Origin of the sequence: Luteibacter sp. CQ10, from assembly GCF_040900725.1 — a bacterium.
Lineage (GTDB): Bacteria > Pseudomonadota > Gammaproteobacteria > Xanthomonadales > Rhodanobacteraceae > Luteibacter.
The window spans coordinates 510,882-567,442 of sequence record NZ_JAEUYM010000003.1 but is presented as its reverse complement, the minus strand read 5'-3'; the positions used below and the strand labels follow the sequence as shown (position 1 = coordinate 567,442).

Below are 56,561 nucleotides of genomic sequence, written 5' to 3'. Positions count from 1 at the left end.
GCTCCACGGCCTGCGCGGCGGTGTAAGGCGTGAAATAGCCGATGTCGTACCACGAGTTGTAATGCAGGAAGGTGCGATATGGATGAGCCCGCTCCCGCTCCACGTAGGCGAGGAAATCGCGGCGGAGCTGGTTGTCGTGCGTGGCGCCGACAGCGGCCGAATAGGTCACCGACTGGCCCTTGCGCAAGGGCAGTTCGCGCTCGATCCACAGGCGAACCTGGCTCCCCCCGCGCACCTCGCTCTTCGACAGCGGGTTCTCGAAACCGAACCAGTCACGCCCCGACACCACGGGCGAGCCGTCGACCGAACCCCTCACCTCCGAATCGGGCACCTTCGCCTGCAGGAGATCGACACGGGCGATCGCCTCGTCCTGCCGCAACGCGGTGATGGTGACGCGTTCGCGCAGGTAGTCCGAATTCTCGCGCTGTATCCATGCCTGCTCGATGCGGAAACGCCCTTCGGCATCGGTGAAACGTGCCACCGCGATCCGGCCCGGCAACCGCTCCGCCGCGCGTGATGCCCGGGGATTGGGCGTCAACGCCTGCTCGCTCACCTCGCCGTCGAGCCGGAAGTCCGCGGCGCCAAGCACCTTGCCGTCGGCCAGGGTCAATTGGAACGGCGCCACGATGGGCACCTCGCGCCGGTTGATCCGGTCGGTGACGACCACGTCGCCGATATGCCCGTCGGACAGCGCCCAACGCACCGACATGCCGCCCCGCCCGAACTCGCCGGCATTCGCGGCCGCCATGAACGCGATAGCGCACGATGCCGCCAACGCGCGACGCTTCCACCCTGCCTTCCCCATCGTTCGTTCTCCCGCTGTGGTGCTAGCCATCCAATCGATGCACGTGCACGCGCGGCAGAAGCTCGCGCACCGCGTCCATCGTCACGAATCCGGTTTCGTCGCCGAGAGCGTTGGCGGCGCCGCAGGCCACCGCCAGGCGCAACGCGTCGGACATGCTTTCGCCGCGCAGCAAGGCAACCGCCATGCCGGCGAGGAAGCAGTCGCCCGAGCCGACCGCGTTACGCACGCCGTCCACCGTCAGTCGCGCATGCCATACCTCACCGCCTTCTGCACCGAGGGCCCCGTCGGCGCCGAGGGTGACCACCGGATGCCGGATGCCTCGCGCGCGTAACGTGCGCAGCAGGCGCGCGGCATCGACGGCGTCCACAACCGGGTAGCCGACCAGTTCCGTGGCTTCGCTGGCGTTCGGCTTGACGAGAAACGGCGAGCGTTCGGCCGCCAGCCCCAGCGCCGCACCGCTCGCGTCGACCAAGCACGGCACCACCGCATCGCGCACGAGCGTCGCGTAGTAATCGTCGGCGAAACCCGCCGGCAGGCTGCCGGTGCATACCAGCGCCTCGCTTTCGGCGAGCCAGTGGCGCAAGGTCTGGTCAAGCACGAAACGCGCATCGGCACCGGGGTCGGCACCGCGTTCGAGCATTTCGGTCATGCGGCCGTCGGCTTCGCGGATGGCCAGGCATTGGCGCAAGGGCACGGAGGAACGCACGCTGCGGAAACGCACGCCACGCCGTGCCAGCCCGTCGCCGAACCACTCGGCGTGCGCGCCGTCGCACATGCCCACCAGCGTCACCGGCATGCCCAGTGCCGCGATGGTCTGCGCCACGTGCACGCCCTTGCCGCCGGGGCGCGCCACGGCACCGTCGGCACGCTGCACCTCACCGGGCCGCAACGTACCCACGTCGATCAGGCGATCGATGGCGCTGTTGAAGCCGGCGACCGTGATCATGCAGCGCTCCCGATCAAGGCGCGCACGTCGTCGATGGAGGCTTGCGCGGGCGTGCCGCCGAGGGCCCGCGTGGACAGCGCGCCGCACGCCGCACCCCAACGAAGGCAGGCCTCCAGTGGCCACCGGTTTAACCACGCATGCAGGAAGCCCGCGTCGAAGCCGTCGCCGGCACCGGTGGTGTCCACCGCATCGACGGCATACGCAGGCACGCGGAGCGGCGCATCCTGCCGTTGGATGCCGATGCAGCCACGTGCGCCGGTCTTGATCGCCACCGTCGGGCAGAGGGGGGCCAGTTCGCGCAAGGCGGTATCGACATCACGAGCGCCCGTGATGGCGAGCGCCTCCACCTCGTTGGGCAGGAAGACGTCGATCCGCGGAAGGAGGTCGCGCAGGCCGCCGTTCCAGCGGCCGGACGGGTCGTGTCCCGGATCGAGCGATACGGTGAGCCCCGCGCCACGTGCTCTCGCGACGAGTTCCGGCAACTCTTCGCGTAGCGCGGTCTGCAGGAAATACGATGAAACGTGCAGGTGCGCCGCGTCGCGCAGCGTATCGTCGCCCACGTCGGAGGCGCGCAGCGCGGCGATCGCACCCGCATACGTCACGAGCGCGCGGTCGCCCGCGCCCGACAGGGCGACGGTCAGGCCGGTTTCCAGCGACGGATCGACGATGACGCCGCGCACGTCGACGCCTTCCCCCGAGAGCGCGCCGACGCAATAGCGCCCGCGTTCGTCGTCGCCCACACGCCCGACGAAGCGTACGAGGGTCCCCAGCCGGGCCAGGCCCATCGCGCAGATCATCGACGAGCTGCCCGGCGTGTGGCACAGGCCACGGGCGAGGATTTCGCCACCGAACACCGGCGGGCCGTCGATGCCGGTGAGGATGAGATCGACGTTGAGCTCGCCGGCGACGACCACCGGCTTCACGCGCCGACCTCCGGACCATGCAGCGCGAAGGTGCCCACCACGCGGGTCAGCACGCCTTCCGACGGCGTGTCGGGACGGTGGCCGAGGTGCAGGCAGCGGAAGAACGCCAGCCACTGCCCGACGAAGGCATGCAGAAGGCCCTGCTGCACGGGCGGCAAGCGGTACAGGCCGGGGAGGTCGATGGCGAGGCCCGAGGGGCCGGCCAGCGATGGATCGATGCCCTCGCCCACCACGACGCGCGATGCGCCGAGGCCCTTGGCGTCGAGCTCGCGCAGGAGGTCGGTTTCGTATGCGCGCACCGTGGCGTCGCCCGAAAGGAATGCCACCAGCGTGCCGCCGCGGCTGAGCCATGCCATCGGACCGTGACGGAAGCCGAGGAAGGTTTCGGCCAGCGTCACCGTGTCGCCCCCGGTCATCTCCAGCATCTTCAGCGCGGCTTCGCGGGCCACGCCGAACGCGCATCCCGTACCGAGGTAGACCGCCGTGTCGCCGCCGTTCGATGCCATCGCGGCCAGCGCGTCGACGTAGATATCCACGACGCGTTCGGCCAGCGCGGCGGCACCGTCGGCCGCCACGGGGGTCGACCGCGTGAGCTGGCTCGCCGCCAGCATCAGGTTGGTGAAGCTGCTGGTCATGACCAGGCTGCGATCGTTGGTGCGCTCGTCGAGCACGATGGCGTCGACCCGCGCATCGTCCACGTAGCGCGTGGCCAGCGCGCCGTTCGCGTTGCAGGTGAGCGCGAGGTGCCGCCACGTCGGCGCCGCCGCCAGCACGGCATCCACCGCGCCCACGCTCTCGGGACTGTCACCGGAGCGCGCGATCGATACGAGCAGGCCCGGCCCCCGCGCCAACACGCCCGCCCGATGGGTAAGGAGATCGCCCGCGGGAATCGCCCGCACCGGGATGCCCAGCTCCGCCTGCAGCCACGGCGCGACGGCGTCGCCCACGTAGACCGAACTGCCCGACCCGGTCAGGACCACGTGTTCCACGCCCGACGCCAGCATGTGCTGGATGAGGGCACGGTGGCGCGCGCCCTGCGATCCGGCCGTGGCGCGCCACGTGGAGGGCTGCTGGAGGATCTCGCGAAGGGTGTCGGCATAGCCCGCGGCCCGCTGCCGCTCGGGGGCGGCGGCACTCAGGGCGGCGAGGTTCGGAACGAGGTCCTGGGATTGCGCTGTCATCGGGCTTGACTTCGATACGTTGATAAACGAAAGATAACGAAACTTTCGATTCCAGGGTATCCCCGAGGAAAACCGACATGCAAGCCCTTTCGCCGATCGCTCCCACCCTCGCCACCCTGGATCTCCCTCCGGGCAAGCGCACGCGCCTGCACCGGATGCTCTACGGCCACGGCCCCGGCAACGGCACCCTCCTGGTGCTGCCGCTCGACCAGGGCCTGGAACATGGTCCCACCGACTTCTTTCCGCATCCGCCCGCGCTCGACCCCAGCTACCAGTTCGAACTGGCCGAGGCCGGCGGCTTCTCGGCCATCGCGCTGGGCATCGGCCTGGCGAGCAAATACATGGGCCGGCATGCCGGCCGTGTGCCGCTGATCCTGAAACTCAACGGCAAGACCAATATCCCGGGCGACGGCGACGCCACCTCGCCGCAGTTCGCATCGGTGGAAGATGCCGTGCGCCTCGGCGCCGATGCCGTGGGTTACACGCTCTACGTGGGATCGCCGCGCCAGCACGACGAACTGCGCCAGTTGCGCCAGGTGCGCGAGGACTGCGACCGCTACGGCATGCCGCTGGTGCTGTGGTCTTATCCGCGTGGCTCGGCCATCGACGCGCGCGGCGGCAAGGGCTCGCTCTACGCGCAGGATTACGCCGCGCGCGTGGCCCTCGAAGTGGGCGCCGACATCGTCAAGCTGCACGAACCGGACGATCGCCGCGACGGCGCGCCCGCTCCCTACGACGCGCTCGCCGAAGACGCCGCCGCGCGCACGGCGCGCGTGGTGCGCTCCGCGGGCCGCACCATCGTGCTGTTCTCCGGCGGCGAGAAGAACGACGATGACGCAGCAGTGCTGCGCAAGGTGGAGTTCTACATGCAGTCGGGCGCGACCGGCGTAATGTTCGGCCGCAACATGTGGCTGCGGCCGTTCGAACAGGCCGTGGCGCTCACCCGCCAGGTGCATGAGATCATGAAGCGCTATTCGCGCTAGGAACCCCTCGTGACCGACGACGCCTGGACTGGTTGCCTCTGCTGCTCGCCGCCCGCCGCGAAAGTGGCGGGCGGTGAGCAGCCGTCCGGCAAGAATCCCCTCGAAACCGCCCCTGTCGCCGCCGACCTGCGGCTGGTGGACTTCGCCCCGCGCAGCATGCTCGGCGGCAAGACGACGCGTGTGGAAACCCCGCGCTTTCCCGTGATCGACGTGCATACGCACCTGACCTGGATGCGCGAGACCCGTGGCGGCGTGTCGCTGGGCGAAGACATGATCGCCTTCGCCGATCCGCACACACTGCTGCCGCTGATGGATCGCAAGGGCATTCGCTGCATGGTGAACCTCACCGGCGGCGTCGGACGCGGGCTGGAAGCATCCATCGCGCGCTTCGATCGCGTCGCGCCGGGGCGCTTCTTCACCATGACCGAGCCGTCGTTCCACCTGTTCGGCGAAGCCGACTACGCGAAACGTCAGGCCGACGCCATCACGCGGGCCGCGCACGTGGGAGCCCGCGGCCTGAAGCTGCTCAAGACGCTGGGCCTGTACCTGCGTGAAGGCATCGACAGGGGCGCCCTGGTGGGCATCGACGACGCGCGCTTCGATCCCATGTGGGAGGCCTGCGCCGCGACCGGCCTGCCGGTATTCCTGCATACGGCCGATCCCCTCGCCTTCTTCGAACCCACCGACCGCCACAACGAGCGCTACGAGGAACTCGCGCAGCACCCGGACTGGTCGTTCTACGGCGCGGATTACCCGTCGCATGCCGAACTGATGGCCGCGCGCGACCGTGTGATCGCCCGCCATCCGCGCACCACCTTCGTGCTGCTGCACGTGGGCAACCAGGGCGAACGACTCGACGACCTGGAAGCGACCTTGGCGCGCTACCCGAACACGATGGTGGACATCAGCGCGCGTATCGGCGAACTCGGCCGGCAGCCGCGCCGTAGCCGCGCGTTCGTCGAACGGTTCCAGGATCGCGTGCTGTTCGGTACCGATGCCGTGCCGCCGCCTTATGGCGACGCCGTGCCGCAGCAGCGCCTGTGCGACGAGCTGTACGAGATCTACTACCGGTTCCTCGAAACCGACGACGAATACTTCGACTACGCGCCCGCCGTCGCGCCGCCGCAGGGACGCTGGTCGATCTACGGACTGGGCCTCCCGTCGGATATCCTGCGCAAGATCTATCACGACAACGCGGCGCGCCTCCTGCGCCTGCCCGACCCGACCCCATGAGCCAACGACGTGCCAAGACATCGCCCGTGAAGCTGCTGATCGAAGAGCGGCGCCGTGCCATCGCCGAGCGCGTGCGCCAGGAAAAGCGCGTCACCGTCGACGAGCTCGTGTCGCGCTATGGCGTCTCCGCCGTGACCATCCGCGGCGATCTCGAAGCGCTGGAGACATCCGGCGTGCTCAAGCGCTCCCATGGCGGCGCCGTGGCACGGGACGAAGCGCAGGACACGCCCCTGCTCGTCAAAGAAACCCGTCGCCTCGCGGAGAAACGCCGCATCGGCGAGGCCGCGGCGCGGCTGATCGACGACGGCGAAACGGTGATCCTCGATTCGGGCTCCACCACCGTCGAGATCGCGCGGCGCATCCGCCAGCGTAAATGGTCGTCGCTCACCGTCATCACCAACGCCCTCAACATCGCCCTGGAACTGAGCGGCCTGCCGACGGTGCGCGTGATGATGCTGGGCGGCATGCTGCGCCAGACGTCGTATTCGCTGGTGGGCCTGGATGCCGAGCGCGCGCTCGCGCGGCTGTCCGCCGACCGGCTCTTCCTCGGCGTGGACGGCCTCGACGTCGCCGTGGGCGTCACCACGCCCGATCCGCAGGAAGCCTCGCTCAACGCCATGATGGTGAGAGCCGCGCGCGAGGTCGTGGTGGTCTGCGACGCCAGCAAGCTCGGCCTGCGCAGTCTCGCCGTCATCGCACCCGTGTCCGAACTGGACAGGGTCATCACCGATACGGGCGCCATGCAGGCCGATGTCGACGCCCTGCGTGATCAGGGCGTCGAGGTGACCCTGGTCTGAGCGAGCCTAATTGACCTCGGCGACGTCGCGCGCGCTGTACACGTCGATGGCGTAAGGCACCTGCGCGTCACCGGTGGAATGGAAGCGGCCGAAGACGGTGGCATTGGCCTGCGAGCCGTTGGTCGACAGCGCGCGGCGCAGCGACGATATCTCCCGCCTGTGACTGTCCGACTGATCGATGGTGAGGGCGATGCGCCCCTGGCAATCAGCGTCGCTGAGCAGGGTGGCCTTGCCGCTCGCGCTGGCGATGCCGCGCACCGTGACGGTGGTGTCCACGTAACGGTCGGCGGTGCCCAGGATGGTGCAGAGCGTATCCGGCGCCGGCTCGTCCGACTTCCGGGCCAAGGCCGGGCCGCATACGGCGACCATCAGCAGGACGGCCCCCGCCGCCTGCAAGAAAATACGGTTGTTCATGTTGCCCCCATGTTCCGGTACGCGCGACATGGCTCGGCACCTTCCGCGCGGGGACAAGGACACCGCGATTGCGGCGTCGCGTCAATAAGAAAAATTGCCGATTCGGCGCGATGGAGGCTTTTGCCTGGAGGCACATCGCGCTTCGTGACGACCGAGGCCCTGGATTCCCGCGTGCGCGGGAACGACGAGCTACGAACTTCACCGCGATCGACAAGAAACCCTCATGCCGTTCCCGCGCACGCGGGAACCCAGGGCGGAGCGGTCGGTTATCGCGACTCCGCCTCGTCCATCAACTCGCGCATCACCGTCGTCGCATACGCCCCCGCGGGCAACGCGAACGACACTTCGAGCGCGCCGTCATCCAGCCAGCGCCAAACGAACTCCGATGGTTTCAGTCGCAACGATCGCCGCTCCTGGTCCATCCGTGCCCCGGCCAGCCCCTCCGCCAAGTCGGCATCACGCGCCGCCACGGCACGTTCCAGCTCCCCGACGTCGCCGGCGGCGGGTGTCTCCCCCTGCCCCCACAACGGCCCGGTGGGGTGGATGTCGAATCGTGCCAACCGCTCGGCCAACGCATCACCGAACGCCTCGGGCCCGAACCACGAACGCGATCCGTCCAGCCCCCAGATCTCGCCGTCCATCGGGGCATCCCAGGTTCCCGCTCGCACGCGCTCGGCCAGCACGCCGTTGAAGATGTGCGAACGCGCGGCCGACAGAAGGATGGATCGCTTGTCGCGATCCATCCGGCGCCCCTTGAACATGGCTCGCGCCTGCTCGACGTTGCGGCCACCGAGCCCGAAGCGCTGCTCGCCGAAATAATTGGGCACGCCACGCGCGGCGATGGCGGCCAGCCGCGCCTCGGCGTCGGCGCGATCGCCCTCCACCTCGCGCAGCACCAGTACGAAACGGTTGCCACGCAGCGCACCGCGCTTGATCTTGCGCGAGTGCCGGCCCAGCGGCGTGAGGGTCACTTCCGCGTGCGGAAACGCCGACCAGTCCGGATCGGCCTTGCCCGGCAACTGCACCGTGAACACCTGCCGGGTGACGGCGTGACGATCCTTCATGCCCGCGTAGCCGACGTTGACCGGGGGCACGCCCGCGAACTTCGCCACCTCGCGCGCAACCCAGTCGGTGTTCGCGCCGCGTTTTTCCACCATCACGAACGCGTGCTCGCCGGCGCCGTCGGGTTCGTAACCGAGGATCTCGTCCACGCGGAAGTCCTCCGGCGTCGAACGCAGGCGGGCGCGCAGCGGCGGCGCGCCGAAGGCATGGGGAAGCGTGTCGTCGGTCATCTTGGAAAGCCTTAGAGCAGGAACAGCGTCGCCAGTCCCAGGAAAATGAAGAAGCCGCCGCTGTCGGTCATGGCGGTGATCAGCACGCTCGACCCCAACGCGGGATCGCGGCCGAGCTTGGTCATGAGCATGGGAATGCCCACACCCATGAAGGCGGCGAGTAGCAGGTTGAGCGTCATCGCCGCGGTCATCACCAGCCCCAGCGACACGCTGCCGTAGAGCAGCCAGGCGACGATGCCGATGGCGCCGCCCCAGACGATGCCGTTGATGAGCGACACGCCCAGTTCCTTGCGCCATAGACGGCGCGCCTGCGACGGCCCCACCTGTTCGAGCGCCATGGCGCGCACGATCATGGTGATGGTCTGGTTTCCCGAGTTGCCGCCGATGCCGGCCACGATGGGCATGAGGGCGGCCAGCGCCACCAGCTTCTCGATGGAATGCTCGAACAGACCGATGACGCGCGAGGCGATGAACGCGGTCACGAGGTTGATCGCCAGCCACGCCCAGCGATTGCGCACCGATTTCCACACGGAGGCGAAGATGTCTTCCTCCTCGCGCAGGCCGCCGCGCGACAGCGCTTCGGTTTCACTTTCCTCGCGGATCAGGTCGATCATCGCGTCGACGGCGATGCGGCCGATCAGGCGCATGTTGCCGTCCACCACGGGCGCGGTGATGAGGTCGTAGCGTTCGAACGCCTGGGCGACCTCGTAGGCGTCGTCTTCGGGATGGAAGGTGTTGACGTCGGGCGCCATGATCTCGTGGACCATCTTGTCCGGGGAGTTCACCAGCAGCCAGTGCAGCGGCAGCACGCCGGTGAGCACGTTGTCGGCGTTCACCACGAAGAGCTTGTCGGTTTGCGCGGGCAGTTCGTCGAAACGGCGCAGGTAGCGCAGCACCACCTCCAGGCGAATGTCCTCGCGGATGGTGACCATGTCGAAGTCCATCAGCGAACCGACCTGGTCGTCCTCGTAGGACATGGCCGCCTGCACGCGCTCGCGCTCCTGCGCGCCGAGGCTGGCCATCAGTTCGGGCAGCACCTCGGTGGGCAGGTCGTCGACGAGATCGGCCAGCTCGTCGGCATCGAGCGGTTCGACCGCCGCGAGGATCTCGCGGTCGTCCATGTCGGCGATCAGCGATTCGCGGACCGAGTCGGAGACTTCGAGCAGGATCTCGCCGTCGCGATCGGAGCGCACGCGCTGCCAGACCGCGAGGCGATCTTCCAGCGGCAGCGACTCGAGCACGTCGGCGAGGTCGGCCGGGTGCAGTTCGTCGAGGAGCGATTGAAGCTCCGCTTCGGCGGTCTTCAAGGCCGAATCGTCGCCGTCATGGGCTTCGCCGGCGAACTCGATGAAACCCTCGCGCTGGCGCAGGAGCCGATCGATCGCCTCCAGCCTGTCGTGAAGGCGCGGTGTGGAGGGCCGGGCTTCGACCTCGCTCACGCGCGCTGCACCAGCACCGTGGCCATGGCCGCGATGCCTTCGCGGCGGCCCGTGAAGCCGAGCGTTTCGGTGGTGGTGGCCTTGATGCTGATACGGTCGATGTCCACGCCCAGGTCGGCGGCGATGGTCTCGCGCATGGCCTGCGCGTGCGGATTGACCTTGGGCGCCTCGCAGATCACGGTGATGTCGGCGTTGCCCAATGCGTAGCCGCGATCGCGCAGCATGTCGCGCACGGCACGAACGAAGCTGCGGCTGTCGGCGTCGCGCCACGTCTCGTCGGACGGCGGAAAGTGCTTGCCGATGTCGCCCAGCGCGAGCGACCCCAGCAGGGCGTCGCACAACGCGTGCAGCACCACGTCGCCGTCGGAATGCGCCAGCACGCCCTGGCCGTGGGTTATCCGCACGCCACCCAGCATTACATGGTCGCCGGGCCCGAAGGCGTGCACGTCGAATCCCTGGCCGATACGCATCATCGTGTTCTCCCGAGCAGGAACTCCGCCAGCGTGAAATCCGCGGGCGTGGTCACCTTGATGTTGTCTTCCGATCCCTCGACCAGCAGGGGCGTGACGCCGATGCGTTCCATCGCCATCGCCTCATCGCTCACGACGATACCCGCGTCGGCGGCAAGGCCGAGTGCACGCGAGAGTGCCGCACGCCGGAACATCTGCGGCGTGAAGGCCCGCCAGCGCCCCTCGCGCGGCTCGGTGGCGACGCTGCGGCAGGCCTCGTCGGCCCTCTTGAGCGTGTCGCGCAACGGCGCGCCCAGGAGGCCGCCCTCGCCCGCTCCGGCCATGTCGATGAGACGGGTGATGTCGGCCGCGCGCACGCAGGGCCGAGCGGCATCGTGCACCAGCACGAAATCGTCGTCGCCGACCGACTCGGGCAGCGCACGCAGGCCGGCCAGCACCGAGTGGCTACGCTCGCTGCCGCCGACGGCGGTGACCAGCGGCTTGCCGTGCACGCGGGGAAGGCTCGCGAAATGGGTATCGTCGGGTGAAATCACCACGACGAACCCGGCGATACGCGGATGCGCGGCCAGCCGCTCGAGCGTGTGCTCGATCAGGGGCCGGCCGGTGATCGGCTGGTATTGCTTCGGCCGGTCGCCGCCCGCCCGGACGCCCTTGCCGGCGGCCGGTATCACGCACCAGAGGGTATTCATTACTGGCCGCCGGGCGCGACGGGCGGCGGAGGCGGCGGCGCGCTGGTCGCGGCCCCCGGCTCCACCACCTGGTAGAACGTTTCACCCGGCTTGATCAGGCCCAACTCCTGGCGCGCGCGCGCCTCGGTGGCCTGCTCGCCGTGCTTGAGGTCTTCCACGTCGGCGGCGAGGGCCTGGTTGCGCGTCTGCAGGCCCGCGTTCTCCTCGGTCTGTTTCTTGACCGCCGCGCGCAGGGAATCGACCTCGGCCATCCCCCCACCGCCGACCCACAGCTTCAGCTGTAGCGCGATGAGGATGATGACCAGGATCAACCCGGCCCAGCGAAGGAGTGCCGCACTGCTCACGGGCCGCCTTTAGCCGGGCAGCTTGGAGAGGTTGGGGAACGCGTCGCGACCGGCGTACTTCGCCTTGGCGCCCAGGGCCTCCTCGATGCGCAGCAGCTGGTTGTACTTGGCCACGCGATCGGTGCGGCAGAGCGAACCGGTCTTGATCTGCGTGGCGGTGGTGGCCACGGCGATGTCGGAGATGGTGGTGTCTTCGGTTTCACCCGAGCGATGCGAGACGATGGCCGCGTATTTGGCGCGGTCGGCTATGGCGATGGCTTCGAGCGTCTCCGACAGCGTGCCGATCTGGTTGACCTTGATGAGGATCGCGTTGGCGATCTTCTTGTCGATGCCTTCCTGGAAGATCTTGGGGTTCGTCACGAAGAGATCGTCGCCGACGAGCTGGATGCCGCCGTCCACCACCTTGGTGAGGTGCGCCCAGCCGTCCCAGTCGCCTTCGGCCATGCCGTCCTCGATGGTGACGATGGGGTACTGCTTGGCCCACGAGGCCAGGGTGTCCACCCACTGCTCGGGCGTGAAGACCTTGCCTTCGCCTTCCAGGTCGTACTTGCCGTTCTTGAAGAATTCCGAGCTGGCCACGTCGAGGCCGAGCAGGATGTCGCTGCCCACCTTGTAGCCGGCTTTGTTCACCGCCTCGAGGATGGTGTCGAGCGCTTCGACGTTGGACTTGAGGTTGGGCGCGAAGCCGCCTTCGTCGCCCACGGCGGTGTTGAGGCCACGCCCCTTCAGCACCGACTTCAGGGCGTGGAAGATTTCCGCGCCGTAGCGCAGCGCTTCGGCGAAGTTCGGCGCGCCGACCGGCAACACCATGAACTCCTGCACGTCGACGTTGTTGTCGGCGTGGGCGCCGCCGTTGATGATGTTCATCATCGGCACCGGCAGCGAACCGCCGCCGTCGACCATGAGGTATTGCCACAGGGCCTGCTTCTTCGAGGCGGCCACGGCGTGCGCGGCGGCCATGGACACGCCCAGCAGCGCATTGGCGCCGAGCTTGCCCTTGTTGTCGGTGCCGTCGAGCTTGATGAGGGCGTCGTCGAGGCCCTTCTGGTCGGCCGCGTCGTGACCGGCGAGCGCCTTGGCGATGGCGCCGTTGACGTTGGCGACCGCGTTCTTCACGCCCTTGCCGCCGTAGCGGCCCTTGTCGCCGTCGCGCAGTTCGACCGCCTCGCGCGTGCCGGTGGACGCGCCGCTGGGCACGGCCGCACGGCCGAACGAGCCGTCGGCGAGGGTGACTTCGGCTTCGAGCGTGGGATTGCCGCGCGAGTCGAGGATTTCGCGGGCGTGGATCTGGGTGATCGAGGTGCTCATGCGCTTCCCGTTACGAGGTGGAATGATCGGACACGGCCGCGGCGCGCAAGGGCGCGCCGCGGCCGAAGACTGGGGGAATATAAGACGATGCGGTGCGCGCGGGCCAGCGGAAGCGGTGCGCGCGGGCCGGCATCGTCAGGCGTGGTTCTTGAAACCGCGACGCTTCACGGCCTGGTCGAGCTCCATGAGGGTCTCGAGCAATTCTTCCATCTGGTCGAGCGGCCACGCGTTGGGACCGTCGCTGAGCGCTTCGGCGGGATTGGGGTGGGTCTCGGCGAACAGCCCGGAAACGCCTACGGCGACGGCCGCGCGCGCCAGCACCGGCACGAACTCGCGCTGGCCGCCCGAGCTGGTGCCCTGACCGCCCGGCAACTGCACCGAGTGGGTGGCGTCGAAGACCACGGGGCAGCCCGTTTCGCGCATCACCGACAGCGAGCGCATGTCGGACACGAGATTGTTGTAACCGAAGCTGGCGCCGCGCTCGCAGACCATGATGTCGTGGTTGCCCACGTCGAACGCCTTCTGCACGACGTTCTTCATGTCCCAGGGCGCGAGGAACTGGCCCTTCTTGATGTTCACCGGTTTGCCGGCGCGGGCCACGTTCTGGATGAAGTCGGTCTGCCGGGCCAGGAAGGCCGGCGTCTGCAGCACGTCGACCACGGCGGCCACCTCGTTCATCGGGGTGTATTCGTGCACGTCGGTGAGCACGGGCACGCCGATCTGCTTCTTCACCGCGTCGAGCACCTTGAGGCCTTCTTCCATGCCCGGGCCGCGGAAGCTCGTGCCGGAGGACCGGTTGGCCTTGTCGAAGCTCGACTTGAAGATGAAGTTGATGCCCAGGCGATCGGTCATCTCCTTGAGCTTGCCGGCCACGTCGAGCTGCAGCTGCATCGACTCGATGACGCAGGGACCGGCGATCAGGAAGAACGGCTGGTCGAGGCCGACCTCGAAACCACAGAGCTTCATGCGGCGGACTCCTCGGAACGCGCGGCCAGCTTCTCGCCGTCGCGCACGGCCTTGTACTCGCGCGCGGCGCGGATGAAGCCGATGAACAGCGGATGGCCCTCGCGCGGGGTGGACGTGAATTCGGGATGCGCCTGGCAACCGAGGAACCACGGGTGCACCTGACGCGGCAGCTCGACGATCTCCACCAGCAGGTCGTCCATCGACTTGCCGGAGATCACCAGGCCCAGGTCTTCGAACGACTGGCGGTAACGGTTGTTGAACTCGTAGCGGTGGCGATGGCGCTCGCGCACCACGTCTTCGCCGTAGAGCTCGCGGGCGAGCGTGCCGGCCTTGAGGCGGGCCTCCTGCGAACCCAGGCGCATGGTGCCGCCCAGGTCGGAGCGCTCGTTGCGGGTCTCGATCTCACCGCTGGCGGTGGTCCACTCGGTGATGAGGCCGATGACCGGGTCGGGCGTGTTGCGATCGTTTTCGCTGGAATCGGCCTGCGACAGGCCCGCGATGTTGCGCGCGAACTCGACCACCGCGGCGTGCATGCCGTAGCAGATGCCGAAATACGGGATGCCGGTCTCGCGGGCGAACTGGGCCGCGAGGATCTTGCCCTCGAAACCGCGCTTGCCGAAGCCGCCGGGCACGAGGATGGCATCGGCGCCGCCGAGCACCGCGCGCGCACCGCGCGCCTCGACCTCTTCGGAATCGACCCACTCCAGCGTGACCCGCGTGGACTGCTTGATGCCACCGTGGCGCAGGGCCTCGCCCAGCGACTTGTAGGCGTCCTTGTGCTCCACGTACTTGCCGACGATGGCGATGGTGACCTCGTCGCGCGGATGCTCCACGGCCTCGACCGTGCGGATCCAACTGGAGAGGTCGGCCGGACCGGCATCGAGGCCCAGGCGCTTGATGACGAGGTCGTCGAGGCCTTGCTCGTGCAGCCACATCGGCAGCTTGTAGATGATGTCGACGTCGATCGTGCTGATGACGGCGTTCTTCGGCACGTTGGTGAACAGCGCGATCTTGTGGCGCTCGCCGTCGGGCAGCGGCTCTTCGCAACGGCACAGCAGCACGTCGGGCTGGATGCCGATGGAGCGCAGCTCCTTCACCGAATGCTGGGTGGGCTTGGTCTTGATCTCGCCGGCGGCCTTGATGTACGGCACGAGGGTGAGATGCACGAACATGCACTTCTCGGGGCCGTGCTCGATGCGCAGCTGACGGATGGCTTCGAGGAACGGCAGCGATTCGATGTCGCCCACCGTGCCGCCGATCTCGACCAGGGCCACGTCGAAACCGCGGGTGGCTTCGTGGATGGCGTGCTTGATCTCGTCGGTGATGTGCGGAATCACCTGCACGGTGGCGCCGAGGTAATCGCCCCGACGCTCCTTGCGGATCACCGATTCGTAGATCTTGCCGGTGGTGATGGAATTCTTGCCGGTGAGGCGCGTGCGCACGAAGCGCTCGTAGTGGCCCAGGTCGAGGTCGGTCTCGGCACCGTCGTCGGTGACGTAGACCTCGCCGTGCTGGAAGGGGCTCATGGTGCCCGGATCCACGTTGATGTACGGATCGAGCTTCATCATGGTGACCGAAAGGCCGCGCGCCTCGAGAATGGACGCAAGCGACGCCGCTGCGATGCCTTTCCCGAGGGAAGACACCACACCGCCGGTGACGAAAATCAGGGGAGTCATGCGAGCAGCCAGTGCTGGAAATTTGTATTTTACCCAAGTGCGGGGCGGCTCGCGAGTGGCCCCCTGAACGAAGGGACACATGGCGGCGCTCTCCCTTACCATGGGCCCATGAGCACATCTCCCATTCCCGCCCGTCTCCAGGCCCTTCGCGCCGCCATGGCCCGTGAAGGCGTCGCTGCCGTCGTCGTGCCCAGCGCCGACCCCCATCTTTCCGAATACCTGCCCGCGCGCTGGCAGGGCCGCGAGTGGTTCTCGGGCTTTACCGGATCGGCCGGCACGCTCGTGGTGACATCCACCGGCGGCGGCCTATGGACCGATTCGAGGTATTTCGCCCAGGCCGACGCCGAATTGGCCGGCACCACCCTGCCGTTGATGAAACTGAACGTGGCGCACACGCCCGAGCACGTGGCGTGGCTGGTCGAGACCCTGGGCGACGGCGACGTGGTGGCGGTGGCCGGCGACAGCATCTCCGTGGCCGGCGCGGAAGACCTCGCCAGGCGGCTGGGCGCCGTCGGCGCTCGCCTGCGCACCGACCTCGACCTGCCCGGCGCCGCGTGGCCCGATCGCCCCGCCCGTCCGGAGGCGCCGGTATATGCGCATCCCGCCCCGTTCGCCAGCGTCGGCCGCGACGAGAAGCTGGGCCACGTGCGCCAGGCGATGCGCCGCGCGGGCGCCACGCATCACTTCGTTTCCAGCCTCGACGACATCGCCTGGCTCACCAACCTGCGTGGCGCCGATGTCGAATACAACCCCGTTTTCCTCGCCCACCTGCTCGTCGAACACGACCGCGCCACCCTGTTCGTCGATGCGGCCAAGCTGCCGGCCGACGTGAAGGCCGCGCTCGCCGCCGACGGCGTCGCGGTGGCCGGCTATGGCACGGCGGCCTCCGCGCTCGCCGCGCTGCCGGACGATGCCGTGCTGATGATCGACCCCGGCAAGGTGGTGGTGGCCGTGCTGGAAGGTCTGCCCGCCCCGGTGAAGCAGGTCCGCGCGAGCGCGCCGTCGACGGCCCGCAAGGCGCGCAAGACCGGCGACGAACTCGACCACGTCCGCGACGTGATGCGCCGCGACGGCGCGGCCCTGGTGCGTGCCTTCCGCCGCCTCGAAGCCGGGCTCGCCGCCGGCGAGCCGTTGACCGAGCTGGACGTCGACACCCTCGTCCGCGAGGCGCGTGCCGCGCAGGCCGGATTCGTCGGAGAGAGCTTCTCCACCATCGCCGGTTACCAGGCCAACGGCGCCCTGCCGCACTACCGCGCCACGGAAGCCGGCTTCAGCCCGCTCGCCGCGCAGGGGTTGCTGCTGGTGGATTCCGGCGGCCAATACCTCGGCGGCACCACCGACATCACCCGCGTGCTCGCGCTGGGTCCGGTCACCGACGAACAGCGCCGCGACTCCACGTTGGTGCTCAAGGGCATGATCGCGCTGTCGCGCGCCCGCTTCCCCAAGGGCGCCAGCGGCCCCCAGCTCGACGCCCTCGCCCGCGCGCCGCTCTGGGCCGCCTGCATGGACTTCGGCCATGGCACCGGCCATGGCGTGGGCTATTTCCTCAACGTGCACGAAGGACCGCACGGCATCCGCCCGCCGCGCCCCGGCGCCGACCTGGTACCGCTGGAAACCGGCATGATCACGTCCATCGAACCGGGCCTCTACAAGCCTGGCCGCCACGGCATCCGCCACGAGAACCTCGCCGTGGTGGTGCAGGCCGACACCACGGAATTCGGCGAATTCCTCGCCTTCGAGACGCTGACTCTCTGCCCGTTCGACCGGCGCACCCTGGAGCCGCGGCTGCTGGAGCCGTCGGAGCGGGCGTGGCTGGACGATTACCACGCGACCGTGCGGGCGGCGTTGTCGCCGCTGCTGGGGGGCGAGGATCGGGCATGGCTCGAATGGCATTGCGCGCCCTTGTGACCGGCTGCGCCGGTCTTCGCCGATACGATCGGCTCCCACCCCTTCGGTAGGATGGCTTGCAGAGACCGCCTACCGAAGGGGTGGGAGCCGATCGCATCGGCGAACCAGGCCACCTCACCGTCTCAGGGTCTGACACCGTCACCTGCAAAACTTGACCACCCGACCGGCGAAAGCCCATTCTGCCCGGCTACGAATCACCGCGACGCCTCATGAACACTCGCTACAACGCCTCAGACATCGAAGTCCTCAGCGGCCTTGACCCGGTCAAGCGTCGCCCCGGCATGTACACGGACACCTCGCGCCCCAACCACCTGGCGCAGGAAGTCATCGACAACTCCGTCGACGAGGCCCTGGCGGGCCACGCCAAGACCATCGAGGTCACCGTCTTCAACGACGGCTCGGTCGAGGTCAGCGACGACGGCCGCGGCATGCCGGTGGACATCCATCCCGAGGAGAAGGTGCCCGGCGTCGAACTGATCCTCACGCGCCTGCATGCCGGCGGCAAGTTCTCCAACAAGAATTACGCCTTCTCCGGCGGCCTGCACGGCGTGGGCGTCTCGGTGGTGAACGCGCTCTCCACCCGGGTGGACGTCACCATCCGTCGTGAAGGCCAGGAATACCGCATGAGCTTCGCCGACGGCGACCGTGCGAGCGACCTGGAGGTGATCGGCTCGGTACCGAAGAAGAAGACCGGCACCACGCTGCGCTTTTGGCCCGACCCGAAATACTTCGACACGCCGAAGATCCTCGTTTCGAAGCTCAAACACCTGCTGCGTGCCAAGGCCGTGCTCTGCGCGGGCCTCACCGTGCGCCTGCACGAGGAAGGCGGCGAGACCACCGAGTGGTATTTCGAAGACGGCCTCCCCGATTACCTGCGCGGCGAACTGCAGGGCGCCGAGGCGCTGCCGGCCGATCTCTTCGTGAAACATTTCGCCCGCGACACCGACGCCCTCGATGTCGCCCTGGCCTGGCTGCCCGAGGGCGACCTGGTGCAGGAAAGCTACGTCAACCTGATTCCCACCGCGCAGGGCGGCACGCACGTCAACGGCCTGCGCTCGGGCCTCACCAACGCCATCCGCGAATTCTGCGACCTGCGCAACCTGCTGCCGCGCGGCGTGAAGCTGGCGCCGGAAGACGTCTGGGAGCGCCTGTCGTTCGTGCTCAGCATCAAGCTGCAGGACGCGCAGTTCGCCGGCCAGACGAAAGAACGCCTGTCGTCGCGCAACGCCGCCGGCGTGGTCGAGGGCGTGATCCACGATGCCTTCAGCCTGTGGCTCAACCAGCACGTCGACCTCGGCGAGAAGATCGCCCAGCTCGCCATCGAGCGCGCCAGCGCGCGCCTGAAGGCGGCCAAGCAGGTGGTGCGCAAGAAGATCACCCAGGGCCCCGCCCTGCCCGGCAAGCTCGCCGACTGCGCGGCCACCGACCTCACCCGCACCGAACTCTTCCTCGTCGAAGGCGATTCGGCGGGCGGCTCGGCCAAGCAGGCGCGCGACAAGGATTTCCAGGCCATCCTTCCGCTGCGTGGCAAGATCCTCAACACCTGGGAAGTCGAATCCGGCGCCGTGCTGGCCTCGCAGGAAGTGCACGACCTCGCCGTGGCCATCGGCTGCGACCCGGGCAAGGACGACCTCTCGGGCCTGCGCTACGGCAAGGTGGTGATCCTCGCCGACGCCGACTCCGACGGCCTGCACATCGCCACCCTGCTCTCGGCGCTGTTCCTTCGCCACTTCCCCACCCTGGTGAGCCAGGGCCATGTGTTCGTCGCCATGCCGCCGCTGTTCCGCGTGGACGTGGGCAAGCAGGTGTTCTATTGCCTCGACGAGGAAGAAAAGCGGCTCATGCTCGAGAAGGTGGAGCGCGAGAAGATGAAGGGCGCCGTCTCGGTCACGCGCTTCAAGGGCCTGGGTGAGATGAATCCCGCGCAGTTGCGCGAGTCCACCATCCATCCGGACACCCGGCGCCTGGTGCAGCTCACCGTCGACGTCGACGACGGCACGCAGAAGCTCATGGACATGCTGCTGGCGAAGAAGCGCGCGAGCGACCGCAAGCAGTGGCTCGAGGAAAAGGGCGACCTGGCCACGCTCGAGGTGTGACCGTTTTTTCGATCACACGCTGTCGCAAGTTCGGACACACGGCACTGGGCTCCTGCGTGCGCAGGAGCGACGAGTCGCGAGATTCATCGTTGCGTCAGAAAAATACTCACGTCGCTCCTTCGCACGCAGGAGCCCAGCACCTTGAGCCCGTGCGAGCGATGACGCCTCAGTTCGAGACCAGTCGCGCCTCGAGTTCACCGACGTCACCCACGAACCAGCACGTCTTCCCGCGATCGGCTTCGCGCACGAAGTCCCGCCACGCCGTGCTTCGCTCGGACGCGTGCGACACATCCCCCACCACTGCGGCGCGAAGCCGGTAATTCACCAATTTCTGCAACACGGCACCGGCGATACCGGTGCGCAGGTCGAGAAACCCCTCGCCCAGCCGTTCCACCGGCAGCACGAGCATGTCCACGCGATGCCCCAGCGCTTCGCCCAGCAGATCGTCGAACCCGCCATCCGCCAGCGTAACGCCGTGCGCCGAGCACATGAGCACGCGCATGCCACCCAGGGTGTCGATCGATTCGGTCACGTGTCTTCTCCTGAAAAGAAAAAAGCCCGGCAAGCCGGGCTTTCTTTGCTTGCGAACGTCGGCCCGGATCAGCGGCGGTCGCGGATGGCCTCGATCAGGCCGCGGGTCGCGCCGTCGAACTGGCCCAGGTCGCCCGCGCTCTTGTCGTTGGCGAGCGAGGGATAGATCTGCTTGGCGATGACCTTGCCCAGCTCCACGCCCCACTGGTCGAATGCGTTGATGCCCCACAGGTGGCCGAGCATGAACACCTTGTGCTCGTAGAGCGCGATGAGCGCGCCGAGCGAATGCGGCGTGAGCGAGTCGAGCATGAACACCGTGCTCGGACGGTCGCCCTTGAAGGTGCGCTGCGCGGCGAGCGCGCGACGTTCTTCGTCGGTGCCGGTCTTCGCTTCGGCCAAGGCTTCGTCGAAGGTCTTGCCCAACGACAGCGCGGCGGCCTGCGCCAGCAGGTTGGACAGCAGCACGTCGTGGTTCTCGCGCAGCGTGTGCGCCGGCTTCACCAGGCCGATGAATTCCAGCGGCACGGTATCGGTGCCCTGGTGCAATGCCTGGAAATAGGCATGCTGGGCATTGGTGCCGATGCTGCCCCACACCACCGGCACGGTGGACTGGGCCACTTCGCTGCCGTCGTCGGGATGCACGTGCTTGCCGAGGCTCTCCATTTCCAGCTGCTGCAGGTACGACGGCAGGTCGGCGAGCGAATCGACGTAAGGCACCACGGCACGGCTGCTGCGGCCAAGGATGTTGCGGTTCCAGAGCTCGGCGATGGCCAGCAGCACCGGAACGTTGTCCTGCCACTCGGCCGTGCGGAAATGGTCGTCGGCTTCCGCCGCACCCGCGAGCAGGTCGCGGAAACCCTGCATGCCGATCGAGAAGGCGATGGACGCACCGACCGCGGACCACAGCGAGAAGCGACCGCCCACGTAATCCCACATGGGCAGCACCTGCGAAGCGCCCCACTTGTTCACCGCTTCGACGTTGGAACTCACGGCGATGAAATGCTTCGAGGTCTTCGCCTCGTCGCCGTCGTTGGCCTTGAGGATCCAGTTGCGGAAGACGCCGCCGTTGAGCAGGGTCTCCTGCGTGTTGAAGCTCTTGGACACCAGGATCACCAGCGTATGCGCCGGGTCGAGCTTCTTCATGAGGTCGGTGGCCGCCTGGCCGTCGACGTTGGTGAGGAAATGGCTGGTGATGCCCTTGACGTGGAACTGTTCGAGCGCGTGCACGGCCAGGCGCGGACCGAGGTCCGAACCGCCGATGCCGATGTTGACCACGTCGGTCACGCGACCGATCAGGCCGACCGACTCGCCTTCGCCGCGATGCACGGCATTGACCAGCTGCTCCATCTTGTCGAGCGCGTCGGACACTTCCTTGCGCACGTCGGCCGGCGCGGCCGGATGGCGCGAGGCGCCGCCGCGCAGGGCGGTATGCAGCACGGCGCGATCTTCGGAGGTGTTGATGTGCTTGCCTTCGAACATCGCATCGCGCGCGGCCTTCCAGCCGGTGCCTTCGATGTACTGTCCCACGGCATCGAGCGCGGCGACGTCGAGCTTCTGCCGTGTGATGTCCAGGAGGATCGGCCCCACGCGGCGACGCAGGCGCTGGGCGCGGGCGTCATCGTTGACGAGGGTGCGGAGATGGGTACCGGCCAGGCGGGCGGCGTGCGCTTCGAACGAAGGCAGGGGGGCGTGCTTTGAATCCATGGCTTCCACTTGGGTGCGACGGAGGGAAGCCCGAATATTACCGCAGTGCAGCGTAAGTGGATTGTATGGAGCGGCTCCATTTAAGAGCCGATGGAGCATCGCCGCGAAAACCCGTTGCAAGGCGCTGGGTTCCTGCGTTCGCAGGAACCCAGCGCCGGGCGTCGCCCATGGCGACGCCCGGCTACGGCTCTCGATCAGGCCGCCTGCTTCGGAATCGAATGATTCGTATGCGTGATGCGGTTGCTCGCATCCACGTAGACCAGGTCGGGCTGGTACTTCGCCATCTCGGCCTCGGAGAGGCTCGCGAAGGCGGCGATGATGACCAGGTCGCCCACCGACACGCGGCGCGCCGCGCTGCCGTTCACCGAGATGATGCCCGAGCCCTCGTCGGCACGCAGCGCATAGGTGACGAAACGCTCGCCGTTGCTGATGTTCCACGCGTGGATCTGTTCGTACTCGCGGATGCCCGCGGCGTCGAGCAGGTTGCCGTCGATGGCGATGGAGCCTTCGTAGTTCAGCTCGGCGTGAGTCACCGTGGCGCGGTGGATCTTGCACTTGAGCATGTTGAGCTGCATGGCGGTCTCTGGGGATGTGGCGGTTGCAAAAACGCCCATTCTAACGGAGGGAGGCCCCGCTCGTCAGGAATGGGCTCCTCTGTCGAGGCGCTTTATGGGGCGTAGCCCTTCAAAACGCAAGTGCCCGTTCGTGAAGGGGCTTCAGTCGAAGGGAAGGTTGTCGATCAGGCGCGTGACGCCCAGGCGGGCGGCCACCAGGGCCACCAGCCCCTCGCGCTCGTCCGGCGCCGGCTCGGCCAGGTCTTCGGCGCGACGGATCGCGACGTAGTCGGGCACGAACCCGGCCCGCTCCAGCCGTGCCCGCGCGGCCTGCTCCAGGGCCTGCCAGGCGTGCCCCTGCCGGAACAGGTCGCGCATCTGGACGAGGGTGGCGTGGATCTGGGGCGCCCTCTGGCGCTCGGCGGGCGACAGGTACTGGTTGCGCGAGCTTTTGGCCAGGCCGTCGTCGTCACGCAGGGTCGGGCCGGACATGATCTTCACCGGCAGCGACAGGTCGCGGACCATGCGCTCGATCACCTTCAACTGCTGGAAATCCTTCTGGCCGAACACGGCGAAATCCGGCTGCACCAGGTGGAACAGCTTGCTTACCACCGTGGCGACGCCGTCGAAGTGTCCCGGGCGATGCGCGCCTTCCAGCGTGTCGGTAACCACGGGCACGTGGATGCTCACGCTGGCGGCCGGGCCGAACGGATACATGGTCGGTACGTCCGGGGCGAACAGGACGTCGCAGCCCGCCTCGGCCAGGCCGACCTGGTCCTGGGCCAGGGTGCGCGGATAGCGCTCGAAATCCTCGCTGGGACCGAACTGGGTGGGATTGACGAAAACGCTGGCCACCACGCGATCGGCGCGGGCACGCGCCAGCTTCAACAGCGAGTGGTGCCCGGCGTGCAGGTTGCCCATCGTCGGCACGAAGCCGACGGTCTGCCCGGCGGTGCGCCAGCCGCGGATCGTGGCACGAAGGGCGGCGGCATCGGTAACGGTCTGCATAGGTCGGGTCGTGCCTTCAGAAGCTGTGTTCGGGGCCGGGAAAGCGCTTGCCGCGAACGTCGTCGGCATAGGCGGCGATCGCGGCCGGGATGGAGTCGCGTCCGGCGAGGAAATCCTTCGAGAAGCGCGGCCGCTTGCCCGGGGTCAGGCCGAGCATGTCGTAGACCACCAGCACCTGGCCGTCGCACTCCACGCCCGCGCCGATGCCGATCACCGGAATGGACACGGCGGCAGTGATGCGGGCCGCCAGCGAGGCGGGCACGAGTTCGAGCACCAGCAGATCGGCGCCGGCCGCTTCCACGGCCCTCGCATCGGCAAGCAGCTTTTCGGCGGCGTCTTCCGTCTTGCCCTGCACCTTGTAGCCGCCGAACCGGTTGACCGACTGCGGCGTGAGGCCCAGGTGGGCGCACACGGGAATGTCGCGCTCGGCCAGGGCGGAGATCACCTCGCAGATGCGCCCCGCCCCTTCGATCTTGACCATGGCCGCACCGCCCTGGGCGACGAGGCGCGTGGCCGAGTCGATCGCCGTGGGCACGTCGCGATCGCTCATGAACGGCAGGTCGGCCACGAGCAGCGTCGTGGACAGGCCACGCGCCACCGCCGCGGTGTGATAGACCACCTCATCGACCGTGACCGGCAGCGTGCTCGACCGCCCCTGCACCACCATGCCCAGCGAATCGCCGACGAGGGCCACGTCGACCCCGGCGGCTTCCAGTTGGGCGGCGAAACTCGCGTCGTAGGCGGTGAGCATCACGATCTTCCGGCCTTCGGCTTTCATCGCCTTCAGGCCCGGCACGGTCACCGGCTTGCGCGCCGGCGCACTCGTTTTTTCAACGTACACGCTCTTGTCGCCTCGTTGTAAGAAACCGGGATTGTCCTCCCGGACGGGCCCGGGCTCAAGGAAGGGCGAACCTAATCCAGCACGCGGCATTCAGCCACGTCTACCCGGGCAAGCAGGTCGGCTACGCGCCCCACGCCGGGCAACGTCGTCTGGGCGGCGATATCGGCCAGCGGCAGCAGCACGAAGGCACGTTCGGGAATGCGCGGATGGGGCACGTCCAGCCGCTCGTCGCGGATCACCGCGTCGCCATAGGCGAGCAGGTCGAGGTCGAGCGTCCGCGGCCCCCACCGTTCACCGTCTCGCACCCGGCCAAAGGCCCGTTCGATCGACAGCATCGCGTCGAGCAACGCGTGCGCGTCGAGGGATGTGTCCACGGCGACGGCCGCGTTGACGAAATCGGGCTGGTCGACGTTGCCCCAGGGCGGCGTGCGATAGAAGCGCGAGCGCGCCGTCACCGTGATGCCCGGCACGGCATCGAGGGCGTCGACGGCCGCCTCCAGGCGCGCACGAACCTCCCCCAGGTTGCCCCCGAGGCCGATCAGGGCGGACACACTCACGCGCCGCCCGAATCGCCCTTGCCGCGACCCGCCGGCTTGCGGCGGCGACGGCGCTTGCGGGCCGGCGCCGTGGCGGCCACCGTGTGTTCGCTGGCCGGCGGCACGCCACCACCGCCGAGGGCGGCGGCCAGCATCTCCGGCGGCAACTGCTGGGCGTGGTTCCACCACTCACCGAGCTCGCGCATGCGCGGCGATTCGTGCGCGCGAAGCAGGAGGAAATCGAACGCGGCCCGGAAGCGCGGATGGGACATCAGGCGGAACACGCGCTTGCGGTGGATCTGCTCGAAGCGCGGCTGCAATGCCCAGATTTCTTCCATGGTGAAGGTGAAGCGGCGCGGGATCGCCACGCGCTGGCACTGCTCGGCCACCACGTGCACGGCCGCGCGCTGCCAGGCCTCGTTCATGTCGAACCCCTGGGCCATCCAGCCGTGCGCCTGGTCGCGCACCTCGCCCCACAGCAGCACGGCATAGAGGAAGGCCGGGGTGACCGACTTGCCGGCGGCGATGCGCGCGTCGGTGTTGGCCAGCCCCTGTTCCACCAGCGCGCGCAAGGCCTCGTCGCCGCGTTCCAGCGCGCGCGCCGTGGCCGGGAAGAGGAATTTCAGCAGCCCGCAGGCCTCGAGCATGCGGAAGCTCTTCAGGCCGTGGCCGGCGAGGAAGAGCTTGAGCGATTCGTCGAACAGGCGAGCGGGCGAGGCTTCGCTCAGCAGGTTGCCCAGCGTGGCGAACGGCGCGGCGGCGGCATGGTCGATGGTGAAGCCGAGCTTGGCGGCCAGCCGGGCCGCGCGCAGCATGCGCACGGGATCTTCGCGATAGCGCTGCTCGGGGTCGCCGATGAGGCGCATGCTGCGGTCTTCGAGATCCTGCATGCCGCCCACGTAGTCACGCACGCTAAAGTCGGCGATGTCGTAATAAAGGGCGTTGACGCGAAAATCGCGGCGCACGGCGTCTTCTTCGATGCTGCCCCAGATGTTGTCGCGCACGATGCGGCCGTCGACGATGTGGCGGTCGCCGCCCTCGCCGCCCTCCTCTCCCGTGCCACGGAAGGTGGCCACCTCGATGATCTCGGGACCGAACACCACGTGGGCCAGGCGGAACCGTCGACCGATGAGCCGGCAGTTGCGGAACAGGCCTTTCACCTCGTCGGGCGTGGCATTGGTGGCCACGTCGAAATCCTTGGGGTGGCCGCCGAGCAACAGGTCGCGCACCGCGCCTCCCACGAGGTAGGCGTCGAACCCGGCCTCGTGAAGCCTGTAAAGCACACGAAGGGCGGCCTTGCTGATGTTCTTGCGGGAAATGGAGTGCTGTTCGCGCGGGATGATGCGCATGGCCGGCGAAACGTCGCTCCTGTATTCGGGATTCAAGCGGCTACGATCCTGGCGGGCGCCTGCGCGCCCGGTCGGGTGGGTGTCCCGCCGGCAACCGGTATCGGGAACGAAAGTGGGTTAAATGTAACGAATTCGTTGCCTTCCGACGAGGGAGAAAAAAAGCGTTGCCGCGCGTCGGAACTTGGGTATACTAACGCGCTTCGTACTCCGGGTACGACCCCGCTCCCTTCGTCTAGTGGTCTAGGACACCGCCCTCTCAAGGCGGGAACACGAGTTCGAACCTCGTAGGGAGCGCCACTTTCCTTCTGGCGCCTGATTTCGCATGACCTTTGTCGTTACCGACAACTGCATCAAGTGCAAGTACACGGACTGCGTCGAGGTTTGCCCTGTCGACGCCTTCCACGAAGGCCCCAATTTCCTGGTCATCAATCCGGACGAGTGCATCGATTGCACCCTCTGCGAGCCGGAGTGCCCCATCAACGCGATCTATCCCGAAGACGATGTGCCCGCGGGCCAGGAGTCGTTCGTCGCGTTGAACGCCGACCTCTCCAGGGAGTGGCCGGTCATCACCGAGCGCAAGGACGGGTTGCCCGATGCCAAGGCATGGGAAAACAAGCCGAACAAGATCGATCAGCTCCAACGCTGAGCGGCCTGCACCACGAATGAGAAAGACGGCCTCCGGGCCGTTTTTTTTTGCGCCGAGAAACCGTGGAACACGCCGAACGCCGGGTCGAAAGCATCTGGCCCCGGCGAGACATCGGATCAACACAATGCGGAACGACGAAAATGAAAACGCCGCCCTAGGGCGGCGTTTTCATGCGTGACATACGAAGAGGCTTACTTGCTGCCCATACGCGACTTGAGCGCATCGATCACGCGGCGAACGCCGTCGGCATCACCCTGTGCACGCACTTCACTGCCGGTGCCGCTTTCGTTGACGACGAGCACGACGCTGCGCTGCTTGCGGCCGTTCGACGACGAACCGCCTTCGGCGTCATCGTGCTTGCCACCGCCGAACATGCGACGGAACAGGCCCGGACGCTCTTCGGAAGGGCCGCCCTGACTCACGGCGATCTGGTAGGTGTGCGTGCTGTCGTCGTGCGCGGTGACCTTGCCCAGGTCGCCCACGCTCAACAGTTCGCCGATACGGCGGTAGGCGGCATCGGGCGCGTCGGTCAGCACGAAACCGTCTGACACCGGCGCGGCGCCCGGCTGGGCCTGCGCCCCGGACGCACCGGCACCCACGTCGGGGATCACGAGGGCCGCGCTGGTCGACGGCGTGTCGAGGCCCGGCGGGATTTCCAGCGGGGCTTCCTGCTGGGCCCTTTCCCAATCCTTCTTGGAGCGGAACGCGCCGCAGCCGGAGACGACCAGGACGGACAGGAGCAGTGCCGGGACGACCAGCGCGTACGAGGTTTTCTTCATGAACGAAAGTTCCGTTGGATCCGTTGAAAGGAATGGCTTCAGGCGGCGGACGCCAATGGTGCCAGAGCCGCGAGCGTTTCGCGCACCCGGGACAGCGCCGCGCCGGGTTCGAGTTCGACCAGGGGCAGGCGCGGAGCCGCCGCCCCCAACCCGAGCGCGGCCAGGCCGGCCTTGACGGGGATGGGATTGGGCGCGCAGTTCAGGGCGTCGATCAGGGGAGCCAATCGCGCCGCGGCCTGCGCGGTACGCGCGGCGTCGCCCTGGCGGGCGGCGTCGCACAACTCGCGAAAAGCCTGCGGCACGAGGTTGGCCACCACCGAGACGGTGCCCGCGGCACCGGCCAGCATGGCTTCGTGAGCCGTGTTGTCGTCGCCGCTGAGGTAGACGAAATCCGGACGCACAAGTTCCGCGAGGGCACGAATGCGCTCCGCGTCGCCCCGGGCCTCCTTGATGCCGACGATGGCCGGATGTTCGCGCAACACGGCGACCGTCTCGGGCGCGATGTCACAGCCCGTGCGCGGCGGAACGTTATAGAGGATCACCGGCAGGCCGCCCTGGTCGGCCACGGCGAGGAAATGGCGGCGAAGGCCTTCCTGCGTGGGACGCACGTAGAACGGCGCCACGACCAGGGCCGCGTCGGCGCCGAGCTCTTTCGCGCGGCGCGTGGTGGCGATGGTTTTCGCCGTGCCCGCCTCGCCGGTGCCGGCGATGACGGGGATGCGCCGGCCGACATGCTTCACCGCGAAAGCGAGCAGGCGATCGTATTCGTCGTGCTCGAGGAAGTGCGATTCGCCCGTCGAGCCCGCGACCACCACGGCCTGCGTACCGCCCGCCAACTGCTGGTCGAGCAGCCGGCCGAACGCGGCGAGATCGAGGGACCCGTCGGCGGCGAAGGGCGTCGCCAGCGCGGTGATGCTTCCGGAGATGTCCAAGGTGAAACCCGTTGAGTAGACAGCGTTTCGTATGTTACCGGGGCGCTACCGGCACGTCCATTCGGCCGATTTTCTCGGTAGGGCGCCACCGCCCTTGCGGGCCCGGGACGGCCCCCGGTAAGCTCGGGCCCGTAGCGACGCCCCGCGCCCCGCGGGTCGCGCCATGGGTAGTAAAGCCTTTGAATCGTTCCGAAGCACGAAGCGTCGCCACCGACAACCAGCTCCTCATCTCGACGCTCTCACCGGCGCATCGCGCGCCGATCCTCGCGCTGGCCAAGCGCATCGCCGACTCCGGCTGCAACCTGGCCGATGCCCGCGTCTCGACCATCGGCAACGACACCTCGGTGATGCTGCTCGCCTCCGGCGCATGGGATGCCGTGGCCAAGCTCGAAACCGCGCTGGGCAAGCTCGGCCGCGACGAAGACCTGCAGATCGTCCATTACCGCACGGCGCCGCGTGAACCCACCGCGCACCTGCTTCCCTACCTGGTCGAGGTGATCGCCGCCGACCGTCCGGGCATCCTGGTGAAGATCATCGAATTCTTTTCACGCCGCGACATCAGCGTGGAGCAGCTCTCCTCGATGCGCTACCAGGCGATGCAGACCGGCGCCGAGATGTTCCAGGCGCAGATCACGATCGGCATTCCGTCCGAAACGCACATCGCCGCGCTGCGCGACGACTTCCTCGAGCTGTGCGATGGCCTCAATCTCGACGCCATCATGGATCCGGTGAAATTCTGACCACATAAAAAGGCACGCATGATCGGCAAGGGCAAGAAGATTCCCCTACTCGAAGGCAAGCTCGGCGACGGCGGCACCCTGTCGCTCTCCTCCCTCTCCGGCCAATGGATCGTGGTGTTCTTTTATCCCAAGGACAACACGCCGGGCTGCACCAACGAGGCGAAGGATTTCCGCGATCTCTACGATCAGTTCCGCAAGCGTGGCGCCGAGGTGATCGGCGTGTCGCGCGACTCGGTGCGCTCCCACGCCAACTTCGCCGCCAAGCACGAACTGCCGTTTCCGCTGGTGTCCGACGCCGATGAAACCTGGTGCAAGGCCTTCGACGTGATTCACGAGAAGGTGCTCTACGGCAAGCGCTACATGGGCGTCGTGCGCAGCACCTTCCTCATCGGCCCCGACGGCAAGCTCGCCGCCGAATGGCGTGGCATCAAGATCCCCGGCCATGCCCAGGCCGTGCTCGAGAGTGTCCCCTCCGCGTGACGGTCACCGCGTCACGCGGCACCCTCCCCCGGTCGAGCCTCGACCGGGTTTCGCAACCTCCGCATGAGGTCACTTCCGCATGAACGGAAGCAAGCGCATCTACGCCCTCGATACCAACGTGCTGTTGCACGATCCGACGTCGTTGTTCCGCTTCGAGGAGCACGACGTGTTCATCCCGATGACGGTGCTGGAGGAACTCGACGAAAAGAAGAAAGGCGGTTCGGAAGTCTCTCGCAACGGTCGCCAGGTGAGCCGCTTCATCAACGAACTGATCGAGCGCGGCGGCCACCTGAAAGACGGCCTGGAGCTGACCAACCCGCAAGGCATCAAGCTCAAGCGCGGCGCCATGGGTCGGCTGTTCTTCCAGCAACGCGCCAGCCACGGCAACGGCAAGGCCGACAACCAGATCCTCGCCGCGGTGATCGACCTGCGCGACCAGTTCCCGGATCGCCCGGTGATCCTGGTCACCAAGGACATCAACCTGCGCATCAAGGCCTCGATCTTCGGCATCGATGCCGAAGATTACGAGAACGACCGTGCGCTGGACGACTTCGCCCTGCTGTTCACCGGGTCCGATCCCCTGCCCGAAGATTTCTGGGATCGCCATCCCGAAGTGCGTTCGTGGAACGAGCGCGGGCGCACCTATTACGAGGTGGACGTCCATGAAGGCGACGACTGGTATCCGCACCAATGCCTCTACATGCCCGGCGAGAACGACGTGGAACTGCGCGTGCTCGACATCCACGGCGACGAGGATGCCCGCCGCGCGCGGCTGGTGCTGCTCGACGACCACACCCACGCCGCGCATGGCGTATGGGGCATCGCGGCGCGCAACCGCGAGCAGAACTTCGCGCTCAACCTGCTGATGGACCCCGATGTCGATTTCGTCACGCTGCTGGGCACCGCCGGCACGGGCAAGACGCTTCTCGCCCTGGCGGCGGGCCTGGCGCAGGTGATGGACCAGCAGCGTTACCGCGAAATCATCATGACCCGCGCCACGGTCTCCGTCGGTGAAGACATCGGCTTCCTTCCGGGCACCGAGGAAGAAAAGATGACTCCCTGGATGGGCGCGCTCACCGACAACCTCGAGGTGTTGGCCAACCCCGAGGAAGGCGGATCGTGGGGGCGCCAGGCCACCAACGACCTGCTCGCCTCGCGGGTTAAGATCCGCTCGCTCAACTTCATGCGCGGCCGCACGTTCCTCAGCCGTTACCTCATCATCGACGAAGCGCAGAACCTCACGCCGAAGCAGATGAAAACGCTGATCACGCGCGCGGGCCCGGGCACGAAGATCGTTTGCCTGGGCAACGTCGAACAGATCGATACGCCCTACCTCACCGAGACCACGTCGGGCCTCACGTATGCCGTCGACCGGTTCAAGATGTGGGCGCATTCGGGTCACATCACGTTGCGGCGCGGCGAGCGGTCCAGGCTGGCGGATTTCGCGTCCGAAGCGTTGTAAGGTCGGAAGGAGACGCGGGCATGAGGCCCGCGTCTTTTTCTTGGAGGGTAGGATGTGGAAAGGATTCCGTGTGTTTATCTTTTGGCGAGTGGCCGTAACGGTACGCTGTACGTCGGCGTGACGAGCCATCTCGTCAAACGCGTCTGGCAACATCGCGAGAAGTTCGTCGATGGATTTTCTTCCCGTCATGACGTGAGTCGGCTCGTATGGTTCGAAACGCATTCGACGATGGAAACGGCGATCTTGCGCGAGAAGCAGATCAAGCGATGGAAAAGAGCCTGGAAGCTGGAGCTGATCGAGGCGGAGAATCCGCAGTGGCGCGATCTTTATCCCGAGCTCACCTAGTTGCAGGAACGTGGTCGCCCTGGGTTCCTGCGTGCACAGGAACGACGAGCTGCGAGATTCATCGTTGCGCGCCAAAACACCTCACGTCGTTCCTGCGCACGCAGGAACCCAGCGCCCCGGTTTACGGCTTTTGCGACCATGCAACCTACGAATAAACCCAACACCCTGACCATCGCCGGCTCCGACTCCGGCGGCGGCGCCGGCATCCAGGCCGACCTGAAAACCTTCCACTCGCTCGGCACCCACGGCCTCACCGCCATCACCGCGGTTACCTCGCAGAACACCCGCGGCGTCACCGCGGTGCACCCGCTTCCGCAAGGCCACGTACGCAGCCAGATCGACGCCGTCTTCGCCGATTTTCCCATCGCCGCCGTAAAGACCGGCATGCTCGGCAGCGCGGCCACCACCCGGCTCGTGGCGACCGACATGCGCAGGCGCCAACCCGCCTGGCTGGTGGTCGATCCGGTGATGATCGCCACCAGCGGCGCACGCCTGCTCGATGAGAACGCCATCGAAGCCCTCATCGACCGCCTCGTTCCGCTGGCCGACATCCTCACGCCCAACCTGCCCGAGGCCGAGGCCCTGCTCGGCCGATCCATCGGCCGTGCCATCGACGAAGCCGGCGCCGATCTCCTCGCCCTCGGCGCGCGCGGCGTCCTGCTCAAGGGTGGGCATGCGAAGGGCAATGAGGTGATCGATCGTTATTACGACGAAACGGGCGTCACCGAGATCCGCCACCCTCGCCACCCCTTCGAAGGCCACGGCAGCGGCTGTACGCTCGCCTCGGCCGTGGCGGCCCACCTGGCCAGGGGTAAATCGCCGCAGGCGGCTGTCCGTGCCGCAAGTACCTGGGTGAACAAGGCTTTCGGGAGGGCCTGGAAGCCCGGCGGCGGCGCGGCTTACGTGCTAGGCCACTGAGGCAGGAGTATCCTATGAGGCGTTGATGCGCACGGCTTCCGGCCTCACGTATCGCCTGCCCATGCCGAGTCCGACACCATGAATTTCCTGGGACCCCGCTTCATCGTCCTCTACGTGCTGATCCTGTTCACGCTCTGCGTGCTGCTGGTACACCTGCGCGGCCGCTCGCGCCTGCGCTTCGATCGCCAGCTGGTGGACCACTCGGCCATCTTCGCGCCGTACAACCTTCTGATGTACGCGTTTTCCGCCGTGCCGGCACGCCCCATCCTGGATCGCCGCGGCTTTCCCCAACTCGACCTGCTGCAGAACAACTGGGAAAAAATCCGCGAGGAAGCCACCCACCTGTTCGATGAGGGCTTCATCCGCGCGGCCGAGAAACACAACGACGCGTCGTTCAATTCGTTCTTCAAGCAAGGCTGGAAGCGCTTTTACCTGAAGTGGTACGGCGAGCCGCTCGCCTCGGCCGAAACCCTTTGCCCGGAAACGGTGAAGCTGCTCAACGCCATCCCCAGCGTGAAGGCGGCGATGTTCGCCCTGCTGCCGCCTGGCAGCAAGCTCAATCCCCATCGCGATCCCTTCGCCGGTTCGCTTCGCTACCACCTCGGCCTGATCACGCCCAATTCCGACGATTGCCGCATCTTCGTCGACGGCGAAATGCACGCCTGGCGCGATGGCAAGGACGTCGTCTTCGACGAAACCTATGTGCACTGGGCCGAGAACCGCACCGACCAGACCCGCGTGATCCTGTTCGCCGACGTGGAGCGTCCGCTGAAAAGCCGCGTGATGAACGCGATCAATAAGCGCGTGGGGGCATTCATGGGCTCGATCACCGCCTCGCCCAACAGCGACGACGGCAAGGAACAGGTGGGTTTCGTCAATCGCATGTTCGCGCTGAACCAGCGGGGGCGCGAGCGTACGCGGCGGTTCAAGAAGTCGAATCCGAAGCTGTTTCGCGTACTGAAGTACATCGGGATCGTCGTGGCGATATGGGTGATCTTCCTGGCGCCTTACCCGTTCGTGCGAGGGTAATCGCGAAAACCGCCCGCCTCGCCCTGGGTTCCTGCGTGCGCAGGAACGACGTGAGGACCTTTTGCGTAACGATGAGTCTTGTAGCTCGTCGTTCCTGTATGCGCTGGAACGAGGCAAGGAACCTTCGACGTAACGGTGAATCTCGTAGCTCGTCGTTCCTGCATGCGCTGCAACGAGGCAAGGAACCTTCGGCGTAACGGTGAATCTCGTAGCTCGTCATTCCTGCATGCGCTGCAACGAGGCAAGAAACCTTCGGCGTAACGGTGAATCTTGTAGCTCGTCGTTCCTGCGTACGCAGGAACCCAGAGCCTCGGTCCGCATCGAGCGACATCCCAAAAAAAGCCCCGCATCCGCGGGGCTTTTCGTACATCAGGCCGTGGCCTTGATCCGCTCGACGATCGCGTCGCCGAAGGTATCGGTGGTACCGGTGCCGCCGACGTCCGGCGTGGTGCGGTCGCGGGCGTTCATCACGTCGCTGATCGCCGCGCGCAGGCGCGTGGCCTTGGCGACCATGTCGAGGTGATCGAGCATGTCGGCCGCGGCGAGGAGCAGCGCGCAGGGATTGGCCTTCTTCTGGCCGGCGATGTCCGGAGCCGAACCGTGCACGGCTTCGAAGATGGCCGCGTCCTTGCCGATGTTGGCACCCGGGGCCAGGCCCAGGCCGCCGACCAGGCCGGCGCAGAGATCGGAGAGGATGTCGCCGAACAGGTTGGTGGTGACGATCACGTCGAACTGGTAAGGATTCATCACCAGCTGCATGCAGGCGTTGTCCACGATCATCTCGCTGAATTCGAGATCCGTGAAATCCTTCGCCACTTCGCGCGCCACGTCGAGGAAGAGGCCCGACGAGGTCTTCATGATGTTGGCCTTGTGCACGGCCGTGACCTTCTTGCGACCCTTCTGGCGGGCCATCTCGAAGGCGTAGCGGCAGATGCGCTCCATGCCCGGGCGGGTGTTGCGGATGACCGACACGGCCACCTCGTTCTCGCCCTCGCCCTCGCGCGTCTGGCCCTCGGCCATGTACGCGCCCATGGTGTTTTCACGCACCGTGATGATGTCGATGTTGTCGTAGCGCGCCTTGGTGCCCGGGAAGCTGATGGCCGGACGCACGTTGGCGTAGAGGTCGAACTTGCGGCGCAGGGTGACGTTGATCGAGGTGAAGCCGCCGCCGATCGGCGTCGTCAGCGGACCCTTGAGGGCGACCTTGTGCTTGGCGATGGCGTCGATCGTGGCCTGCGGCAGGAGATCGCCGTGCTTCTCGAGCGCGACCATGCCCGCGTCCACGTAGTCGTAGGTCAGGCCGCAGTCGAGGGCGTCGAGGACGCGGATGGTCGCGTCCATGATCTCGGGGCCGATACCGTCGCCGGGGATCACGGCAATGGTCTTGCTCATGGGGATACTCCTGAAGGAAAGCGGGGAGCGCACGCGAAAAACGTGCGCGGGGGGAATAAAATCGCCCAATTATCGGCGATCCACCCCGCTTCCTTCAAGGATACCGGGGTCTCAGGCCCCCGGATGGTCGGCGCAGGCGGCCTTGTCGGCCGGACCCTCGCCTTCGAGCGAATCGAGGAAGTCGACCGCGCGGCGCAAATGCGGGATGACGATGGAGCCGCCCACCACGAGACCCACGCTGAACACCTCGAAGAACTCGTCGCGGTTGACCCCGGCTTCCTTGCACTGGGCCACGTGGTAGCTGATGCAGTCGTCGCAGCGCAGCACCATGGAGGCGACCAGGCCGAGCATCTCCTTGGTTTTGACGTCGAGCGCGCCTTCGCGATAGGTCTGCGTGTCCAGCGCGAAGAAGCGCCGGACCACCTGGTTATCCTCGGCGAGGATGCGCTCGTTCATCCGCTTGCGGAACGCGGTGAACTCTTCCACGCGATCGTTGCCGGCCATCAGTGGGCCGCCTCGAGGATCTCGGCGAGGCGCCCGCTGCGGTCGGCGGCGGCCAGGTCGTCGAAGCCGCCCACGTGGGTGCCGTTGATGAAGATCTGCGGCACGGTCCGGCGTCCGCCGCTCTTCTGGAGCATGACGTCGCGCTGGGCCGGATCGGTGTCGATGCGGACCTCGTTCCACCCGAGGCCCTTGGCCTTGAGCAGGTTCTTCGCCGCTACGCAGTAGGGGCAGACGGCGGTGGAATAGATGGTGATGTCGGGCGTGGACATGGAGACCGTTTCTCTGAACGTCGATAGGCGCAAAATGGCGCCGCGGGGGCGATTTTACAAGGCAAGCGAACCCGTGCGGCGGCGCGCTGTCCAAGCCCCGCCGGCCGTGCCGCCGTCCGCTAATGGTATCGTCGTCCGCTCTATGCGCCCTCTCCTGCCACGACTCGCCCTGCTTGCCGCCAGCGCCGCCGCCACGTTCGCCGTGGGCGCGCAGGACAACATCCGCCTGCCGGACCTGGGCAGCTCGGCCAACGCCCTGATCAGCCCCCGCGAAGCCGACCAGTACGGGGCGATGATGCTCAGCCAGATGCACGCGCTCGACCTGACCGTCGACGACGCCCTGGTCGACCAATACATCAACGACCTCGGTTTCCGCCTCGTGGCGTCCAGCGAGCGCCCGAAGGACCACTTCAAGTTCTTCATCGTCAAGGACAACCAGATCAACGCCTTCGCCGCCCCCGGCGGCTATATCGGCGTGAACGCGGGGCTGATCGACATCACCTCCAGCGAGAGCGAGCTGGCCGGCGTCATCGCCCACGAAATCGGCCACATCAACCAGAACCACCTCTACCGCGCCTTCGAGGATTCCAAGAAGGACGCCCCGTTGATGGCCCTGGTGCTCCTGGGCGCCATCGCGGCCGGCGCCGGCGGCGCGGGTGCCGATGCCGCGCCCGCGGTGCTCATGGGCGGCCAGGGCATCCTGGCCCAGCGGCAGATCAACTTCACGCGCAAGGACGAAATCGAGGCCGACCGCGTGGGTATCCAGACGCTCGCCAACGCCGGTTTCGATCCCGACGCCATGGCCGATTTCTTCGGTCGCATGCAGGACACCCTGCGCGTCGGCGAGGGCGAGGAGGCCCTGCCCGCGCTGCTCCAGACCCACCCGGTCACCCTGGCCCGCATCAGCGACGCGAAGGCCCGCGCCGGCGCGCTCAAGGAGCGCATCGCCAATCGTCCGCGCCAGCCCACGCTGGACAAGGCCACGTGGGAAAAGAGCACCGCGCCGGTGCTGTTCGTGAAAGATCCCACCACCCTGGTGGTGGCGTCCTCGAAAGTGAAACCCAACAGTGCCGCCGACACCTATGCGCTCATGCGCGAGCGGGTGCGTGTCCTCTCCGGCGACGCGCGCCAACTCGCCAGCTTCTACGCCACCAACCTGAAGCGCCACGATTTCGATACCGCGGCCAACCGCTACGGTTACGCCCTGGCGCTGATCCGCACCAACCGTGGCGGCCAGGCGCTGGACCAGCTCCAACCCCTGCTCGCCAGCCAGCCGGGCAGCCTGGTGCTGCGCCTGGCCATGGCCGACGCCTACATGGATGCCGGCCGCAGCGGCGACGCCATGGCCATCTACAAGGATCTCCACGCCAACTCCCCGCGCAACAACGCCATCACCCTTGGCTACGCCAAGGCCCTGGCGGGTACCGGGCGGGCCGACGACGCCCGCGTCGCGGCCAACATGCTGCGCCCCATGCTCGACGACAGCGACGACCCGGACTTCTACCGCACCTATGCCCTGGCCAGCGAACGCTCGGGCGACACCGTGCGCGCCGCCGAGGCCTACGCCGACGGGGCCTACCTGGCCGGCCGGCCGTTCGACGCGATGGAACAGCTCAAGCGCCTGCTCAAGCGCGACGACCTCGACTACTACCAGCGCTCGCGCATCCAGGCCCGCATCGCCGACCTCACCCCCCTGCTGCTCGAACTGCGCAAGAAGCGGGTGGCCACCGACGACAACCCGGACGGCCGTACGCAGAACTAGGCGCCGTGGGCTGGGGGGGGGCCTGCGTCGTCGGCGATAGCCCGTTTACGGCACGTTCCCACGGTCGCCGGAGGCCGGCTCCCATGTTTTCGACGACTCTCATTGCAATTTGAGACGTCCGTGTGACGATTGTCATTGCCGTGTAACAGAGCGGGGCTGCAATATGACGGTCACAGCCACCGAGCGGCCAAACGCGTGCACAAGCGCATTCTTATCGTGGAAGACGAAGCTTCGATTCGCGACATGGTCGCCTTCGCGCTTCGCAAGGCGGGCATGGACGCGGCGCACGCCGCCGACGCCCGCGCCGCCCAGATGGCCATTTCCGAGCGGGTGCCCGACCTGATCCTGCTCGACTGGATGCTTCCCGGCACCAGCGGACTCGAACTGGCCCGGCGCCTTCGCCGCGAAGAGCTCTCGCGGGAGATCCCGATCATCATGCTCACCGCCCGTGGCGAGGAGATGGACCGGGTCAACGGTCTCGAGGCCGGCGTCGACGACTACGTCATCAAGCCTTTCTCCACCCGCGAGCTCATCGCCCGCATCAAGGCGGTGCTGCGCCGCAGCCAGGGCGACGACGGCTCGGGCGTGGTCGAGCTGGGCGGATTGCGCATCGACGGCCCCGCCCATCGCGTGTTCGCGGGGGAGGATGCCGTGCCTATCGGCCCGACCGAATATCGCCTGCTCTTTTTCTTCATGACCCACCCCGAACGCGTCTACTCGCGCGCCCAGTTGCTCGATCACGTCTGGGGCGGCAGCGTGTACGTCGAAGAACGCACCGTCGACGTGCACATCCGCCGCCTGCGCAAGACGCTGGAGCCCTGGAAGCTCGACGAGATGGTGCAGACCGTCCGCGGCGCGGGCTACCGCTTCTCCGCCAATACCTGAGGCCGGCGGAGCGGCCCTAGGCTGTCACGTCGCGGTCGCGCTATGGTGCGATCCACCAGACCGACACCGGCCGATCCGTCATGCCCCAACCTTTCCCGACTTCCTGGCGATGGCCCGCCGCCTGCGCCGCCCTGCTCGCACTGGGCGCGCTGGCGGGCGCGGCGGCAGGCTCGATGTCGACGGGCGTGGCGGTGGTCGCCGTCGTCGAAATCGTCGCGCTGCTGTCGCTGTTTCGTCATAAGCCGGGGCCAATGTTGCAAACGCCTGCCACGCCCCATCCCGAGCATGACCGTCTCATGACCCGCACCCGACGTATCGCTTCCCGACTGCGCGACCTGCGTAGCGCGGCCGGGACCCTCCCCGACGCCGTGGTCCTGCTGGACCACTCGCAGCACGTCCGCTGGTTCAACCACGCGGCGGAGGAGCTGCTGGGCCTGAAGCGTCCGCGCGACCGGGGCCGGCTCATGGGCGACCTGCTACGCAACACCGACCTCAACGACTGGTGGGCCGACGGTGCGCGCGAACCGCTCAACGACGTCACCTCGCCGGGCCATCCCAATCGGCACGTCACGGCCACCCTGCTGCCGTTCGGCAGCCGGCAGCGCCTGCTGCTGGCCCGCGACACGAGCCACCTCACCCGCCTGGAACAGATCCGTCGCGACTTCGTCGCCAACGTCTCGCACGAACTGCGCACGCCGCTGACCGTGATCCACGGTTACCTGGAGCTGCTCGATCCGGAAGACGTGCCCGAACTGGCGCCCGTACTCGACGAAATGCGCGCGCAGTCCAAGCGCATGGGCCAGATCGTCGAAGACCTGCTTACCCTTTCGCGCCTGGAAACCCAGGACCACGTGGCGGAAGAACACGTGCAGATGAGCCCGCTGCTGGCCAGCCTGCGCAAGGAAGCCGAGGCGCTCAGCCAGGGCCGCCATACCGTCACCCTCGACATCGCCTCGTCGGCCGACCTGCTCGGCTCGCCCAAGGACCTGCACAGCGCGTTCTCCAACCTGGTGAGCAACGCCGTGCGCTACACGCCCACCGGCGGCCGCATCGCCATCCGCTGGGCGCCCTCGGCCAGCGACGGCGCCACGTTCTCGGTGCAGGACACCGGCTTCGGCATCCCGGCCGCGCACATCGCCCGACTCACCGAGCGCTTCTACCGCGTGTCCTCGAGCCGTTCGCGCGATTCGGGCGGCACCGGCCTGGGCTTGTCCATCGTCAAGCACGTGCTCAACCTGCACCAGGCGCGCCTGTCCATCGAGAGCGAGCCCGGCAAGGGATCGACCTTCGCCTGCGTTTTCGGCCCCGACCGCCTCGTGCACGGATCGCATCCGCTGGAAGCGGCGATCGCGGGAGCGCAGCAGTAACCGGATGGCGCGGGCATCCCGACGACTTGCTGCGACGCCGCTTTCCGGCATGATGACCGATGCGCCACCATCGGCCGCCATGAAAGGAAAAAAGCAGCACATGAGCGCCACCGTCGACCTCGACGCACCCGAGCTTTACATCAACCGCGAGCTGGCCGCGCTGGAATTCAACTTCCGCGTGCTGGCCCAGGCGCGTGACCCCGACGTGCCGGTGCTCGAACGTCTTCGTTTCCTGACCATCGTCAGCAACAACCTCGACGAGTTCTTCGAAGTGCGCGTGGCCGTGCTCAAGCACAAGCACGCGCTGGGCGCCGCCCTGCCCGGCGCGGATGGCCTGGCGTCCGGCGAAATCCTCACCCGCATACGCGAGCGGGCACTGGCCCTGGTGGCCGAGCTTTACGACATCTGGCGCGACGAGCTCGGTCCCGCGCTCGAGAACGAAGGCATCCGTTACCTCACCCACGACCGCTGGACCGACAAGCAGCGGCGCTGGCTGCTGGGCTATTTCCAGAACGAGATCATGCCGGTGCTTTCCCCGCTGGGACTCGATCCGGCGCATCCCTTCCCGCGCATCCTCAACAAGACGCTCAACCTCGCCGTGGTGCTCAAGGGTCGCGACGCCTTCGGTCGCGAAGGGCACATGGCGCTGGTGCGCGCACCGCGTTCGCTGCCGCGCATCATCCACCTGCCCGAGGAAGTTTCCGGCGTCGACGGCGATTTCGTGTTCCTGGCCGAGGTGCTTCAGGCCTTCGCCGACGAGATCTTCCCGGGCTTCGAGGTGTGCGCCAGCCATCAGTTCCGCGTCACCCGCAACAGCGAGCTGGTGGTCGAGGAGGCCGAGGTCGAGAACCTCGCCCAGGCGCTCAGCGAAGAGCTGGCCGGTCGCGGCTACGCGCGTCCCGTGCGACTGGAGGTGGGCGCGGATTGCCCGCGTGCGATCACCGACATGCTGATCGAGAACTTCCAGCTGGAAGATGCCGACGTCTACCGCTGCGAGGGCCCGGTCAACATCATCCGCGCCAGCCAGATCTACGACCAGGTGGACCGGCCCGAACTGAAATACCCGCGATTCACCCCGCGCCTTTCGCCCGCCTTCGGCAAGGGCGTGAACGAGTTCGACGTGCTCGGCACGCGCGACGTGCTGATGCACCATCCCTACGAATCGTTCGCGTCGGTGGTCGAACTGCTGCGCCGCGCCGCGCAGGATCCCGGCGTGCTGGCCATCAAGCAGACCCTGTACCGCGCGGGCAAGGACTCCCCGCTGGTCGACCTGCTGGTGGACGCCGCGCGCAACGGCAAGGACGTCACCGTGGTGATCGAACTGCGGGCGCGCTTCGACGAGGAAGCCAACATCGGCCTCGCGAACCGCCTGCAGGAGGCTGGCGTGCAGGTGGTCTACGGCGTGGTGGGCTACAAGACCCACGCCAAGATGCTGCTCATCGTGCGTCGCGAAGCCGGCACGCTGCGCCGCTACGTGCACCTGTCCACGGGCAACTACCACGCCGGCAACAGCCGCGGCTACACCGACATCGGCCTGATGACGTCCAACCCCGAGATCGGCGAGGACATCCACAAGGTGTTCCAGCAGCTCTCGGGCCTGGGCCCGATGATCCAGCTCAAGCGCCTGCTGCATTCGCCCTTCACCCTCTACAGCAGCGTGATGGGCAAGATCGAACGCGAGATCGCGCACGCCGAGGCCGGCCGTCCCGCCCGTATCGTCGCCAAGCTCAACGCGCTCAACGAAGCGCACGTGGTGGAAGCCTTGTATCGCGCCTCACGCGCGGGCGTGAGCATCGACCTCATCATCCGCGGCGCATGCACGCTGCGTCCCGGCATCCCCGGCGTGTCGGACAACATCCGCGTGCGCTCGATCGTCGGCCGCTTCCTCGAACACAGCCGTGTCTACTGGTTCGCCAACGACGGCGAGCCGGAGTTGTACTGCGCCAGCGCCGACTGGATGGAGCGCAACCTGATGCGCCGCATCGAAATCGGCGTGCCCATCCTCGAACCCGCGCTGGCCGAGCGCGTATACGCCGAGACGCTGGACAACTACCTGCGCGACAACACGCAGGCGTGGTTGCTCGGCGCCGACGGCCGCTACACGCGCAGCGAACCGGCCACCGGCGAGGCACCCCATAGCGCCCAGCAGGCGCTCCTGGCCAGATACTGCGGGTGACACGGCGCATCCTGCTCCTGTCGGTGTCCGCCGGAGCCGGCCACGTGCGCGCGGCCGATGCGCTCGATGCTACCGTCAAGGCGTTGGCCGCCGAGGGGCAGGATGTCGAGGCCGGCCACCTCGACGTCATGGATTACGTGCCTTCGAGCTTCCGGCGCATCTACGCCGATTTCTACCTGGGCCTCATCACGCACTATCCGCGCCTGTGGGGCATGCTCTACCGCATCACCGACGACACTCGCCCCGAAGCCATCACCCAGCGCATGCGCCGCACCATCGAGCGGCTCAACACGCACCGGCTGCGTGCGGCCATCGCCGACTTCGCGCCCGACGCCATCGTCTGCACGCACTTCCTTCCGGCCGAGATGCTCATGCGGCAGATCCGCAAGGGACGCGTCAAGGCGCCGGTATACCTGCAAGTGACCGATTTCGACCTGCACCGCATGTGGGTGGTACCGGAGATGGCGGGCTACTTCGCCGCCAGTCCTGAGATCGCCCACCGCATGCGTGCGGTGGGCCTGCCCGCCGATCGCGTGCATACCACGGGCATTCCCGTGATGCCCGCGTTTGCCGAAACGCACGACCGCCATGCGCTCGCCAACGCGTTCGGCCTCGATCCGGCCATGCCCACCTACCTGGTGATGGGGGGCGGCGCGGGCGTCGGCGCGCTCGACACGCTGGCCGATACCCTGCTCGCCTCCGCCGACGGGTTCCAACTGGTGGTGCTTGCCGGCCGCAACGCTGAGATGCTCGAACGACTGCGGCATCTCGCCGCCACCAGGCACGCCGGGCGCCTGTTTCCCCAGGGTTATACCCATCACGTGGAGCGGCTGATGGCGTGCAGCGACCTGGCGATCACCAAGCCGGGGGGCCTGACGACATCCGAATGCCTGGCGATGGGCTTGCCCATGATCGTCAACGCGCCCATTCCCGGCCAGGAGGAGCGCAATGCCGACTACCTGCTCGAGCAAGGCGCGGCCTGGAAGGCCATCGACGGCGTCGCCCTTGGCTGGCGCCTGCGCGAGTTGCGCGACGAGCCGGGCCGTCTCGCGGCCATGGCCGCCCGGGCGCGCGCCATCGGGCGGCCGCACGCGGCACGCAGCGTGATCGACGCCGTGCTGGCCCGGCTGGACGCTTCATGAGCCATTCGCCACGCCGCCGCGTGGCCGCCGTGCTGGCGACCGCGGGGTTCACCCTGCTGCTGGCCTTCTTTTTCGCCCACGTCGAGGTCGAGATCGAAGGACCGCACGGCTGGGCCACGAGCCTGCCCACCTGGCGCATCGAAAACCACTGGTTGCTCGATCTCCTCTGGGGCGGCCGCCCGATGACCGGCTACCACGCCTGGGTCTTTCCCTTCATCGCCCTGTTCTTTCACTTCCCGATGATCTTTCGCGGCTTCTGGAGCTGGCGGGCGCAGGTGCGCATCGTCGCCTGCGTGATGTTGTTCTGGGTCGCGGAGGATGGCCTGTGGTTCATCCTGAACCCCGCTTTCGGCCTGGCCCGCTTCGACCCAGCGAACGTGCCCTGGCACCGGCACTGGTGGGGGCCCGCGCCGACGGATTACTGGGTCTTCGGTTTCCTGTGCATCCTGCTCTTCGCCCTCTCGGCCATGCCCAAACCCCGCAAGCGGACCGTCGCACCGACGCAGGCCGGCGCCCACGGCAAGGCCTCCGGGTCGTAGTCCGTCGCCCGCACGAACACCGGGGCGGCAGGCATCGGCCTGCGCCGGTGCGACGTAGGGCTATGCCATCTTCTCCGCATGCATGACAGAATCCCCTCAGAACCTGCCGCGGATATTTCCCTTGCCCACATCAGGTAAGTCCCAGATCAACGACGGTGAACTGCTCGCCGCCGTCGACCTCGGCTCCAACAGCTTTCACATGGTGGTGGCCCGCTACGAACACGGCGAGCCCCGGGTGATCGACCGCCTGCGCGACTCCGTGCGCATGGCCGTGGGCCTGCGCCCCGACGGCACGCTCGATGCGAACCATCGCGCGGCCGCCCTCGCGAGCCTCGCCCGCTTCGGCCAACGCATCGCCGGGATTCCCGCCCTGCACGTGCGCGCGGTGGCCACCAATACGGTGCGCCGGCTCGCCTCGCCGCATGCGTTTCTGTCCGCCGCCGAAGCCGCGCTGGGCCACCCGGTCGAAATCGTCTCCGGACGCGAGGAAGGTCGCCTGATCTTCCTCGGCGCCTCGCACGACCTGCCCGCGTCACGCGACCACCGCCTGGTGATCGACATCGGCGGCGGCAGCACCGAGTTCATCATCGGGCGCGGCACATCGCCGATGCTCACCGAAAGCGTGCAGGTGGGCTGCATCGCCACGACGTTGCGCTTCTTTCCGGGCGGCAAGATCACCCGCAAGCGATGGCAGAAGGCCCGCCGCGAAATCGGCGTGCTCCTGCAGCAGTTCTCCGAGGATTATCGCGACGCCGGCTGGGCCGATGCCTACGGTTCGTCGGGCACCGCCAAGGCCATCGGCTCCGTCGTGCGCGCGATGAAGCTCTCCGACGACGGCATTACGCCCGACGCGTTGGCCGCGGTGCGCGAAGCGCTCATCGAGCAGGGATCGTCGGCCACGCTGAAATTGCCGGGCCTCGCCGAGGATCGCGCGGAAGTGTTCGCCGGCGGCGTGGCGATTTTCGAAGCGGCCTTCGAGGCGCTGGGGATCGAACGCCTGCGCGTGTCCGAAAGCTCCATGCGTGAAGGCCTGCTGTGGGATCTCATCGGCCGTTCGGCCGGTACGGACCCGCGCATGGCCAGCATCGAGTCCCTGGCCGGCCGCTACGGGGTCGATCGCGCACAGGCACGGCGCGTCGAGACCACGGCGCTGTCGTTCTTCGACCAGCTCGCCAAGGTATGGAAGCTCGACGACGACGCCCGCGAGTGGCTGCTCTGGGCGGCACGCGTGCACGAGCTGGGCCTCGCCATCGCACACAGCCAGCACCAGCGGCACGGCGCGTACATCCTGCGACATGCCGACCTGGCCGGTTTCTCGCGGCAGGAACAGCAACTGCTCGCCGCCATCGTCGAATCCCATCGTCGCAAGCCGGAGAAATCGGTGATCACCGCCCTGCCGGCGCGCTATCGCGCACTGGCCCGGCACATCACGGCCATCCTCCGCCTGGGTGTGCTGTTTCGCCGCGCGCGCCGCGCCGAGGCCCTGCCGCGCATCCGCGTGGCGGCCACGCGACAGCGCCTGCGCATCTCGCTTCCCGCCGACTGGCTCGACCAGCATCCGCTGACCGAGGCCGACCTCGAACAGGAACGCGAGCCCATGGCCGAACTCGGGCTGGAGCTGGACATCGTCAGCGAATGAACGGGTTCAGGGGATTCGGAGCAAAGGGGGGTATCATGGCGGAATTGTCCTGCCGTCATCGCCGGTCCGCCATGCTCAGAACCGCTTTCGCCGCCCTCCTTCTCGCCCTGCCCGGCATCGCGCCGGCGCAACAGGCAGCCAAACCGGAAGCCGCGGCGCAGGGGCCGGTGGAACATCCCCGGGTCGTCATGCACACCACCCAGGGCGACTTCACCATCGAGCTGTACCCGGAGAAAGCGCCCAAGAGCGCCGCCAATTTCCTCCAGTACGTGCGCGACGGGTTCTACGACGGCACGGTGTTCCACCGCGTGGTCGACGGCTACATGGTGCAGGGCGGCCTCTACAGCCGCGATCTCACCCAGCGCCGCACGCGCGCGCCGATTCCGAGCGAGGCCGACAACGGCCTGTCCAACCTGCGCGGCACGGTGGCCGTGGCGCGTGGCGCCGATCCCAATTCGGGTACGTCGCAATTCTTCGTCAACCTCGTGGACAACCGCCGCCTCGATTACGTGAGCAACCAGAGCGGCCTCACCTGGGGCTTCGCGGTGTTCGGCAAGGTGGTCAGCGGCATGGACACCATCGACAAGATCGCCAAGCTGCCCACGCGAGCGCAGGGCCCCTTCGTGGGCGACGTACCCAACCCGCTGGTGGTCATCGACTCGGCCAGCGTCGTGGGCGAGGAAAAGGCAGCCCCGGCCGCCGCCTCGACCAGCAAGTCACCCGCCGCGCCCGCCACGGCCAAACCCGCGACCGCGCCGAAGAAGAAGGCCGACAAGCCGAAGGCCGCATGAGCACGCTGTTCATCGCCGACCTGCACCTGGACGAGGCGCGTCCGCAGATCACCGAATTGTTCGAGCACTACCTCGCGTCCGACGAGGCGCGTTCGGCCAGTGCGTTCTACATCCTGGGCGACCTCGTCGAAGCCTGGATCGGCGACGACGACGACGCCGAACTCCCCGCGCGCATCGCCCATGCCACTCGCGCGCTCCGCGACACCGGCGTGCCCGTGTACTTCATGGTGGGCAACCGCGATTTCCTGCTGGGCCACGCTTTCGCCGAACGCGCGGGCATGACCCTGCTCGACGACGGCACCGTGCACGATATCGAGGGCACGCCCACCCTGCTCATGCACGGCGACGTGCTGTGCACCGACGATGTCGAATACCAGGCCGTGCGCGCCCAGGTGCGTACCGACGCGTGGAAACAGCAGATTCTTTCGATGCCGCTCGAAGCGCGCCGGGCGTTCGCCGCCAAGGCACGCAGCGACAGCAAGTCGCGCACCGGTCGCATCGACGAGACGATCATGGACGTGAACCAGGGCGCGGTGGAAAACACCATGCGCGATGCGGGCGTGCATCGCCTCGTGCACGGGCATACGCATCGACCGGCCGTGCATGACTTCACGCTCGACGGCATGCCTGCGCAACGCATCGTGCTGGGGGACTGGTACGACCATGGGTCGGTGTTGCGGATCGATGGAGATGCCGTCGAATTGAGTGGGCTGACGCTGCCTTAGGCGAAAGCCGATGGCGCACTGAGGTTTCCTCGGACGCAAGGCGCTGGGTTCCTGCCTGCGCAGGAACGACGAGCTACACGATTCACCACCCTCTGCAAACCCACCTCACGTCCTGCACGCGTACGCTGGCGCGGCGAGTGCGACGTTTGCCGTTACCTGCAAACTCACCTCACGTCGTTCCTGCGCAGGCAGGAACCCAGCGCCTTGCGCACGAGGGAGCGATCGCGCCTCATCGGCTCGTGCAGGTCACCCCAACGTACCCAACCACGCGAGCTCCGACTCGGAAAACCCCGCCTCCCGCCGCGCATCGAGATTGAACGGCCCGCGCAGCGAACCGTTCATGTAATCGGCGAGCAACTGCGCGAACGTCGCCTCGGGCTCGATGCCATCACGCTCGCAGCAATGGTGGAACCAGCGCGTGCCGGCAGCCACGTGGGCCACCTCTTCGCGCAGGATCACTTCGAGGATCGCCACCGTGCGCTCGTCGCCCTGCTTGCGCAGCCGTTCCATCATGCCCGGCGTCACGTCGAGACCGCGCGCTTCGAGCACACGCGGCACCAACGCCATGCGCGCCGTGTCGCTGTGCGCGGTTTTCTCGGCCATGTCCCACAGGCCGTTGTGCGCGTCGAAATCGCCGTAGGCGTGGCCCAGCTCGGCCAATCGCCCCGAGAGCATCGTGAAATGCCGCGCCTCGTCGTTGGCGCACGAGGCCCAGTCGCGATAGTAGGCATCCGGCTTGCCGCGAAAACGGTACACCGCGTCCCAGGCCAGGTCGATGGCGTTGAATTCGATGTGCGCGATGGCATGCACCAGCGCGGCACGACCTTCCGGCGAACCCAGGCCACGCTGTGACAGATCCCGCGGCGATACGAGGCGTGGTCGCCCGGGCCGTCCCGGCAAGCCGATGGGGAGCGCGTCGGGCGAAGCGGCATCCGGTTGCAACAGGCCCTGCTGAAGGGCCTGCCACGTATCGAAGGTGAGCCTCACTTTCTCGGCGGGATCGGCCGCCTCGAGGCAACGGCGGGCGGCCGCGTGGAGATCGTGCATCACGGCCGCCCGGCCTCAGGCGCTACGGCGTTCGTTCTTGGCCGAATCCGAGCGCATGGCCTCCTGCTGCTCCAGGAAGTCGCGATCGAGCCCGGTGACGTATTCGCCGGAGAAGCACGAGGTGTCGAACGTCTTGAGGTCCTCGTTGCCGTCGGACACCGCCCAGATCAGATCGTCGAGATCCTGGTAGATCAGCCAGTCGGCGCCGAGGGCCTTTTCGATGTCTTCCACCGTGCGGCCGGCGGCGATCAGCTCCGAGGCGGCCGGCATGTCGATGCCGTAGACGTTCGGGAAGCGCACCGGCGGTGCGGCGGACGCGAAGTAGACGTTCTTCGCACCGGCATCGCGGGCCATCTGGATGATCTGGCGCGACGTGGTGCCGCGCACGATGGAGTCGTCGACCAGCAGCACGTTCTTTTTGCGGAATTCGAGTTCGACCGTGTTGAGCTTGCGGCGCACCGATTTCACCCGCTCGCCCTGCCCCGGCATGATGAAGGTGCGGCCGACGTAGCGGTTCTTCACCAGGCCCTCGCGCATCGGCACGCCCAGCGCCTGTGCCAGCGAGCTGGCCGCCGTACGCGAGGTGTCGGGGATGGGAATCACCGCGTCGATGCCGTGATCCGGACCGCGCTCACGGAGGATCTTCTCGGCCAGCTTCTCGCCCATGCGCAGGCGTGCCTTGTAGACCGAGACGTCTTCCATCATCGAATCGGGACGCGCGAGGTAGACGTACTCGAAGATGCACGGCGCATGCACCGCGCCTTCGGCGCAACGGCGTGCGTGCAGTTCGCCGCCCTCGGTGACGATCACCGCCTCGCCCGGCTCGATGTCGCGCACGCGCTTGAAGCCGAGCACGTCGAGGGCCACCGACTCGGAAGCGATGGCGTATTCGCGGCCTTCGGGCGTAACGCGCTCACCGAGCACCAGCGGACGGATACCGTTGGGATCGCGGAACGCGATGAGGCCATAGCCGAGCACCAGGGCGATGCAGGCGTAACCGCCCTTGGCCCGGGCATGCACGCGCGATACCGCGGTGAACACGTGGTCGGGCGTGAGGTCGCCACGGTCGTCCACCTGCAGCTCGTGCGCCAGCACGTTGAGCAGCACTTCGGAATCGGAGTCGGTATCGATGTGGCGACGATCGTCCTCGAACATCTCGCGACGCAGCGTCTCGGTGTTCACGAGGTTGCCGTTGTGCGCGAAGGCGATGCCGTAGGGCGAGTTGACGTAGAACGGCTGCGCCTCCTCGGTGCCTTCCGAGCCCGCCGTGGGGTAACGGCAATGGCCGATGCCGATGCGTCCGCGCAGCTTGCTCACGCCGGCCGAGTTGAAGACATCGCGGACCAGCCCCGCGCCCTTGTGCAGGCGCAGGCGTGCGCCGTCCACGGTGGCGATGCCGGCGGCATCCTGCCCGCGGTGTTGCAGGACGGTCAGGCCGTCATACAGGGCCGATGCCACTTCCGTGGTACCGACGATGCCGATGATTCCGCACATGGGAGGTGTCTTCCTACAAGGAGGCCGAGGTGGATGAGCCGGCCGGTTGATCGGTGTTGGGGGGTTGCTTCGGCGACTGGCTGGGGATCGTCAGGTCGCGGAGCTTCATCAGGTCGTCCCGGCTCGGGAGCTGGACGTCGGGCATTTTAATGTTTTGCAGGGCCGCCGGGGGATGCAGGTAGCCGCGCACGTTCGGCGGCACCTGCTGACCCAGCCATTCCGCCGGCCCGGCAAATTGGGCCAGCATCGCGGATTGCCGCCACCACGGGTCGTTGGGCAGCGGCGTGAAATTGAGCATGAACACCACGAGGCTCACGATGAGGACGCCCCGCACCAGGCCGAACACCATGCCGAACAGGCGATCCGGACCGCCCACGCCCGTGCGGGCGACGAGCCGCGAAATCAGGAAGCGCACCATGCCGCCGATCACCAGCACGCCGACGAAGCACAGGCCGTAACCGATGCCCACCCGCGCCATGGGCAGCGAGATGGACGATTCGAGACGCTGGGCGATCACGGGCCCGAAGGTCCACGCCGCCCAGAACGCCACCACCCAGATCACCAGCGACAGCACCTCGGAGATGAGGCCCCGGGCGAGGCCGATCAAGACCGAAATGAAGAGGACGCTCAGGATGACGTAGTCGGCCCAGTTCATCGCTCTCCCTCCCCGGCCATGGTCGCGGCGGGCGCCTTAGGGCGCCGTCACCACAACGCCGTCGAGGCCGACCTTGGCCTTGATCTGGTCTTTGAGGCGAACCGCGTCGTCGCGCTGGGCCTGCGGGCCCGCGCGCACGCGCCACAGCTTGGCGCCGCCGCTCGAGGCGACGGTGTCGACGTACCCGGGGATACCCGCGCCACGGAGTTTGTCCTGCAGGCGGGTGGCTTCAACCTGACTGCTGACCGCGGCCACCTGCACCGCGAATCCGCCGGCACGGGGAGCGCTGGCCGGCACGGCGGCGGCCGCCGCCGTGCCGGCCGCCGGACGCGCCGGTGCCGGGGCGTCGGCGGTGGCCGTATCGGCCTTGCTCGTCAGCGATGCGGGGGCCCCGGGCACGGCGGCGGTGATCTTCAGGCGTGCCGCCTCGGCGGCGGCGCGAGTCTCGAACGGACCGGCATGGACGAGGGTCAGCGCCTTGCCGCCCTGGTTGATCGCGGCCGTGGTGACCGGATAGCCCAACGCGCGCACTTTCTGCACGAGGGCGTCGGCCTTGGAGCGGTCGGCGTAGGCGCTGAGGTTCAGCGAATAGCTGCCACGAGCGGCGGTACCCGGCGCGGTGGCGGGCGGCGTGGCCGCGGCGACCTGGGTCGGGGGCGTGGTCTTCACCGGCTTCGCTGGCGTCGTGGCAGGCTTCGCGGGTGCGGACGCGAGATCCTCCGGCAGCGCATCGGCGGGCTTGCGCGAGGCGATGTCGACCGACGCGAGGCGGTTGCCCGACGCGGGCGGCGTCACGGCGGCCGGCCGGACGCTGGCCGTCGGCGCCGGCGCGGCGACCGGCTGCGGCGCGGACACGGCGCCCGTGCCGTTGGGCGACACATCCAGCGTGCGTGCCTGCAGTTCGCGATCGGGGGCCGGCGGGATGGCCAGGCTCACCGACTGCTCGGCGTCGCCCTTGGGTGGCGTACTGGAGAAAAGCATCGGCACGATCAGGACCGCGAGAGCGATCAGGACGGCGGCACCCAGCAGGCGTGTTTTCAATGAAGTCTCCATACGACCGTCGCAAAGCGGATCGCGGCGATTATAACCGGCAATGGGCGACGCTCGGCGCCCGCGCCGTCGGCGCGTTCACCTACGTCGAGGCCAAGGCCGCGCCGGCGACGAAGAACGAACCGAACAGGAGCAGCACGTCATCGTCGCCCGCCGCCTCCCGCGCGGCGGCCCAGGCGGGCGACACGGTGGGGAAGACGGTGTGCGCCGCGCCGGGCAGCACCGTCGCCAGGCTTTCCGCCAGCGCGGCGCCGGGGAGACCGCGGGGGGTGTCGCGGTCCAGCCCGGCGAGGTACCAGTGCGCCACGCGCGTGCCGAGCGCGGCGATCACGCTGGCCGTGTCCTTGTCCGAAAGCGCGCCATAGACGGCCAGCACGCGCCCCCGCCGTGGCGTGGCGTCGATCCATTCGGCGAGCGCGCGCGCGGCCTGCGGGTTGTGCCCCACGTCGACCAGGGTGAGCGGCCGCTCCGCCACGGGTTGCAGGCGACCGGCCACGCGCACGTCGCGCAAGGCCTGCGCGATGGCGTCCGGCGGCACGTCGAGGCGCGGACGCAGCGCATGCAGCGCCGCAATGGCCGCCGCGGCATTGGCGTATTGCACGGGCGCGTCCAGCGCCGGGCGAGGCAGCCGATACAGGGTGCCGTCGCGATGCGACCAGCGCCATGCGCCGTCGTCGTCGATCGCTACCCCATAGGCCTCTCCGGCACGCTCGATACGCGCGCCGATTCCTTGCAGCGCGTCCAGCAGCCCGGCGGGTGGTTCGCGTTCGCCGACGATGGCCGGCGTATCCGCGCGGGCGATGCCCGCTTTCTCGCGACCGATGCTGTCGCGATCGCCGCCGAGCCAGGCCTGGTGGTCGAGGTCGATGGTGGTGATCACGGCAACGTCGGCGTCGACGATGTTCACCGCGTCGAGTCGCCCGCCGAGGCCGACCTCGAGGATGGCGACGTCGAGCCCCGCGCGCGCCATCAGGTCGAGCGCGGCCAGGGTGCCGAACTCGAAATAGGTCTGCGGTATCTCGCCCCGCGCCGACTCGATGCGCTCGAAGGAGGCCACCAGGGCATCGTCGGAGGCGTCCCGCCCCTCGATGCGAACGCGCTCGTTGTAATGCAGCAGGTGCGGGGAGGTGTAGCAGCCCACGCGATAGCCCGCCGCGCGCAGCATGCCTTCGAGCAGGGCCACCGTGGAGCCCTTGCCGTTGGTGCCACCGACGGTGATCACGAGGGGGGCCGGGCGTGGCGAGCCCATGGCACGCCAGACGGCGCCGACGCGCTCCAGGCCCATGTCGATGCCGACCGCGTGGACGCTTTCCTGATAGGCGAGCCATTCGGCGAGTGAGCGGGTCATGCGGGATCCTTCGCACGATCGATCGCGCGCATCCAGAAGTCGAGGGTGTGTTCGCTGGCGCCGTCGTCGCCACGCTCCTTCCATGAAAGCGTACAGGCCATGCCCGATACCGGCGCATAGCCGCGGCTTCGCCAGAAAGCGTCATGGCCGCGATGAACGGCCGGGGCCCGCGGATCGTCCGCATCGCGCCGCACGGAACAGAACGCCGTCCAGCCGAAGGCGCCGCATTCGCGGGCGTGCGCCTCGCGCGCGTCGAAAAAGGCGTGGCCCACGCCGCGCCCGCGCCACGGCGCCAGCAGCACCGATTCGCCGAAGTAGAACACCTCGTCGAGCGCCAGGCCCCGCTCGTGGAACGGCCGGTGGAACGCCTCGCCGTCGTCCGCCAACGGGATGCCGGTGGACGCACCCACGACCGCGCCGCGCTCATCGCGCGCCACCACGCAGATGGCCCGCGGCGAGGCGGCGTAACGGGCGAGGTAGTTCCGTTCGTAGGCCTCGTCGCCGTCATACAGATACGGCCAGTCGCGGAAGACCGCGATACGCAGCGCCGCCAGTTCGGCGATCACCGGGAGGATATCGATGCCCACATGGATGCCGATGGCGATCCCGGGTGTGTGTCGCATGGCGGAAAGCCCAACGAAAGAGGCGTGAAGCTTAATGATGTCACCGACTGCGTGCACGCTGGCGCGCCGTCCCTTGCCGAGGTCGTCGTCCCATGTTCGCGCCGTGGTCCCACCTGGTCGATGCAACGAGCATCCACGCCGTCGTCCCGTTCCTGCACCTGCTGCACCTGGACGGCCTGGCCGGCGACCCGCGCGAAATCGCCGAAGCCATCCTCATCTCGCTGTTGCAGGTGGGCATCATCGCTTTTCTGTTCCGCCCGCTCGAATCGGTGATTCCCGCGGAACGGTGGACGCACCGCCGACTCACGCGCGTGGACTGGCAATACACCCTGATGATGCTGCTGGGTATCTTCCCGATGTTCAGCTACCTGGTGCTCACGCCGATCAGCCATTACTTCGGCGGCGGCGACGATTCGCCCGGCGATACGTCGCTGCTCGGCATCACTCATCTGATCCCGGCCCTGGCGAACCATCCGCTGCTGCTCTTCATCGTCTATTACGCCATTTACGACCTGGTCTACTACTGGATGCACCGCCTGCAGCATGCCCTGCCCTGGTGGTGGGCCCTGCACAGCATGCACCACAGCACGCGGCAGATGAGCTGCTGGACGAACGACCGCGGCAGCCTCGTCGACGGCTTCCTGCAATCGATGGTGCTGGCGGGCGTCGGCGTGGTGATCGGCGTGGCGCCGGTGGACTTCGCCTGGCTGATGCTGGCGGGCGAGCTGGTGCAGAACTTCTCCCACGCCAACGTGCGCGTGCGCTTTGGGCCCGTGTTCGACCGCGTACTGGTCTCGCCGGTGTTCCATCGCCTGCACCACATGCTGGTGGACCCGGACCGCCCCACCCTGCACAACTGCAACTTCGGCCAGGTGTTCTCGATCTGGGACGTGGTCTTCGGCACGGCGCTCTACGGCGAGGCCATCCGGCCGACGGGCGTGGGCGATCCCATGGTGGACGCGGACAACGACAAGGGCCTGGTCGGGCTGCACTGGGCGGCGTTCCGACGGTTCTGGGGGGCGGTCACCTGCAAGGCCGGATGGACGCTGGGCGACGTGGCGTTCGGTGAGGATCACCGGCCGGTGTCGGTGAAGGAGATCGATCTGCATGCGTTGGAGGCCGGCCGGGGAATCGTAGAGGTACGGCAACCGGTTATCGCCGATGCGATCGGCTCCCACCCCTCCGGTAGCTAGACCTCGCCTACCGGAGGGGTGGGAGCCGATCGCATCGGCGAATTCAAGCTGCCTCGCGGCTACAATGCCGCCCATGGCCATCCAGACCCCCACCCGCAAACCCCTCCCCATCGAAGTGCGCGGCAGCGCCAGCCAGCCGCTCGGCATGAGCGCCACGCAGTTCCTGCGTGACTACTGGCAGAAACGCCCGCTGCTCATCCGCAACGCCTTCCCCGGTTTCGAGCCCCCGATCCAGCCCGACGACCTCGCCGGCCTGGCCTGCGAGGAAGGCGTGCTGTCGCGTCTCATCGTCCACGACGAAAAGCGCGACCGCTGGACGGTGAAGACCGGCCCGTTCGACGAGGCCCAGTTCGGCAAGACGCCGAAGCGCGACTGGACCCTGCTCGTGCAGGATGTCGACAAGTGGGATACCGACGTCGCGGCGCTGCTGGATACGTTCGCTTTCCTGCCGACCTGGCGCGTGGACGACATCATGATCTCCTACGCCGAGGAAGGCGGCGGCGTGGGTGCGCACGTCGACCAGTACGACGTGTTCCTGCTGCAGGGCCTCGGCCAGCGGCACTGGGCCATCAGCGACGACCCCGATGCACCGCTCGACTTCCGCGACGACGTGGAACTGAAGCAGCTGAAGACCTTCGAGCCCACCCACGAGTGGCTGCTCGAACCGGGCGACATGCTTTACCTGCCGCCCGGGGTGCCGCACGACGGCGTGGCCATCGGCAACTGCATGACGCTTTCGGTGGGCATGCGCGCGCCTTCGCAGGCCGAACTCACCGGCGACCTCGCCGACTTCCTCGCCGAGCGCATGCCCGACGAGCTGCGCTACACCGACCCCGACCTCACGCCCGCCAAACGCGCCGGCGAGATCGACGCGGCCGCGTTGAACCGTGTGCGCCAGGCCCTGCCCTTCGCCGCCGCGCTCGACCGCGAGCTGCTCGCCGACTGGTTCGGCCGCTTCATCACCCGCTACCGCAACGCGCAGGAGCCGGTGGCGTCGCCCAAGCCGGTCACGCCCGCCGCGCTGGAGAAGGCGCTCGACGGCGGCGCCGGCATCGTCCGCCATCCCTATGCCCGGATCGCCTGGGTGCGCGGCCGCAAGGACGCCACCCTGTACGTGAGCGGCCACGCCTACGAATGCCCGGTCGACCTGGCCGAACGCCTCGCGGGCGAGCGCGACATCGCCTTCGACCGGCCGCCGACCGCCGCCGAGAAGGCGGTGTTGCTGGCCCTGGTCAACGACGGCATGGTGGCCGTGCGCAAGGGGCGCCGCCGGTGAGCGATACGGCGGACATGCGCCTGGAAGCCGGCGATCGCGCCGGTCTCGAGGCCGCCCATGTCCGCCTGCTAGTCCAGGCCCGCCACCGTGCCTGCCTCTATCTGCCGCTGCTCGAGCCTGGCTTGTTCGACAGCGAGGCCGCGCTGACCGAACTGCGCCGACTGGCCACCAGCGGCCGCCACGCCCGCGTGCGCATCCTCACCCACGATGCCAACCGCGCCCACCGCGACGGCCACCGCCTGCTCGCCCTCGTCCAGCGCCTCCCCACCGCCATGAGCATCCGGGTACCCACCGACGAGACCCACCTCGGCTACGGATCGGCCTTCGTCACCGACGAGGCCGGTGCGTTTCTGTTCAGGCCCGTGGCCACCCGCTTCGACGCCGAGGGCGCCCTCGGCCAGCCCGGCCAGACCTCTCGATTGACGGCCTATTTCGACGAAGTCTGGGAGCGGGCCGAGCCGGCCTGGGAGATAAGACCACTGGGCATCTGACGCAAGCCGGCCATGCGCGAATGGGTTGGCGCGGCAACGCAGCACGGGGCTATAATTAACGGATTCTTAGTGCCGCGTGGGGCATCCCCATGCCTTACGCGACACCCCGCCCTTGTCCGTCTGCCGGTGGTGACGTGAGCGCAAACCTGATCCGCGAGTTTTCCGAATCCTCCCAACTCGCCGGCGGAAACGCCGATTACGTAGAGCAAGTCTACGAAGCCTGGCTGGCCGATTCCGGCGCCGTCCCGGCCGAATGGGACGCCTATTTCAAGTCGTTCAAGGGCCGCGAGGCGGGTGATACCCCGCACTCCAGCGCCATCGCCCGCATCGAGGCCGCGCAGAAACAGCGCCGGGGCGCCGGTACGGCGACGGTCGCACCGACCGATGACGCCTACGCGCGCAAGCAGGCCGGCGTGCTCCGCCTGCTCACCGCCTACCGCTCGCGCGGCCACCTCGCCGCCCAGCTCGATCCCCTCGGCCTCACCGCCCCGGACATCGACGCACCGGATCTCGGCCTCGCCTTCCACGGCCTCTCCGACGCCGACCTCGACACCGAGTTCGACGCCGGCACGTTCGCCGGCGGCGGCCAGCGCCTGAAGCTGCGCGACCTGCTCGCGAAGCTCAAGAAGATCTACGCCGGCACCGTCGGCGCCGAGTTCATGTACATCTCCGACTACGATCAGCGGGCGTGGATCTACAGCCGGCTGGAAAAGGCCGAAGGCAAGCCGAACCTGCAGAAGACCGAAAGGGTTCGCGTCCTCGAGGCGCTCACCGCCGCCGAAGGCCTCGAGCGCTACCTGCACACCAAGTACGTCGGCCAGAAGCGCTTCTCGCTCGAAGGCGGCGACAGCCTCATCCCGATGGTCGAC

56 protein-coding genes and 1 tRNA gene (2 of these 57 cut by a window edge) are annotated in these 56,561 nt (G+C 67.7%); 26 read left to right on the top strand and 31 right to left on the bottom strand.

The genetic code is table 11. From position 1 onward, the window contains the following. The 4 genes in view from JNG39_RS15695 to JNG39_RS15680 are tightly spaced (at most 22 nt apart) and all read right to left on the bottom strand, a layout consistent with a single transcriptional unit that may run on beyond the window. Positions 1-805, bottom strand: the beginning of a protein-coding gene (locus JNG39_RS15695; RefSeq protein ID WP_368312794.1) for an enterotoxin. Its footprint begins 1,151 nt before the window's first position; 805 of the gene's 1,956 nt are visible here — the first part of the coding sequence; it begins with the start codon at positions 803-805; its stop codon lies off the left edge, out of view. A 22-nt stretch (positions 806-827) separates the two neighbouring features. Continuing rightward, positions 828-1,751, bottom strand: coding sequence for a 1-phosphofructokinase family hexose kinase (locus JNG39_RS15690; protein ID WP_368312793.1), 924 nt, complete (start codon positions 1,749-1,751; stop codon positions 828-830). Then, positions 1,748-2,674 carry a carbohydrate kinase family protein gene (locus JNG39_RS15685; RefSeq protein WP_368312792.1) on the bottom strand — a complete coding sequence of 309 codons (927 nt, stop codon included), beginning with the start codon at positions 2,672-2,674 and terminating at the stop codon, positions 1,748-1,750. Before JNG39_RS15685 ends, JNG39_RS15690 begins: the two co-directional genes overlap by 4 nt. Then, on the bottom strand, positions 2,671-3,855 hold the full coding sequence (locus JNG39_RS15680) for an SIS domain-containing protein (RefSeq protein WP_368312790.1): 1,185 nt from the start codon (positions 3,853-3,855) through the stop codon (positions 2,671-2,673). Before JNG39_RS15680 ends, JNG39_RS15685 begins: the two co-directional genes overlap by 4 nt. A 77-nt stretch (positions 3,856-3,932) precedes the next feature. On the opposite strand from JNG39_RS15680, the gene JNG39_RS15675 reads away from it, so the two are divergent. The 3 genes from JNG39_RS15675 to JNG39_RS15665 are packed head-to-tail and all read left to right on the top strand — an operon-like array spanning position 3,933 to position 6,868. Beyond that, on the top strand, positions 3,933-4,838 hold the full coding sequence (locus JNG39_RS15675) for a class I fructose-bisphosphate aldolase (protein ID WP_247367380.1): 906 nt from the start codon (positions 3,933-3,935) through the stop codon (positions 4,836-4,838). A gap of 9 nt (positions 4,839-4,847) precedes the next feature. Next, positions 4,848-6,071, top strand: a complete 1,224-nt coding sequence (locus JNG39_RS15670) for an amidohydrolase family protein (RefSeq protein ID WP_368312789.1) — start codon at positions 4,848-4,850, stop codon at positions 6,069-6,071. Continuing rightward, positions 6,068-6,868, top strand: coding sequence for a DeoR/GlpR family DNA-binding transcription regulator (locus JNG39_RS15665; RefSeq protein WP_368312788.1), 801 nt, complete (start codon positions 6,068-6,070; stop codon positions 6,866-6,868). The genes JNG39_RS15670 and JNG39_RS15665 overlap by 4 nt, the downstream gene beginning before the upstream one ends. Before the next feature lie 6 nt (positions 6,869-6,874). Here JNG39_RS15665 and JNG39_RS15660 read toward each other — a convergent pair whose 3' ends face one another. The 9 genes from JNG39_RS15660 to JNG39_RS15620 all read right to left on the bottom strand — a co-directional run bounded on the left by JNG39_RS15660 (position 6,875) and on the right by JNG39_RS15620 (position 15,466). Continuing rightward, complete coding sequence (locus JNG39_RS15660) at positions 6,875-7,282, bottom strand: hypothetical protein (protein WP_368312786.1); 408 nt, start codon at positions 7,280-7,282, stop codon at positions 6,875-6,877. Between the two features lie 266 nt (positions 7,283-7,548). Continuing rightward, positions 7,549-8,574, bottom strand: a complete 1,026-nt coding sequence (truD, locus tag JNG39_RS15655; protein ID WP_368312784.1) for a tRNA pseudouridine(13) synthase TruD — start codon at positions 8,572-8,574, stop codon at positions 7,549-7,551. 11 nt (positions 8,575-8,585) lie between these two features. Next, on the bottom strand, positions 8,586-10,013 hold the full coding sequence (gene mgtE / locus JNG39_RS15650) for a magnesium transporter (RefSeq protein WP_368312783.1): 1,428 nt from the start codon (positions 10,011-10,013) through the stop codon (positions 8,586-8,588). Next, entirely contained in the window at positions 10,010-10,483 is a 474-nt protein-coding gene (ispF, locus tag JNG39_RS15645) for a 2-C-methyl-D-erythritol 2,4-cyclodiphosphate synthase (RefSeq protein WP_368312843.1), read from the bottom strand. The genes mgtE and ispF overlap by 4 nt, the downstream gene beginning before the upstream one ends. Beyond that, positions 10,483-11,172 (bottom strand): 2-C-methyl-D-erythritol 4-phosphate cytidylyltransferase, encoded by a 690-nt coding sequence (gene ispD / locus JNG39_RS15640; protein WP_368312781.1) that lies wholly within the window; start codon positions 11,170-11,172, stop codon positions 10,483-10,485. Before ispD ends, ispF begins: the two co-directional genes overlap by 1 nt. Continuing rightward, a complete protein-coding gene (ftsB, locus tag JNG39_RS15635) occupies positions 11,172-11,516 on the bottom strand; it encodes a cell division protein FtsB (RefSeq protein ID WP_144917081.1) in 345 nt (114 codons plus the stop codon). The genes ispD and ftsB overlap by 1 nt, the downstream gene beginning before the upstream one ends. 9 nt (positions 11,517-11,525) lie before the next feature. Then, the gene (gene eno / locus JNG39_RS15630; protein ID WP_368312780.1) at positions 11,526-12,824 is read right to left on the bottom strand and encodes a phosphopyruvate hydratase; all 1,299 of its coding nucleotides are present in this window, start codon (positions 12,822-12,824) and stop codon (positions 11,526-11,528) included. 135 nt (positions 12,825-12,959) lie between these two features. Next, positions 12,960-13,790 carry a 3-deoxy-8-phosphooctulonate synthase gene (gene kdsA, locus JNG39_RS15625; protein ID WP_368312779.1) on the bottom strand — a complete coding sequence of 277 codons (831 nt, stop codon included), beginning with the start codon at positions 13,788-13,790 and terminating at the stop codon, positions 12,960-12,962. Continuing rightward, complete coding sequence (locus JNG39_RS15620) at positions 13,787-15,466, bottom strand: CTP synthase (protein ID WP_368312777.1); 1,680 nt, start codon at positions 15,464-15,466, stop codon at positions 13,787-13,789. The genes kdsA and JNG39_RS15620 overlap by 4 nt, the downstream gene beginning before the upstream one ends. A gap of 108 nt (positions 15,467-15,574) precedes the next feature. Here JNG39_RS15620 and JNG39_RS15615 point away from each other — a divergent pair, with 108 nt between their 5' ends. Together JNG39_RS15615 and parE are read left to right on the top strand one after the other, a co-directional pair. After that, on the top strand, positions 15,575-17,374 hold the full coding sequence (locus JNG39_RS15615; RefSeq protein WP_368312776.1) for an aminopeptidase P family protein: 1,800 nt from the start codon (positions 15,575-15,577) through the stop codon (positions 17,372-17,374). Between the two features lie 209 nt (positions 17,375-17,583). Beyond that, complete coding sequence (parE, locus tag JNG39_RS15610) at positions 17,584-19,470, top strand: DNA topoisomerase IV subunit B (RefSeq protein WP_368312775.1); 1,887 nt, start codon at positions 17,584-17,586, stop codon at positions 19,468-19,470. Positions 19,471-19,636: 166 nt separating this feature from the next. On the opposite strand, the gene JNG39_RS15605 is transcribed toward parE, so the two are convergent. From JNG39_RS15605 to pcnB, 7 genes are all read right to left on the bottom strand, one after another. Next, positions 19,637-20,002, bottom strand: coding sequence for a DUF4180 domain-containing protein (locus JNG39_RS15605; RefSeq protein WP_368312773.1), 366 nt, complete (start codon positions 20,000-20,002; stop codon positions 19,637-19,639). Between the two features lie 68 nt (positions 20,003-20,070). Beyond that, on the bottom strand, positions 20,071-21,705 hold the full coding sequence (gene pgi, locus JNG39_RS15600; protein ID WP_368312772.1) for a glucose-6-phosphate isomerase: 1,635 nt from the start codon (positions 21,703-21,705) through the stop codon (positions 20,071-20,073). A 194-nt stretch (positions 21,706-21,899) separates the two neighbouring features. Continuing rightward, on the bottom strand, positions 21,900-22,280 hold the full coding sequence (gene panD, locus JNG39_RS15595) for an aspartate 1-decarboxylase (protein WP_368312771.1): 381 nt from the start codon (positions 22,278-22,280) through the stop codon (positions 21,900-21,902). Positions 22,281-22,421: 141 nt separating this feature from the next. Then, complete coding sequence (panC, locus tag JNG39_RS15590; protein ID WP_368312770.1) at positions 22,422-23,267, bottom strand: pantoate--beta-alanine ligase; 846 nt, start codon at positions 23,265-23,267, stop codon at positions 22,422-22,424. 16 nt (positions 23,268-23,283) lie between these two features. Further along, positions 23,284-24,108, bottom strand: coding sequence for a 3-methyl-2-oxobutanoate hydroxymethyltransferase (gene panB, locus JNG39_RS15585; RefSeq protein ID WP_368312768.1), 825 nt, complete (start codon positions 24,106-24,108; stop codon positions 23,284-23,286). A gap of 71 nt (positions 24,109-24,179) precedes the next feature. Continuing rightward, positions 24,180-24,665 carry a 2-amino-4-hydroxy-6-hydroxymethyldihydropteridine diphosphokinase gene (gene folK, locus JNG39_RS15580; RefSeq protein WP_368312766.1) on the bottom strand — a complete coding sequence of 162 codons (486 nt, stop codon included), beginning with the start codon at positions 24,663-24,665 and terminating at the stop codon, positions 24,180-24,182. Next, positions 24,662-26,029, bottom strand: a complete 1,368-nt coding sequence (pcnB, locus tag JNG39_RS15575; RefSeq protein WP_368312765.1) for a polynucleotide adenylyltransferase PcnB — start codon at positions 26,027-26,029, stop codon at positions 24,662-24,664. Before pcnB ends, folK begins: the two co-directional genes overlap by 4 nt. A gap of 185 nt (positions 26,030-26,214) precedes the next feature. On the opposite strand from pcnB, the gene JNG39_RS15570 reads away from it, so the two are divergent. Then, positions 26,215-26,290, top strand: a tRNA-Glu gene (locus JNG39_RS15570). A 25-nt stretch (positions 26,291-26,315) separates the two neighbouring features. Further along, positions 26,316-26,639 carry a ferredoxin FdxA gene (gene fdxA / locus JNG39_RS15565; RefSeq protein ID WP_368312763.1) on the top strand — a complete coding sequence of 108 codons (324 nt, stop codon included), beginning with the start codon at positions 26,316-26,318 and terminating at the stop codon, positions 26,637-26,639. A gap of 191 nt (positions 26,640-26,830) precedes the next feature. Here fdxA and JNG39_RS15560 read toward each other — a convergent pair whose 3' ends face one another. Next, positions 26,831-27,418 (bottom strand): hypothetical protein, encoded by a 588-nt coding sequence (locus JNG39_RS15560; protein WP_368312762.1) that lies wholly within the window; start codon positions 27,416-27,418, stop codon positions 26,831-26,833. Positions 27,419-27,456: 38 nt separating this feature from the next. Then, entirely contained in the window at positions 27,457-28,350 is an 894-nt protein-coding gene (gene dapA, locus JNG39_RS15555; protein WP_368312760.1) for a 4-hydroxy-tetrahydrodipicolinate synthase, read from the bottom strand. Positions 28,351-28,529: 179 nt separating this feature from the next. Here dapA and JNG39_RS15550 point away from each other — a divergent pair, with 179 nt between their 5' ends. The 6 genes from JNG39_RS15550 (at position 28,530) to JNG39_RS15525 (ending at position 33,324) form a co-directional block, all read left to right on the top strand. Further along, a complete protein-coding gene (locus JNG39_RS15550; RefSeq protein WP_368312759.1) occupies positions 28,530-29,090 on the top strand; it encodes a glycine cleavage system protein R in 561 nt (186 codons plus the stop codon). Positions 29,091-29,108: 18 nt separating this feature from the next. Next, the gene (locus tag JNG39_RS15545) at positions 29,109-29,570 is read left to right on the top strand and encodes a peroxiredoxin (RefSeq protein ID WP_368312758.1); all 462 of its coding nucleotides are present in this window, start codon (positions 29,109-29,111) and stop codon (positions 29,568-29,570) included. 79 nt (positions 29,571-29,649) lie between these two features. After that, entirely contained in the window at positions 29,650-31,032 is a 1,383-nt protein-coding gene (locus tag JNG39_RS15540) for a PhoH family protein (RefSeq protein WP_247367435.1), read from the top strand. Between the two features lie 54 nt (positions 31,033-31,086). After that, positions 31,087-31,377, top strand: coding sequence for a GIY-YIG nuclease family protein (locus tag JNG39_RS15535; protein ID WP_368312757.1), 291 nt, complete (start codon positions 31,087-31,089; stop codon positions 31,375-31,377). A 138-nt stretch (positions 31,378-31,515) separates the two neighbouring features. Then, complete coding sequence (gene thiD, locus JNG39_RS15530) at positions 31,516-32,295, top strand: bifunctional hydroxymethylpyrimidine kinase/phosphomethylpyrimidine kinase (protein ID WP_368312755.1); 780 nt, start codon at positions 31,516-31,518, stop codon at positions 32,293-32,295. A 78-nt stretch (positions 32,296-32,373) separates the two neighbouring features. Next, a complete protein-coding gene (locus tag JNG39_RS15525) occupies positions 32,374-33,324 on the top strand; it encodes an aspartyl/asparaginyl beta-hydroxylase domain-containing protein (protein WP_368312754.1) in 951 nt (316 codons plus the stop codon). A gap of 369 nt (positions 33,325-33,693) precedes the next feature. Here the strand turns inward: JNG39_RS15525 and JNG39_RS15520 are convergent, their stop codons facing one another. The 3 genes from JNG39_RS15520 to grxC all read right to left on the bottom strand — a co-directional run bounded on the left by JNG39_RS15520 (position 33,694) and on the right by grxC (position 35,489). Next, complete coding sequence (locus JNG39_RS15520) at positions 33,694-34,716, bottom strand: isocitrate dehydrogenase (RefSeq protein WP_247367439.1); 1,023 nt, start codon at positions 34,714-34,716, stop codon at positions 33,694-33,696. A 111-nt stretch (positions 34,717-34,827) separates the two neighbouring features. Next, positions 34,828-35,220: a carboxymuconolactone decarboxylase family protein gene (locus JNG39_RS15515; protein ID WP_247367440.1), complete on the bottom strand. Its 393-nt coding sequence runs from the start codon at positions 35,218-35,220 to the stop codon at positions 34,828-34,830. Further along, positions 35,220-35,489 carry a glutaredoxin 3 gene (gene grxC / locus JNG39_RS15510; protein ID WP_247367446.1) on the bottom strand — a complete coding sequence of 90 codons (270 nt, stop codon included), beginning with the start codon at positions 35,487-35,489 and terminating at the stop codon, positions 35,220-35,222. Before grxC ends, JNG39_RS15515 begins: the two co-directional genes overlap by 1 nt. Positions 35,490-35,631: 142 nt before the next feature. Between grxC and JNG39_RS15505 the strand changes: the two genes are divergently transcribed. The 9 genes from JNG39_RS15505 (at position 35,632) to JNG39_RS15465 (ending at position 46,515) form a co-directional block, all read left to right on the top strand. Then, a complete protein-coding gene (locus JNG39_RS15505) occupies positions 35,632-37,251 on the top strand; it encodes a M48 family metalloprotease (protein ID WP_368312753.1) in 1,620 nt (539 codons plus the stop codon). Between the two features lie 195 nt (positions 37,252-37,446). Next, the gene (gene phoB / locus JNG39_RS15500) at positions 37,447-38,136 is read left to right on the top strand and encodes a phosphate regulon transcriptional regulator PhoB (RefSeq protein ID WP_144910472.1); all 690 of its coding nucleotides are present in this window, start codon (positions 37,447-37,449) and stop codon (positions 38,134-38,136) included. Between the two features lie 251 nt (positions 38,137-38,387). Continuing rightward, on the top strand, positions 38,388-39,503 hold the full coding sequence (phoR, locus tag JNG39_RS15495; RefSeq protein WP_368312842.1) for a phosphate regulon sensor histidine kinase PhoR: 1,116 nt from the start codon (positions 38,388-38,390) through the stop codon (positions 39,501-39,503). Positions 39,504-39,582: 79 nt separating this feature from the next. Continuing rightward, positions 39,583-41,679 (top strand): polyphosphate kinase 1, encoded by a 2,097-nt coding sequence (gene ppk1, locus JNG39_RS15490; protein WP_368312752.1) that lies wholly within the window; start codon positions 39,583-39,585, stop codon positions 41,677-41,679. Next, the gene (locus JNG39_RS15485) at positions 41,676-42,821 is read left to right on the top strand and encodes a glycosyltransferase (protein ID WP_368312751.1); all 1,146 of its coding nucleotides are present in this window, start codon (positions 41,676-41,678) and stop codon (positions 42,819-42,821) included. The genes ppk1 and JNG39_RS15485 overlap by 4 nt, the downstream gene beginning before the upstream one ends. Then, entirely contained in the window at positions 42,818-43,360 is a 543-nt protein-coding gene (locus JNG39_RS15480; RefSeq protein WP_368312750.1) for a hypothetical protein, read from the top strand. Before JNG39_RS15485 ends, JNG39_RS15480 begins: the two co-directional genes overlap by 4 nt. Before the next feature lie 121 nt (positions 43,361-43,481). Further along, positions 43,482-44,999 (top strand): exopolyphosphatase, encoded by a 1,518-nt coding sequence (locus tag JNG39_RS15475; RefSeq protein WP_368312748.1) that lies wholly within the window; start codon positions 43,482-43,484, stop codon positions 44,997-44,999. A gap of 71 nt (positions 45,000-45,070) precedes the next feature. After that, on the top strand, positions 45,071-45,790 hold the full coding sequence (locus JNG39_RS15470) for a peptidylprolyl isomerase (protein ID WP_368312747.1): 720 nt from the start codon (positions 45,071-45,073) through the stop codon (positions 45,788-45,790). Further along, positions 45,787-46,515 (top strand): UDP-2,3-diacylglucosamine diphosphatase, encoded by a 729-nt coding sequence (locus JNG39_RS15465; RefSeq protein ID WP_368312745.1) that lies wholly within the window; start codon positions 45,787-45,789, stop codon positions 46,513-46,515. Before JNG39_RS15470 ends, JNG39_RS15465 begins: the two co-directional genes overlap by 4 nt. 246 nt (positions 46,516-46,761) lie before the next feature. Here JNG39_RS15465 and JNG39_RS15460 read toward each other — a convergent pair whose 3' ends face one another. The 6 genes from JNG39_RS15460 to JNG39_RS15435 all read right to left on the bottom strand — a co-directional run bounded on the left by JNG39_RS15460 (position 46,762) and on the right by JNG39_RS15435 (position 52,732). Further along, complete coding sequence (locus JNG39_RS15460; protein ID WP_368312744.1) at positions 46,762-47,562, bottom strand: ferritin-like domain-containing protein; 801 nt, start codon at positions 47,560-47,562, stop codon at positions 46,762-46,764. A 15-nt stretch (positions 47,563-47,577) separates the two neighbouring features. Beyond that, positions 47,578-49,056 (bottom strand): amidophosphoribosyltransferase, encoded by a 1,479-nt coding sequence (purF, locus tag JNG39_RS15455; RefSeq protein WP_368312742.1) that lies wholly within the window; start codon positions 49,054-49,056, stop codon positions 47,578-47,580. Between the two features lie 13 nt (positions 49,057-49,069). Continuing rightward, positions 49,070-49,711 (bottom strand): CvpA family protein, encoded by a 642-nt coding sequence (locus tag JNG39_RS15450; RefSeq protein WP_368312740.1) that lies wholly within the window; start codon positions 49,709-49,711, stop codon positions 49,070-49,072. A gap of 36 nt (positions 49,712-49,747) precedes the next feature. Beyond that, on the bottom strand, positions 49,748-50,752 hold the full coding sequence (locus JNG39_RS15445) for an SPOR domain-containing protein (RefSeq protein ID WP_368312738.1): 1,005 nt from the start codon (positions 50,750-50,752) through the stop codon (positions 49,748-49,750). 91 nt (positions 50,753-50,843) lie between these two features. Beyond that, the gene (folC, locus tag JNG39_RS15440; RefSeq protein ID WP_368312737.1) at positions 50,844-52,109 is read right to left on the bottom strand and encodes a bifunctional tetrahydrofolate synthase/dihydrofolate synthase; all 1,266 of its coding nucleotides are present in this window, start codon (positions 52,107-52,109) and stop codon (positions 50,844-50,846) included. Beyond that, entirely contained in the window at positions 52,106-52,732 is a 627-nt protein-coding gene (locus JNG39_RS15435) for a GNAT family N-acetyltransferase (RefSeq protein WP_368312736.1), read from the bottom strand. Before JNG39_RS15435 ends, folC begins: the two co-directional genes overlap by 4 nt. A 92-nt stretch (positions 52,733-52,824) precedes the next feature. Between JNG39_RS15435 and JNG39_RS15430 the strand changes: the two genes are divergently transcribed. From JNG39_RS15430 to JNG39_RS15415, 4 genes are all read left to right on the top strand, one after another. Beyond that, positions 52,825-53,925 carry a sterol desaturase family protein gene (locus tag JNG39_RS15430; RefSeq protein WP_368312734.1) on the top strand — a complete coding sequence of 367 codons (1,101 nt, stop codon included), beginning with the start codon at positions 52,825-52,827 and terminating at the stop codon, positions 53,923-53,925. Between the two features lie 73 nt (positions 53,926-53,998). Then, a complete protein-coding gene (locus tag JNG39_RS15425; RefSeq protein ID WP_368312732.1) occupies positions 53,999-55,201 on the top strand; it encodes a cupin domain-containing protein in 1,203 nt (400 codons plus the stop codon). Further along, positions 55,198-55,692: a hypothetical protein gene (locus JNG39_RS15420; protein ID WP_368312731.1), complete on the top strand. Its 495-nt coding sequence runs from the start codon at positions 55,198-55,200 to the stop codon at positions 55,690-55,692. The genes JNG39_RS15425 and JNG39_RS15420 overlap by 4 nt, the downstream gene beginning before the upstream one ends. A 134-nt stretch (positions 55,693-55,826) precedes the next feature. Beyond that, positions 55,827-56,561, top strand: partial view of a 2-oxoglutarate dehydrogenase E1 component gene (locus JNG39_RS15415; RefSeq protein WP_368312730.1) — the 5' portion only. 2,115 nt of this gene lie beyond the right edge of the window; the window shows 735 of its 2,850 coding nt (coding positions 1-735); the start codon lies at positions 55,827-55,829; the stop codon falls past the right edge of the window.

Excerpts from the sequence above, each read along its gene's own strand:
- JNG39_RS15460 (WP_368312744.1), bottom strand. The coding sequence starts at position 47,562 with ATGCACGATCTCCACGCGGCCGCCCGCCGTTGCCTCGAGGCGGCCGAT.
- kdsA (WP_368312779.1), bottom strand. The coding sequence starts at position 13,790 with ATGAAGCTCTGTGGTTTCGAGGTCGGCCTCGACCAGCCGTTCTTCCTG.
- thiD (WP_368312755.1), top strand. The coding sequence starts at position 31,516 with ATGCAACCTACGAATAAACCCAACACCCTGACCATCGCCGGCTCCGAC.
- panC (WP_368312770.1), bottom strand. The coding sequence starts at position 23,267 with ATGCAGACCGTTACCGATGCCGCCGCCCTTCGTGCCACGATCCGCGGC.
- JNG39_RS15680 (WP_368312790.1), bottom strand. The coding sequence starts at position 3,855 with ATGACAGCGCAATCCCAGGACCTCGTTCCGAACCTCGCCGCCCTGAGT.
- JNG39_RS15425 (WP_368312732.1), top strand. The coding sequence starts at position 53,999 with ATGGCCATCCAGACCCCCACCCGCAAACCCCTCCCCATCGAAGTGCGC.
- truD (WP_368312784.1), bottom strand. The coding sequence starts at position 8,574 with ATGACCGACGACACGCTTCCCCATGCCTTCGGCGCGCCGCCGCTGCGC.
- JNG39_RS15465 (WP_368312745.1), top strand. The coding sequence starts at position 45,787 with ATGAGCACGCTGTTCATCGCCGACCTGCACCTGGACGAGGCGCGTCCG.
- JNG39_RS15545 (WP_368312758.1), top strand. The coding sequence starts at position 29,109 with ATGATCGGCAAGGGCAAGAAGATTCCCCTACTCGAAGGCAAGCTCGGC.
- JNG39_RS15540 (WP_247367435.1), top strand. The coding sequence starts at position 29,650 with ATGAACGGAAGCAAGCGCATCTACGCCCTCGATACCAACGTGCTGTTG.
- JNG39_RS15520 (WP_247367439.1), bottom strand. The coding sequence starts at position 34,716 with ATGAGCAAGACCATTGCCGTGATCCCCGGCGACGGTATCGGCCCCGAG.
- purF (WP_368312742.1), bottom strand. The coding sequence starts at position 49,056 with ATGTGCGGAATCATCGGCATCGTCGGTACCACGGAAGTGGCATCGGCC.
- folC (WP_368312737.1), bottom strand. The coding sequence starts at position 52,109 with ATGACCCGCTCACTCGCCGAATGGCTCGCCTATCAGGAAAGCGTCCAC.
- JNG39_RS15435 (WP_368312736.1), bottom strand. The coding sequence starts at position 52,732 with ATGCGACACACACCCGGGATCGCCATCGGCATCCATGTGGGCATCGAT.
- JNG39_RS15430 (WP_368312734.1), top strand. The coding sequence starts at position 52,825 with ATGTTCGCGCCGTGGTCCCACCTGGTCGATGCAACGAGCATCCACGCC.
- ppk1 (WP_368312752.1), top strand. The coding sequence starts at position 39,583 with ATGAAAGGAAAAAAGCAGCACATGAGCGCCACCGTCGACCTCGACGCA.
- ispF (WP_368312843.1), bottom strand. The coding sequence starts at position 10,483 with ATGCGTATCGGCCAGGGATTCGACGTGCACGCCTTCGGGCCCGGCGAC.
- JNG39_RS15450 (WP_368312740.1), bottom strand. The coding sequence starts at position 49,711 with ATGAACTGGGCCGACTACGTCATCCTGAGCGTCCTCTTCATTTCGGTC.
- JNG39_RS15515 (WP_247367440.1), bottom strand. The coding sequence starts at position 35,220 with ATGGCCGGCAACGATCGCGTGGAAGAGTTCACCGCGTTCCGCAAGCGG.
- JNG39_RS15505 (WP_368312753.1), top strand. The coding sequence starts at position 35,632 with ATGCGCCCTCTCCTGCCACGACTCGCCCTGCTTGCCGCCAGCGCCGCC.
- grxC (WP_247367446.1), bottom strand. The coding sequence starts at position 35,489 with ATGTCCACGCCCGACATCACCATCTATTCCACCGCCGTCTGCCCCTAC.
- fdxA (WP_368312763.1), top strand. The coding sequence starts at position 26,316 with ATGACCTTTGTCGTTACCGACAACTGCATCAAGTGCAAGTACACGGAC.
- JNG39_RS15480 (WP_368312750.1), top strand. The coding sequence starts at position 42,818 with ATGAGCCATTCGCCACGCCGCCGCGTGGCCGCCGTGCTGGCGACCGCG.
- JNG39_RS15675 (WP_247367380.1), top strand. The coding sequence starts at position 3,933 with ATGCAAGCCCTTTCGCCGATCGCTCCCACCCTCGCCACCCTGGATCTC.
- panD (WP_368312771.1), bottom strand. The coding sequence starts at position 22,280 with ATGCAGCTCAACATGCTCAAGTGCAAGATCCACCGCGCCACGGTGACT.
- JNG39_RS15525 (WP_368312754.1), top strand. The coding sequence starts at position 32,374 with ATGAATTTCCTGGGACCCCGCTTCATCGTCCTCTACGTGCTGATCCTG.
- JNG39_RS15660 (WP_368312786.1), bottom strand. The coding sequence starts at position 7,282 with ATGAACAACCGTATTTTCTTGCAGGCGGCGGGGGCCGTCCTGCTGATG.
- JNG39_RS15560 (WP_368312762.1), bottom strand. The coding sequence starts at position 27,418 with ATGAAGAAAACCTCGTACGCGCTGGTCGTCCCGGCACTGCTCCTGTCC.
- phoR (WP_368312842.1), top strand. The coding sequence starts at position 38,388 with ATGTTGCAAACGCCTGCCACGCCCCATCCCGAGCATGACCGTCTCATG.
- JNG39_RS15615 (WP_368312776.1), top strand. The coding sequence starts at position 15,575 with ATGAGCACATCTCCCATTCCCGCCCGTCTCCAGGCCCTTCGCGCCGCC.
- JNG39_RS15690 (WP_368312793.1), bottom strand. The coding sequence starts at position 1,751 with ATGATCACGGTCGCCGGCTTCAACAGCGCCATCGATCGCCTGATCGAC.
- JNG39_RS15665 (WP_368312788.1), top strand. The coding sequence starts at position 6,068 with ATGAGCCAACGACGTGCCAAGACATCGCCCGTGAAGCTGCTGATCGAA.
- JNG39_RS15620 (WP_368312777.1), bottom strand. The coding sequence starts at position 15,466 with ATGACTCCCCTGATTTTCGTCACCGGCGGTGTGGTGTCTTCCCTCGGG.
- parE (WP_368312775.1), top strand. The coding sequence starts at position 17,584 with ATGAACACTCGCTACAACGCCTCAGACATCGAAGTCCTCAGCGGCCTT.
- JNG39_RS15470 (WP_368312747.1), top strand. The coding sequence starts at position 45,071 with ATGCTCAGAACCGCTTTCGCCGCCCTCCTTCTCGCCCTGCCCGGCATC.
- pgi (WP_368312772.1), bottom strand. The coding sequence starts at position 21,705 with ATGGATTCAAAGCACGCCCCCCTGCCTTCGTTCGAAGCGCACGCCGCC.
- eno (WP_368312780.1), bottom strand. The coding sequence starts at position 12,824 with ATGAGCACCTCGATCACCCAGATCCACGCCCGCGAAATCCTCGACTCG.
- ispD (WP_368312781.1), bottom strand. The coding sequence starts at position 11,172 with ATGAATACCCTCTGGTGCGTGATACCGGCCGCCGGCAAGGGCGTCCGG.